Source organism: Antarctobacter albus (genome assembly GCF_900101505.1).
Taxonomy (GTDB): Bacteria; Pseudomonadota; Alphaproteobacteria; order Rhodobacterales; family Rhodobacteraceae; genus Antarctobacter; species Antarctobacter albus.
In genome coordinates, this window is record NZ_FMZI01000004.1 from 57,672 (window position 1) to 113,678 (window position 56,007).

52 protein-coding genes and 5 pseudogenes (2 of these 57 running past the window's edge) are annotated in these 56,007 nt (G+C 64.6%); 10 read left to right on the forward strand and 47 right to left on the reverse strand.

The features are described from left to right. A protein-coding gene (locus BLQ71_RS08000; protein WP_074621331.1) for an NAD(P)/FAD-dependent oxidoreductase crosses the window boundary here: on the forward strand, window positions 1-981 show its 3' portion. The gene continues 372 nt to the left of window position 1, outside the view; only the last 981 of its 1,353 coding nucleotides appear in the window; its start codon lies beyond the left edge, outside the window; it ends in the stop codon at window positions 979-981. Window positions 982-997: 16 nt separating this feature from the next. On the opposite strand, the gene BLQ71_RS08005 is transcribed toward BLQ71_RS08000, so the two are convergent. Genes BLQ71_RS08005 through BLQ71_RS08030 form a run of 6 tightly spaced genes read right to left on the reverse strand, consistent with a single transcriptional unit; the run spans window position 998 to window position 7,378 of the window. Continuing rightward, on the reverse strand, window positions 998-1,819 hold the full coding sequence (locus BLQ71_RS08005; RefSeq protein WP_074621332.1) for a sulfurtransferase: 822 nt from the start codon (window positions 1,817-1,819) through the stop codon (window positions 998-1,000). 17 nt (window positions 1,820-1,836) lie between these two features. Further along, the gene (locus tag BLQ71_RS08010; protein WP_074621333.1) at window positions 1,837-2,793 is read right to left on the reverse strand and encodes a hypothetical protein; all 957 of its coding nucleotides are present in this window, start codon (window positions 2,791-2,793) and stop codon (window positions 1,837-1,839) included. Next, on the reverse strand, window positions 2,790-4,130 hold the full coding sequence (locus BLQ71_RS08015) for a M20/M25/M40 family metallo-hydrolase (protein WP_074621334.1): 1,341 nt from the start codon (window positions 4,128-4,130) through the stop codon (window positions 2,790-2,792). The genes BLQ71_RS08010 and BLQ71_RS08015 overlap by 4 nt, the downstream gene beginning before the upstream one ends. Then, on the reverse strand, window positions 4,127-5,047 hold the full coding sequence (locus BLQ71_RS08020; RefSeq protein WP_074621335.1) for an ABC transporter permease: 921 nt from the start codon (window positions 5,045-5,047) through the stop codon (window positions 4,127-4,129). Before BLQ71_RS08020 ends, BLQ71_RS08015 begins: the two co-directional genes overlap by 4 nt. Beyond that, the gene (locus BLQ71_RS08025) at window positions 5,047-5,886 is read right to left on the reverse strand and encodes an ABC transporter permease (RefSeq protein ID WP_069208431.1); all 840 of its coding nucleotides are present in this window, start codon (window positions 5,884-5,886) and stop codon (window positions 5,047-5,049) included. The genes BLQ71_RS08020 and BLQ71_RS08025 overlap by 1 nt, the downstream gene beginning before the upstream one ends. Window positions 5,887-5,890: 4 nt before the next feature. Then, a complete protein-coding gene (locus BLQ71_RS08030) occupies window positions 5,891-7,378 on the reverse strand; it encodes an ABC transporter substrate-binding protein (protein ID WP_074621336.1) in 1,488 nt (495 codons plus the stop codon). A 177-nt stretch (window positions 7,379-7,555) separates the two neighbouring features. Here BLQ71_RS08030 and BLQ71_RS08035 point away from each other — a divergent pair, with 177 nt between their 5' ends. Continuing rightward, entirely contained in the window at window positions 7,556-8,242 is a 687-nt protein-coding gene (locus BLQ71_RS08035) for an FCD domain-containing protein (protein ID WP_043145482.1), read from the forward strand. A gap of 26 nt (window positions 8,243-8,268) precedes the next feature. Here BLQ71_RS08035 and BLQ71_RS08040 read toward each other — a convergent pair whose 3' ends face one another. The 13 genes from BLQ71_RS08040 to BLQ71_RS08100 form a co-directional block, all read right to left on the reverse strand. Further along, window positions 8,269-9,027 (reverse strand): helix-turn-helix domain-containing protein, encoded by a 759-nt coding sequence (locus tag BLQ71_RS08040; RefSeq protein ID WP_052244782.1) that lies wholly within the window; start codon window positions 9,025-9,027, stop codon window positions 8,269-8,271. Further along, window positions 9,024-10,628: a hydantoinase B/oxoprolinase family protein gene (locus BLQ71_RS08045; RefSeq protein ID WP_074621337.1), complete on the reverse strand. Its 1,605-nt coding sequence runs from the start codon at window positions 10,626-10,628 to the stop codon at window positions 9,024-9,026. Before BLQ71_RS08045 ends, BLQ71_RS08040 begins: the two co-directional genes overlap by 4 nt. Continuing rightward, window positions 10,625-12,679, reverse strand: a complete 2,055-nt coding sequence (locus tag BLQ71_RS08050) for a hydantoinase/oxoprolinase family protein (protein ID WP_074621338.1) — start codon at window positions 12,677-12,679, stop codon at window positions 10,625-10,627. Before BLQ71_RS08050 ends, BLQ71_RS08045 begins: the two co-directional genes overlap by 4 nt. A gap of 331 nt (window positions 12,680-13,010) precedes the next feature. Further along, on the reverse strand, window positions 13,011-13,538 hold the full coding sequence (locus BLQ71_RS08055) for a DUF2478 domain-containing protein (RefSeq protein WP_074621339.1): 528 nt from the start codon (window positions 13,536-13,538) through the stop codon (window positions 13,011-13,013). An 8-nt stretch (window positions 13,539-13,546) separates the two neighbouring features. Further along, window positions 13,547-14,818, reverse strand: coding sequence for a molybdopterin molybdotransferase MoeA (locus tag BLQ71_RS08060; RefSeq protein WP_074621340.1), 1,272 nt, complete (start codon window positions 14,816-14,818; stop codon window positions 13,547-13,549). After that, window positions 14,805-15,431, reverse strand: a complete 627-nt coding sequence (locus tag BLQ71_RS08065) for a carbonic anhydrase (protein ID WP_043145491.1) — start codon at window positions 15,429-15,431, stop codon at window positions 14,805-14,807. Before BLQ71_RS08065 ends, BLQ71_RS08060 begins: the two co-directional genes overlap by 14 nt. A gap of 53 nt (window positions 15,432-15,484) precedes the next feature. Then, window positions 15,485-16,282, reverse strand: coding sequence for a peptidylprolyl isomerase (locus BLQ71_RS08070; RefSeq protein ID WP_074621341.1), 798 nt, complete (start codon window positions 16,280-16,282; stop codon window positions 15,485-15,487). 5 nt (window positions 16,283-16,287) lie between these two features. Next, complete coding sequence (gene narI, locus BLQ71_RS08075; protein ID WP_074621342.1) at window positions 16,288-17,052, reverse strand: respiratory nitrate reductase subunit gamma; 765 nt, start codon at window positions 17,050-17,052, stop codon at window positions 16,288-16,290. Window positions 17,053-17,063: 11 nt separating this feature from the next. After that, window positions 17,064-17,771: a nitrate reductase molybdenum cofactor assembly chaperone gene (gene narJ / locus BLQ71_RS08080; RefSeq protein ID WP_074621343.1), complete on the reverse strand. Its 708-nt coding sequence runs from the start codon at window positions 17,769-17,771 to the stop codon at window positions 17,064-17,066. 1 nt (window position 17,772) lies between these two features. Next, a complete protein-coding gene (gene narH, locus BLQ71_RS08085; protein WP_043145501.1) occupies window positions 17,773-19,296 on the reverse strand; it encodes a nitrate reductase subunit beta in 1,524 nt (507 codons plus the stop codon). Further along, window positions 19,293-23,021: a nitrate reductase subunit alpha gene (locus BLQ71_RS08090; protein ID WP_074621344.1), complete on the reverse strand. Its 3,729-nt coding sequence runs from the start codon at window positions 23,019-23,021 to the stop codon at window positions 19,293-19,295. Before BLQ71_RS08090 ends, narH begins: the two co-directional genes overlap by 4 nt. A 66-nt stretch (window positions 23,022-23,087) precedes the next feature. After that, entirely contained in the window at window positions 23,088-24,485 is a 1,398-nt protein-coding gene (locus BLQ71_RS08095; protein ID WP_074621345.1) for a NarK family nitrate/nitrite MFS transporter, read from the reverse strand. A 154-nt stretch (window positions 24,486-24,639) separates the two neighbouring features. Continuing rightward, window positions 24,640-26,049, reverse strand: coding sequence for an MFS transporter (locus BLQ71_RS08100; protein WP_074621346.1), 1,410 nt, complete (start codon window positions 26,047-26,049; stop codon window positions 24,640-24,642). A 241-nt stretch (window positions 26,050-26,290) separates the two neighbouring features. Here BLQ71_RS08100 and BLQ71_RS08105 point away from each other — a divergent pair, with 241 nt between their 5' ends. Continuing rightward, a complete protein-coding gene (locus BLQ71_RS08105; protein ID WP_043145507.1) occupies window positions 26,291-27,001 on the forward strand; it encodes a helix-turn-helix domain-containing protein in 711 nt (236 codons plus the stop codon). A gap of 131 nt (window positions 27,002-27,132) precedes the next feature. Here the strand turns inward: BLQ71_RS08105 and BLQ71_RS08110 are convergent, their stop codons facing one another. From BLQ71_RS08110 to BLQ71_RS08125, 4 genes are all read right to left on the reverse strand, one after another. Further along, window positions 27,133-27,933: an SUMF1/EgtB/PvdO family nonheme iron enzyme gene (locus BLQ71_RS08110; RefSeq protein ID WP_074621347.1), complete on the reverse strand. Its 801-nt coding sequence runs from the start codon at window positions 27,931-27,933 to the stop codon at window positions 27,133-27,135. Between the two features lie 71 nt (window positions 27,934-28,004). After that, window positions 28,005-29,123, reverse strand: coding sequence for a copper-containing nitrite reductase (gene nirK, locus BLQ71_RS08115; protein ID WP_043145511.1), 1,119 nt, complete (start codon window positions 29,121-29,123; stop codon window positions 28,005-28,007). A gap of 111 nt (window positions 29,124-29,234) precedes the next feature. Then, a complete protein-coding gene (locus BLQ71_RS08120; RefSeq protein WP_074621348.1) occupies window positions 29,235-30,437 on the reverse strand; it encodes an NnrS family protein in 1,203 nt (400 codons plus the stop codon). Window positions 30,438-30,516: 79 nt separating this feature from the next. Further along, window positions 30,517-30,954, reverse strand: coding sequence for a pseudoazurin (locus BLQ71_RS08125; RefSeq protein ID WP_043145517.1), 438 nt, complete (start codon window positions 30,952-30,954; stop codon window positions 30,517-30,519). A gap of 99 nt (window positions 30,955-31,053) precedes the next feature. On the opposite strand from BLQ71_RS08125, the gene BLQ71_RS08130 reads away from it, so the two are divergent. Beyond that, the gene (locus BLQ71_RS08130) at window positions 31,054-31,764 is read left to right on the forward strand and encodes a Crp/Fnr family transcriptional regulator (protein WP_069208484.1); all 711 of its coding nucleotides are present in this window, start codon (window positions 31,054-31,056) and stop codon (window positions 31,762-31,764) included. A 43-nt stretch (window positions 31,765-31,807) separates the two neighbouring features. Here the strand turns inward: BLQ71_RS08130 and BLQ71_RS08135 are convergent, their stop codons facing one another. The 7 genes from BLQ71_RS08135 to BLQ71_RS08160 are packed head-to-tail and all read right to left on the reverse strand — an operon-like array spanning window position 31,808 to window position 37,364. Beyond that, window positions 31,808-32,491 (reverse strand): NnrU family protein, encoded by a 684-nt coding sequence (locus BLQ71_RS08135; protein WP_074621349.1) that lies wholly within the window; start codon window positions 32,489-32,491, stop codon window positions 31,808-31,810. Beyond that, window positions 32,488-32,703: an NnrT protein gene (locus BLQ71_RS08140; RefSeq protein WP_074621350.1), complete on the reverse strand. Its 216-nt coding sequence runs from the start codon at window positions 32,701-32,703 to the stop codon at window positions 32,488-32,490. The genes BLQ71_RS08135 and BLQ71_RS08140 overlap by 4 nt, the downstream gene beginning before the upstream one ends. Continuing rightward, a complete protein-coding gene (locus BLQ71_RS26355; RefSeq protein ID WP_162846287.1) occupies window positions 32,700-32,864 on the reverse strand; it encodes a hypothetical protein in 165 nt (54 codons plus the stop codon). The genes BLQ71_RS08140 and BLQ71_RS26355 overlap by 4 nt, the downstream gene beginning before the upstream one ends. A 1-nt stretch (window position 32,865) precedes the next feature. Continuing rightward, window positions 32,866-34,743 (reverse strand): nitric oxide reductase activation protein NorD, encoded by a 1,878-nt coding sequence (locus BLQ71_RS08145; protein WP_074621351.1) that lies wholly within the window; start codon window positions 34,741-34,743, stop codon window positions 32,866-32,868. A gap of 4 nt (window positions 34,744-34,747) precedes the next feature. Then, window positions 34,748-35,542 (reverse strand): CbbQ/NirQ/NorQ/GpvN family protein, encoded by a 795-nt coding sequence (locus BLQ71_RS08150; protein WP_074621352.1) that lies wholly within the window; start codon window positions 35,540-35,542, stop codon window positions 34,748-34,750. Between the two features lie 4 nt (window positions 35,543-35,546). Next, window positions 35,547-36,890 carry a cbb3-type cytochrome c oxidase subunit I gene (locus BLQ71_RS08155; protein ID WP_074621353.1) on the reverse strand — a complete coding sequence of 448 codons (1,344 nt, stop codon included), beginning with the start codon at window positions 36,888-36,890 and terminating at the stop codon, window positions 35,547-35,549. 21 nt (window positions 36,891-36,911) lie between these two features. Continuing rightward, window positions 36,912-37,364, reverse strand: a complete 453-nt coding sequence (locus BLQ71_RS08160) for a c-type cytochrome (protein ID WP_043145525.1) — start codon at window positions 37,362-37,364, stop codon at window positions 36,912-36,914. A gap of 129 nt (window positions 37,365-37,493) precedes the next feature. On the opposite strand from BLQ71_RS08160, the gene BLQ71_RS08165 reads away from it, so the two are divergent. Both BLQ71_RS08165 and BLQ71_RS25735 read left to right on the forward strand, forming a co-directional pair. Next, window positions 37,494-37,706 carry a hypothetical protein gene (locus tag BLQ71_RS08165; protein WP_074621354.1) on the forward strand — a complete coding sequence of 71 codons (213 nt, stop codon included), beginning with the start codon at window positions 37,494-37,496 and terminating at the stop codon, window positions 37,704-37,706. A gap of 62 nt (window positions 37,707-37,768) precedes the next feature. After that, window positions 37,769-38,062 (forward strand): annotated as a pseudogene (locus BLQ71_RS25735) (transposase); the annotation flags it as partial. Window positions 38,063-38,128: 66 nt separating this feature from the next. On the opposite strand, the gene BLQ71_RS08175 reads toward BLQ71_RS25735, so the two are convergent. The 6 genes from BLQ71_RS08175 to BLQ71_RS08200 form a co-directional block, all read right to left on the reverse strand. After that, window positions 38,129-38,551 carry an Arm DNA-binding domain-containing protein gene (locus BLQ71_RS08175; protein ID WP_074621355.1) on the reverse strand — a complete coding sequence of 141 codons (423 nt, stop codon included), beginning with the start codon at window positions 38,549-38,551 and terminating at the stop codon, window positions 38,129-38,131. Window positions 38,552-38,752: 201 nt separating this feature from the next. Then, window positions 38,753-39,679 carry an SMP-30/gluconolactonase/LRE family protein gene (locus tag BLQ71_RS08180; RefSeq protein ID WP_074621356.1) on the reverse strand — a complete coding sequence of 309 codons (927 nt, stop codon included), beginning with the start codon at window positions 39,677-39,679 and terminating at the stop codon, window positions 38,753-38,755. Further along, window positions 39,676-40,611: an ABC transporter permease gene (locus BLQ71_RS08185; protein ID WP_074621357.1), complete on the reverse strand. Its 936-nt coding sequence runs from the start codon at window positions 40,609-40,611 to the stop codon at window positions 39,676-39,678. The genes BLQ71_RS08180 and BLQ71_RS08185 overlap by 4 nt, the downstream gene beginning before the upstream one ends. After that, window positions 40,608-41,537, reverse strand: a complete 930-nt coding sequence (locus BLQ71_RS08190; RefSeq protein WP_043145529.1) for an ABC transporter permease — start codon at window positions 41,535-41,537, stop codon at window positions 40,608-40,610. The genes BLQ71_RS08185 and BLQ71_RS08190 overlap by 4 nt, the downstream gene beginning before the upstream one ends. Then, on the reverse strand, window positions 41,534-42,958 hold the full coding sequence (locus tag BLQ71_RS08195) for a sugar ABC transporter ATP-binding protein (protein ID WP_074621358.1): 1,425 nt from the start codon (window positions 42,956-42,958) through the stop codon (window positions 41,534-41,536). Before BLQ71_RS08195 ends, BLQ71_RS08190 begins: the two co-directional genes overlap by 4 nt. A 70-nt stretch (window positions 42,959-43,028) precedes the next feature. After that, window positions 43,029-44,054 carry an ABC transporter substrate-binding protein gene (locus BLQ71_RS08200; RefSeq protein WP_074621359.1) on the reverse strand — a complete coding sequence of 342 codons (1,026 nt, stop codon included), beginning with the start codon at window positions 44,052-44,054 and terminating at the stop codon, window positions 43,029-43,031. A 215-nt stretch (window positions 44,055-44,269) separates the two neighbouring features. Here BLQ71_RS08200 and BLQ71_RS08205 point away from each other — a divergent pair, with 215 nt between their 5' ends. After that, entirely contained in the window at window positions 44,270-45,448 is a 1,179-nt protein-coding gene (locus BLQ71_RS08205; protein WP_074621360.1) for a sensor histidine kinase, read from the forward strand. Next, window positions 45,445-46,161, forward strand: a complete 717-nt coding sequence (locus tag BLQ71_RS08210; protein ID WP_074621361.1) for a response regulator transcription factor — start codon at window positions 45,445-45,447, stop codon at window positions 46,159-46,161. The genes BLQ71_RS08205 and BLQ71_RS08210 overlap by 4 nt, the downstream gene beginning before the upstream one ends. A gap of 32 nt (window positions 46,162-46,193) precedes the next feature. Here BLQ71_RS08210 and BLQ71_RS08215 read toward each other — a convergent pair. The 7 genes and pseudogenes from BLQ71_RS08215 to BLQ71_RS26760 form a co-directional block, all read right to left on the reverse strand. Next, window positions 46,194-47,063 (reverse strand): annotated as a pseudogene (locus BLQ71_RS08215) (IS91 family transposase); the annotation flags it as partial. Between the two features lie 12 nt (window positions 47,064-47,075). After that, window positions 47,076-47,570 (reverse strand): annotated as a pseudogene (locus BLQ71_RS08220) (tyrosine-type recombinase/integrase); the annotation flags it as partial. Window positions 47,571-47,799: 229 nt separating this feature from the next. Further along, window positions 47,800-49,062, reverse strand: coding sequence for a serine hydrolase domain-containing protein (locus BLQ71_RS08225; RefSeq protein WP_229754936.1), 1,263 nt, complete (start codon window positions 49,060-49,062; stop codon window positions 47,800-47,802). 322 nt (window positions 49,063-49,384) lie between these two features. Then, on the reverse strand, window positions 49,385-50,089 hold the full coding sequence (locus BLQ71_RS08230) for an IS6 family transposase (protein ID WP_074621362.1): 705 nt from the start codon (window positions 50,087-50,089) through the stop codon (window positions 49,385-49,387). Window positions 50,090-50,148: 59 nt separating this feature from the next. After that, on the reverse strand, window positions 50,149-51,696 hold the full coding sequence (locus tag BLQ71_RS08235) for an autotransporter domain-containing protein (RefSeq protein WP_074621363.1): 1,548 nt from the start codon (window positions 51,694-51,696) through the stop codon (window positions 50,149-50,151). A gap of 261 nt (window positions 51,697-51,957) precedes the next feature. Next, a pseudogene (locus BLQ71_RS08240) lies at window positions 51,958-52,185 on the reverse strand (ATP-binding protein); the annotation flags it as partial. Window positions 52,186-52,577: 392 nt separating this feature from the next. Next, window positions 52,578-53,134: pseudogene (locus tag BLQ71_RS26760) on the reverse strand (DDE-type integrase/transposase/recombinase); the annotation flags it as partial. 204 nt (window positions 53,135-53,338) lie between these two features. On the opposite strand from BLQ71_RS26760, the gene BLQ71_RS08250 reads away from it, so the two are divergent. Both BLQ71_RS08250 and BLQ71_RS08255 read left to right on the forward strand, forming a co-directional pair. Then, window positions 53,339-53,803, forward strand: coding sequence for an aminoacyl-tRNA deacylase (locus tag BLQ71_RS08250; protein ID WP_043147222.1), 465 nt, complete (start codon window positions 53,339-53,341; stop codon window positions 53,801-53,803). A 51-nt stretch (window positions 53,804-53,854) separates the two neighbouring features. After that, complete coding sequence (locus BLQ71_RS08255; RefSeq protein ID WP_074621364.1) at window positions 53,855-54,178, forward strand: hypothetical protein; 324 nt, start codon at window positions 53,855-53,857, stop codon at window positions 54,176-54,178. A gap of 58 nt (window positions 54,179-54,236) precedes the next feature. Here BLQ71_RS08255 and BLQ71_RS08260 read toward each other — a convergent pair whose 3' ends face one another. From BLQ71_RS08260 to BLQ71_RS08275, 4 genes are all read right to left on the reverse strand, one after another. Next, window positions 54,237-54,926, reverse strand: coding sequence for a recombinase family protein (locus BLQ71_RS08260; RefSeq protein WP_074621365.1), 690 nt, complete (start codon window positions 54,924-54,926; stop codon window positions 54,237-54,239). Window positions 54,927-54,999: 73 nt separating this feature from the next. Next, on the reverse strand, window positions 55,000-55,488 hold the full coding sequence (locus tag BLQ71_RS08265) for a phage terminase small subunit P27 family (RefSeq protein ID WP_074621366.1): 489 nt from the start codon (window positions 55,486-55,488) through the stop codon (window positions 55,000-55,002). Then, window positions 55,488-55,922, reverse strand: a complete 435-nt coding sequence (locus BLQ71_RS26765; RefSeq protein ID WP_229754937.1) for a hypothetical protein — start codon at window positions 55,920-55,922, stop codon at window positions 55,488-55,490. The genes BLQ71_RS08265 and BLQ71_RS26765 overlap by 1 nt, the downstream gene beginning before the upstream one ends. Next, window positions 55,922-56,007, reverse strand: partial view of a DUF7220 family protein gene (locus BLQ71_RS08275; protein WP_074621367.1) — the 3' portion only. Its footprint extends 124 nt past the window's final position; 86 of the gene's 210 nt are visible here — the last part of the coding sequence; its start codon lies beyond the right edge, outside the window; it ends in the stop codon at window positions 55,922-55,924. The genes BLQ71_RS26765 and BLQ71_RS08275 overlap by 1 nt, the downstream gene beginning before the upstream one ends.

Consider the following 56,007-nt stretch of genomic DNA (forward strand, 5'->3'; position numbering starts at 1 on the left):
GAGGCCGCAGGACATGGCATCCCAGCCGAAATCCTCAGCCCCGAACGTCTCACGGCCATCGCTCCCGGGCTGGCCCGAACGGGGCTGTCCGCGCTCTACTTGCCCGGGGACGGACGGGCCGAACCGCAAAACGCCGCGCCGTTGCTGGCGCGCGAGGCCATTCGTGAAGGGGCCAGCATCCACCAGCACTGTGCCGCGCTGGAAATCGAGACCGACCGCGCGGGCATCAGCGGGATGCGCACCGAACGGGGGCGGATCGCCACGCGCTGCGTCATCGTTGCGGGCGGCATCTGGTCCGCGCCCCTGTTGCGACGGCTGGGCGTGGACCTGCCCCAGCTCAAGGTCCTGTCCTCGGCCTGCCGCACCGCGCCCCTGACCAAGGCACAGGGCGCCGCTTTCACCCCCTGTCTTTCGCTGGGAGGCGTCGCCCTGCGGCATCGCGCGGACGGCGGGGTCACGATGGCCAGTTCCGCCACCGCCGTGGCCGAGCTCGTGCCGGACAGTTTCCGCCACATGCGGGCCTTTCTGCCCGGTCTGCGCAGCATGTTGCCGGGCCTGAAGCTGCGGTTGGGCGCCGCCACCCTGCGCGAGACAGGCTGGCTGTTCTCTGGCGTTGCGCTGGAACGCAGCCTGACGCGTCACCGCATCATGGATCCCGCGCCGGACCGCCGTGCCCTGCGGCAGGTCAGGCGGCGCCTTGCAGAGAGCTTTCCCGCGCTCGCGAACATCGAAGAGGCGCAGGCCTGGGGCGGGCTGATCGACGTCACGCCGGACGTGATCCCGGTGATCTCGACGATCGAGCCGGTGCCCGGCCTCGTGATCGGCACCGGCTTTTCCGGGCATGGTTTCGGCATCGGCCCCGGTGCAGGGCGTGTGCTGGCCGAACTGGCGACGGATCAGCGGCCCAGTGTCGACCTACAGGATTTCCGGCTCGACCGTTTCGGCAAAGGCCGACGCGTGCAGATGCAATCCTGGCTCTGACGTTCCAGGCGCCGGGTCAAGCTGCGGGTCCGGTTTCCATCGGCAAGGCCGGGTCGGCGGCCCATTCGTGCCAGGAGCCGACAAAGATCCCCACCCTGTCGAACCCCGCCATGCGCAAACCGTACAGCGCCGTCGCCGCCCGGGCGCCCCTGTGGCAATAGGTGACGACGGGCCGCGCCGGGTCCAGCCCGGCGGCAATGGCCGCCGCGCGGATTTCTTCGGCCGGGCCATAGCGCCCGTCGCGGATCATGTCCTCGTAGAACATGAACAGTGCGCCCGGCACACGCCCGCCACGGGCGCAGCAGTCATGCGCGAAACTGCCGTCGAACTCGCTGGGGCGGCGCACGTCGAAGATCTGGAGCTCCGGCGCCGGTGTCAGAAGGGCGTCGCCGATCAGCGCCAGATCGGGCCGCCAGCCCTCCGGCGCGGGTCCGTCCACATGGGTGATCGCCTCGGCCACCCCCTGCCCTGGTGCCGTCGCGCCGCCGATCTCGCGCCAGGCACGCAACCCGCCATCCAGGATCACACCGCCGTCACGCCCCAGCAATTCCTGGAACCACAGACCGCGCGGCGAGCGCATGCCCGTTTCCTCCTCGAACCAGACCACGGTCCGGGCCCTGTCCAGCCCGGCCCGGCGAAAGGCCGCGGCCGCGCCCGCCGCCATGCCGGCATACCCCTCGTCGGTGCTGTCCGGCACGAAATAGTCGTAGACGTTCAGAAAGATCGCGCCCGGCAGGCTCTCCTGCTCCCAGGCTTCGCGGGTGCGGGTGTCGACCAGGACAAGCCCCGGTTCGTCCAGCCGGGCGGCAAGTTCGCTTGCGGAAATGGTCACAGGCATGTCGGTCCTTTCGGAAGTCAGTCGGTGAGGATCTGCCCCAACCCCAGGTCGGTGGCCCGGCGCATCAGGCGCGCGGCAAGGGCAATGTCGAAGATGTTGAGGCCGAAGCTGGAGAAATAGACGCAGGCCGCCGGGTCCGACCGCCAGCCGTCCAGCAGGATCGCGGCGGCATCGGCGGCGATGCGATCGGCAGGAAAACGCCCGGCGCGGTGCATCTGGAACAGGCTCTTGGCGCTTGTCCGCGCAAAGTCGCCCCAGAGATCGCAGGTCACGGCATCGGCGCGATCGATCGCATCAAAGCTGACCTCGTGATAGCCGATCTGCAGGATCAGCGCGCCTCTGGCCATCACTTCCGGCCCCAGGATCGGTTCCGGCGCAGAGGTACAGGCAAAGGTGACCTCGGCAGCCAGACTGGCCTCCGAGGCCGCCCGGTGGCGACGGATCGCAACCCCCTCGGGCGCCTCTATCGCGCGTCCCGAGCGTGTCCAGTGATGCACCTCGGCCAGGTCGGGGAACACGGCCCGCGCCATCCGCAGATGCATTTGCGCCTGTGCTCCGGCGCCAAGGATCGCGATACGCCGGACGCCGGGTTTCAGCGCCCGCACAACCGCCCCGGACAGCGCCGCCGTCCGCACCCGGGTCAGCATGGCGCTGTCCACGATGCCCATCGGCAGGCCCGTTTCAAGGTCGTCGAGGACGGTGCGCGAGGTGATCGCCTCGCCCCCTTGCGGGGCCTCTGGCCGATGAACGGTCCATTTCAAACCGGCGGCGGCAAAGCGCCCTCCGACACGGGCCGGCAGCCCATATCCCTTGGCGCGGGGATCGGTCCCCAGCGGCAGGACATTCTCGGCGGCCATCTCGGCCTTTCTGGCACGCAACAGAGCCAAGGCGTCATGCACATCCGCCAGGGCCGCGTCCCAGTCCAGCGCCCCCGCGGCGATCAGGTCGCGGCGGTTGAGGTAACGCCCGGTCATGCCGCCTGCCCCATGCCCGTCAGCCAGGCCTGGACAGAGGCGATGAACCGTCCGAACCCCTCAATCTGCAGGAATTCGTCAACCGCATGGGCATTCCCGCCTCGACCTGCGCCGCCGATCAGAAAGCTCTCGGCATGGCGGGCAAAGGCGTGCCCGGGGGCAGAGCCAAGGGCCCAGGGCCAGACCTGCGGCGCCTGCGACGTCTGTTCATAGGCCGCGATCAGGGCCCGCGCACCCCGGCTGTTGGCGCCGAAGCGCACGCCCGGCGCGCTCTCTCCCACCTCCAGCGTCACGCCGCCGCCGTCCAGCCGGGCGCGCTGCGCCGCCAGGAAACGCCCGGCCTCCAGTCCCGGCGGGGTGCGCAGGTCGAACAGGGCCTCGGCCCTGTGCGGGATCACGGCGGTGTCCCCCACCGGGTCACTGGTCAGCGAAGAGATATTCAGCGAGGCGGTGCGCAGGACATGGCGCAGCAGCGCCTCGGCATCGCCACCAAGGGCAAAGCGGCTGGCAGTGCGAAATTCCAGTTCAGCCTCCGGGTCGAACCCCTGCGCCAGCGTGGCGATCAGCACCGAGGCCTCCTCATCCAGAGCCACCTGCGCCAGTTCGCCCGTCACCGCGCCGCCGAAGTCCCCCAGCGCGTCGACAAGCACCCGTGCCGGGTTGGCGATCCAGGGGGCGTTGCTGGAATGGATCGCCGTGCGTGGGCCGCCCCAGTCCCCGCCCTCGACCAGAAGCCGGCCCTTGGTGATCCCCGAAAAGCCCAGGAACACACGTGGCGCCCCGCCGCCATATTCGCAAAGGCTGGGAAACAGCCCTCCGGTGCAGGACGGCAAGGGACACCCGGGCGCGGCAAGGTAGCGCCGCATCGCTGGTGATCCGTGTTCTTCCTCACCGTCCAGCAGGATCTCGACGTTGACGTGCAGACGGCCTGCGCGGTGCAGGTCGCGCAGGGCGACAAGCATTCCGGCCAGCGGCCCCTTGTTGTTCTCGGCGCCGCGGGCGACAAAGACCTCGCCCAGCCCCTCCATCCGGGTCCGCCCGCCCGTCCAGGGATCGACGCGCCAGCCCTCGGGCATCGCGGGCATGACATCGTACATGTTGTAGAGGATCACGCTCTCATCCGCGCCGACGTCCAGTCGCGCATGGATCACGGGGGCGCCCTCCGGCCCTCCGACCGGCGCCATGATGGTCGCCCCCAGTTCGCCGGTCAGCCAATCCAGCAGCGCGGTCACCTGGCGCGCCTGCGCCGCCGGATCGCCTGCGTGCGAGGGGATCGCGCACCAGAGCGCCGTCAGGTCCAGCGCCTCTTCCAGCAGGGGCGCGGGCGCCGTCCTCACAGGCGGATCCTCGGGTTGAGCCAGGTGTAGGCCACGTCGACCAGGAAATTTGCCACGACAAAGACCAGTGCCGCGAACAGGACCACCGCCTGCACGACCGGGAAATCGCGGTTCTGGATCGCCTCGACCGCCAGCCGCCCGATCCCCGGCCAGGCAAAGATGATTTCGGTCACCAGTGCACCGCCCATGAGCGAGGCCAGGTACATGCCCTGCAGGGTGACAACCGGGATCATCGCGTTGCGCAGGGCGTGGCGGACGACGATGCGCCATTCGGTCAGCCCCTTGGCGCGCGCGGTGCGGACATAGTTCTCGCCCAGCGTCTCGATCAGGCTGGACCGCACCAGCCGGGTGATTGCCGAGAGGTAATAGGCGCCCAGCGCCAGCGAAGGCATGACCAGGTGACCGAGGCTGCCATAACCGCTGGAAGGCAGCCAGCGCAGGTTCAGCGAAAAGAGGATGATCAGCATCAGCGCCAGCCAGAACACCGGCACAGCTTGCCCAAGCAGGGAAATGACGCGAATGGCAAAGTCGATCGGGCTGTTCTTGCGCACAGCCGCGATGGCGCCCAGCAGGAAGCCAAGCAACGACGACCAGAGCAGCGCCGAGAGCGCCAGGAGCGCGGTCGCGCCCAGCCGTTCCGCCAACAGGTCCATCGCCGGGCGGCTGTAGCGCAGGGACGACCCGAGGTCGCCCTGCAGCGCATCGACCAGGAAGCGCCCGTACTGGACGATGATCGGATCGTCGAAGCCCATCGCCTCGCGGAAGGCGTCGATCTCGGCGGCTGTGGAATCCGGTGCCATCATCAGCACGGCCGGGTCGCCGGTCAGGAACAGCGCAAAGAACACCAGCGCCGAGACGCCGAACATCACGATCAGGCCCTGAGCGGCACGGGACAGCAGGAAGCGCAGGCCTTTCATCAGGACACCTTGCTTTCGGCCCGGCGGACCAGCCAGTCGCCAAGCAGGTTGCAGCCGATGACCAGCGCGCCGATCATCAGGCCGGGATAAAGCACCAGCCAGTTCGCGATCAGGATCACCGACCGGCCCTCGCCGATCAGGTTGCCCAGCGTCGGCATCGGCGGCTGCACCCCCAGCCCGAGAAAGCCAACAGAGGCCTCGAGGATGATCAGGCGCGGCAGGTCCAGCGTCAGAAGCACAGTCTGCGGCCCGATGATGTTGGGCAGGACGTGGCGAAAGATGATCGTCGTGTCCGACAGTCCCATCGCGCGCGAGGCGTCGATGTATTCCAGTTCCCGAACCTCCAGCGTGCGGCCCCGGGCGACCCGGGCGAAGATCGCCCAGCCCGTCAGGCCCAGCACGATCACGAGGTTGGTCATCGAGGGGCCCAGCACCGAGACCAGCAAGAGGATCAGCAGGATGAAGGGCACCGCCAGCTGGATGTCCACGAGGCGCATGATCAGCGCATCGACCCAGCCGCCGTAATACCCCGCGATCATGCCCAGCGCGGTGCCAAGCACGACAGAGATCAGCGCCGCGATCAGCACGATCCCGAAGGACACCAGCGTCCCCAGTCCCAGCCGGGCGAGAAGATCCCGCCCGAGCTGATCGGTTCCCAGCGGATGGAGCGCATCCCCCACCACTGTCATCGGAGGTTTGAACGTCGCGGAAATGTCACCGCGCAGCGGGTCCAGCGGCCAGGCCAGCGGGACCAGGATACAAAAGGCCACGGATGCCGCGAGGAGGAAGATCGCCAGCGCGGCGTCCTCGTTTCCCTTGATGCGCAAACTTCCGGTCAAGGGGTCAGTCCACCGTGATGGTGAAGACGGGGATGCGGGCGTCGGCCCGGCCGTCGAAGGTCACATTCGGGGCTTTGCCCATCAGCTTGTCCTCCTGGTAGAGGGTGATCAGCGGCACCTGCTCGGCCGCGACCTCCTGGATCTCCTGCAGGATCGCCGCGCGCGCCTCGGGATCGACGGTCGACCGGCTCTGGTCCAGCAGTGCATCGAGGGCGTCGATCCGGGCCCCCGAATAGGGCTCACCCGACTTCATGATCGCATAGATCGCCGCATCCGCGTCAAGCGTCTGGGTGGAGCCCCAGCCCAGCATGTAGATCGGCCCCTCGAAGGGCACGGTCTGGGTGTAGACCGACCATTCCATCGTTTCCTGGTTCACGTCCAGACCGATGTCCTCGAACCCCTGCGCGATGGTCTGGGCCACTTCGGCGTTCTTCATGTAGCGGAACGACGACTGCATGGTGATCTCGAACCCGTCCGCGAAGCCCGCCTCAGCCAGCAGCTGCCTTGACAGCTCCGGATCGAATTCCGGCACCGGCACATCGAGATAGCCGAAATCGGCGGCACCGACCTGCGTGCCCTTCGGCGTGGCAAGCCCGCCCAGCAGGTTCTCGGTGATCGAAACCCGGTCGATGGCGTGGTTCAGCGCCTGGCGCACCTTGACGTTGTCCAGCGGCGCCTTGTCCATGCGCAGGCCCAGGTAGATGGTCAGGCCGCCGTTCTCGACCTGTACCAGGTCGGCGTCGGGCGATTGCTGCAAGAGCGGCACCAGGTCCACCGGCACATCCTCGATCAGGCCCACCTCGCCGGTGATCAGCGCGGTGATCCGCGCCGTCGCATCGGGGATCGGGCGCCAGATCACCGTCTTGATGTCCGGCTGACCGCGCCAGTAGTCGGGGTTGGCCTCCAGGGTCACGCGCTCGTCGGGCACGAAATCCACGAAGGCATAGGCACCGGTGCCGACGGGATTGTTGGCGAAATGCTCGCGCCCATGTTCGGCGATGTATTTCGGCGGCACGATATAGGCGGGATAGCGGCTCATCCGTGTCGGCAACAGCGGATCGGGTTCCGCGGTGGTGATGCGCACTGTCATCGGGTCCACCACCTCGACCGAGGCAATCGTGCGGATGTAGGAAATCGTCGGCGCCTTGTTGTCCGGGTTCAGCACGCGGTCGAGGCTGAATTTCACCGCCTCGGCGTCAAAGGGTTCGCCGTTGTGAAAGGTCACACCCTCGCGCAGCGTGAATTCCCATGTTGTGTCGTCGATCGAGGTCCAGCCAGTGGCCAGGCCCGGAACCAGCTTCATGTCCTCGTCGCGCATGACCATCGTGTCAAAGATATTGTCGACGATGGTGGCCGCCTCGCGCAGGAAACCGGGATCAAGCGCGTTGGTCGAGGCAGATCGCCCAATGACGAGCGTGTCGTCCTGTGCGAATGTCGCCGTGGCCGGAAGGGCCAGGGCAAGACCGAGGGCAAATGCAGGGAAACTCTTCATGTCGTGAGACCTCCTATTGGATGCAGTCGCAGGTTGGATGGGGAAGCGGGCCGCCTGTCTTGGCCTCTTGATTGGATCTTTCGCAGCGATCCAGAATATAATATATCATATATCATGGCTCCGCAAGCCAGGCGCGGCCCCGCGCGCAGTCAGACCACACGCAGGAGATTATTTTTTATGCAGACCGGATTCAGTGCCCCGCCCCGCAAGAGCCTGACCGCCCATGTCGAAAGCCAGCTGCGCGACGCGTTGATCGAGGGCCGCCTGGAACCGGGCACACGACTGGTCACGAAGGAGCTGGCGACCTCTCTGGGCATGAGCATCACGCCGGTCCGCGAGGCCCTGGTGCGCTTTGCGGCTTCGGGCGTCCTGACTGCGGAGCCGGCCAGTTCCTTTCGTGTGCCTGTCATGACGGTGGCCAGCTACGCCGAGCTTGGGGCGATCCGAAAACGCGTGGAATCCCTCGCCGCCGAGACCGCCGCACAAAAGATGACCGCCGCCCAGATCGACGCGCTGGAACAACAGGTACAGGCCTACATCGAGGCCAAGCACACCCGCGACCCGCACGAGGCGCTCAAGGAAAACAAGGAGTTGCGGTTCAGTCTTTATGCCGCCGCCGAGATGCCGATCCTCCTGCAGACGATCGAGACGCTCTGGCTGCGCGCCGGGCCGGGTTTCAACTACCTTTTTCCCGACCCCGGCGCGAGCCGCACCGAACACGCCAACTACGAGGCGCTGATCAAGGCCCTGCGCGCCGGCGACGCCGCGGCCGCCGGAGAGGCGATCTGCCGGGCCATCGACGACGGCTCGGAACGGGTGTCGCGGGCCCTTGCCGAACGCGAACGTCAGGCCGGGGCGGGCTGAGATTGCGAAGCGCGGGCAACCCATGATCACAGCTCCCGCGCCGACAGGTGACGGGACAGGCTCTCGCGGACGCGCCGTTTCAGCTCTGCCTCCATGTCGCGCCCCGGCGCCAGGACCGAGACCGCAAGTTCGACACCGCCCCGCCCGACGTTGTCCCGCACCGGCATCGCCAGACTGCAGACATCCACCTGCCCCGAACGCCGGGAAACCAGCAGCCAGCCCTGTTCGAGATAGCGCGCCAGTTCGCCCCGCACGCCGGTCTCGCTCAGGCCCCAGTCGGCATAGCGCGGCGCGTTGATGCGCAGCACCTGCTCGCGGCCCGGGGCGTCCATCTCGCCCAGCACGACCAGCCCGCCGACACCGACGCCCAGCGGAAGCCGCCCGCCGATGCCGTCGAACATCGCGGGCACCTGGGCAAACCCGCTTTGCCAATCCAGGCAGACGGAATCGAACCCCGCCCGCGCCATCAGAAAGGTCGGCAGCCCGGTTTCGGCGGCCACGTTGATAAGCAAGGGACGCAGCGAGGCGGTCATGTCGCCCACCGCCGCCTCCTTGAGCGCGATGGCGTGGATCGCGGGGCCGACATGGTAGTTCCCGCGCCGCCCGATCTGCATGACGAACCCGTGGTCCACCAGCGCCGCAACCGCACGATGCACCGGCGCGCGGGCATCGCCCAGCGCCTCGGCCAGGGCCGTCAGCGACAGGCCCTCTGCCCCGGCTTCGCCCAGGACGGCCAGGATACGCGCGGCACGGGCCGCGTTCGAAGAGGCGCGCGGCGTGCTCATGCGCGGGCCGCCTTGCGCCCCGAGCGCGCATCCGCATCCCGCAGCCCGGCAGAACGCCCCGCCGGATCGCCGTGGCCGCCACCGCCTGGGGTGATGACCTCGAAGATGTCGCCCGCCGCCAGGTCCGCGCTGCCTGACAGGTCGATAGCCCGTGGATCGCCGTTGATGCGGAAGGCGCCGCTGGCCCCCGGGCCGCCACCGTCCAGCCCCCAGGCCCGTGACGTCAGGCGCGCGCCCATGATCTGAACCCTGCAATCCGCATCGGCGCGATAGACCCGCCGCACCCCCATGCCGCCCAGCCAGGTGCCGTCGCCGCCGCTGTCCTCGGCGAATTCATAGGCCATCAGGGTGATCGGATATTCCGCCTCCAGCGCCTCCAGCGGCAGGTTTGACGTGTTGGTCATGTGCACCTGCACCGCGTCCAGCCCATCCTTGTCGGGCCGCGCGCCAGAGCCCCCGGCAATGGTTTCCAGGTAGACCCACAGGTCGCCATCGGGCCGCGTGCCGCTGAAGCTGGCCACATGAACCGATCCGCAGGCCGCCGCGCTGACACGGTCAGGGACCACCTGCGCCAACGCGCCGTGGATCAGGTCGACCACCCGCTGACAGGCCGAGATACGCCCGTCCACCGCCGCCGGATGCACGCAGTTCAACAGCGTCCCGGGTTGCGCCGTGATACTCAGAGGCCGCGCCAGCCCCGCATTGGGCAGGATCGTCGGATCGACCACCGATTTCACCGCGTAATAGACCGTCGCCTGCAGCGCAGTGTAGATCACGTTCAGTCCCGCGCGCACCTGTGGCGGGCTGTCGAAACTCAGCGCCATGTCCTCGCCCCGGATCGTCAGCGTGACCGAAAGCGTCATGTGCTCGGCCTGGCTCTCGGTCTCGAAGATGTCCGAGAAGGTCCATGAGCCATCCGGAAGGGCCGCGATCCCGGCGCGCATCTTGCGCTCGGCATAGGCCATCAGTTCCTCGCCCGCTGCCTGTACCGTCTCGACCCCGAAACGCGCGCAAAGCTCCTGCATCCGCAGCACGCCCAGCCGGTTCGCCGCCATCTGGGCGCGCAGGTCGGACAGGCGCTCGTCCGGCACCTGGCAATTCAGCAGGAACAGACGCATGACCTCGGCCTGGCGCACACCGTCCCTTTGCAGGCGGATCGGCGGAATGCGCAGTCCCTCCTGGTAGACATGGGCATGGCCCCGGTCCGCAAAATCCGAATGATGCGCCGTGTTGATGGCCCAGCCGAACAGCGCGCCCGCGACAAAGATCGGTTCGGCCATGACGATGTCCGGCAGATGCGTTCCGCCGCCCGCGTAGGGATCGTTGCCGATAAAGACATCGCCTGGACGCAGGTCCTCTGCCGGATACGCCTCCAGCAGGCGCGGCACGAATTGCAGGAAACTGCCCAGGTGCATCGGGATGTGTTCGGCCTGGCAGAGGATTTCTCCCCTTGCCGTACAAAGCGCGGTGGAACAGTCGCGCCGCTCCTTGATGTTGGTGGAATGGCTGGCGCGCACCAGCGCCTCGCCCATCTCGTCCACCGCAGAGGAAAAGGCGCTGCCGATCACCTCGACGGTCACGGGGTTCAGCGTCCGGGTCATGTGCTGCGCTCCAGGATCAGGGTCAGGTAGGGATCGACGCGCGCCGTCATCCCCGACGGAACGACAGTGGTCGTATCGAGCTGGTCGATGATCGCAGGCCCTTCGATCAGGTTGCCCGGTTTCAAAAGGGTGCGATCATAGATCGGCGTCTCGGCGAAGCCGCCCGCCTCGCGCATCCAGACCGGGCGTTGGCCGGTCTGCGCGGCAGAGGCATCTGGCCCTGCGTCCGAAAATGCCGGCATCTGCGCCTTGGGCACGACGCCGGTGGCCTGCAGCCGATAGGTCACCATCTGGATCGCGTCACCCTCGGCCACGAAACCGTAAAGCTGTTCGTGCCGGGCCAGAAACCCCTCGCGCAGCGCGTCTAGGCTGTGCTCGTCGATCGGCCCCTCCGGCAGATCCACGGCGATCTCGTAGTTCTGACCAGCATAGCGCATATCGACGCGCGAGTTCAGCCCCTGCGCCTCGGGCGCTATGCCTTCGCGGGCGAACCAGTCCCGCGCCTGACGCGCCAGCCCCTCAAAAACCTCGGCCAGATCGGCGGGCTCCGCCTCATCCAGCAGCCGGATCTGCGTCGCCGCATAGTCCGTCCGAAGGTCGGTCATCAAAAGGCCCAGCGCGCAAAGCACGCCCGGCGTGCGCGGGATCAGGATGCGGTCCATGCCCAGCTCCGCCGCCAGCCGCGCCGCGTGGACCGGCCCGGCACCACCGAACGCCACCAGCGCATAGTCGCGCGGATCATGCCCGCGCTGGACAGAGATCAGCCGGATCGCCTTGGCGGTATTCGCCGTCACGATATCGAGGATGCCGTCCGCGGTCTCCATCACGCCCAGGCCCAGACGGCCGGCCAACCGCTCCACCGCCGTTACCGACAGGTCACGGTCGATGGACATCTGCCCGTTCAGCAGCGCCTTGGGGTTCTGGGTCTGCAGGACGACATTTGCATCGGTCACAGTCGGTTCCTCGGTGCCCAGACCATAGCAGGCGGGTCCGGGATGGGCGCCAGCGCTGCGCGGCCCGACCTTCAGCAACCTGCCGCTGTCCACATGGGCGATCGACCCGCCCCCGGCGCCCACGGTGTGAATGTCCAGCATCGGCGCCTTGAGCGGGTAGCCATGCACCTCGGCCTCTGCCACCACGCGGCACCTGCCGCCCTCCAGCAGCGCCACGTCCGAACTGGTGCCGCCCATGTCGAATGTAATCAGGTTGCCGATGCCGGTCATGGCCCCCAGCGCCTGCGCCGCGACGACACCGGTCGAGGGGCCGGACAGGACCGTCCGCACCGGCAAACCCGCCGCCTGATCGAACCCCGCCACGCCGCCATTCGACTGGGTCAGATGCGGCGTGACCGGCAGGCCTGCCTCTGCCAGACGGGTTTTCAATGCGGTGACATAGGTCCGCATCACCGGCCCCAGGTAGGCATTGACCACGGTCGTGGACAGGCGTTCATACTCGCGGAACTCGGGCGCCACCTCGTGCGACAGCGCAAGGAAAGCCTCGGGGAATTCCTCGGCCACGATCTCGGCGGCGCGCCGTTCATGCGCCTCGGACAGGAAGGCATAGAGAAAGCTGACGGCGATGGACTCGACCCCCGCCGTGCGCAGCTGCCTGACCGCCTCGCGCAGCGCCGCCTCGTCCAGCGGCACTTCGGTGCTGCCATCCCCCCGCAGGCGTTCGGGCACACCGATGCGCAGATCCCGCGTGACAAGTTCCTGCGGCTTGTCCGCGTTCATGTCATAGAGGTGCGGGCGTTTCTGCCGACCGATGACCAGCAGGTCACGGAAGCCTTCGGTGGTGATCAGGCCCGTCCTGACGCCCCGATGCTGGATCAGTGCATTGGTTGCAACCGTGGTGCCGTGCCCGAAAAAGCCGACATCCCGCGCCGCGATCCCGGTCCGCGACAGCCCTTCGGCAAAGGCCTGCGCAATCCCGCGCGAGGGGTCGTCCGGGGTCGAGCTGACCTTCCAGATATGAACATCGCCCCTGTCTTCGTCGATCAGGCAGACATCCGTGAATGTGCCGCCAGAATCGATGCCGATGCGCCAGGCCATCGCCCCACCCCGTCTTCGTTACCGTCACCCGCCGGTCTAGCGCGAGACCTGACACAGACGAAGACAAGACCATTTATCGGATCATTTTTCCTCTATTGATCCTATAATCGGATTTTGAGCGGTGAAGATTTATTCCTTGAGCAGGTTTCCCGCCACCGCCCCCCCGGTTCGTGACCACCTGGATCGGCAATCGCCCCAAGGCATCCCCGGAACGCGTACCCGGGGTGCGCGCCGGATTACATCAACAAACGGCGGTAAACGCGCCTTCATCACCTGAGTGGGTGCCGCACACGGCCCACCCCCGACACCCCTCCCGGGACGGTTTCAAGCATCACGCAACCATGTCCTCGGATGCGTCCAGCGCCTTCAATGCCCAGCTGGTCAAGGCTTCGATAGAGGGGTCACAACGGTCTGCCAATCCACCGGCAAAGTCCTCGAAGGCTTGCTCGTTCATCGCGTTCAGGCCAACCACGACCGGGATGTCATCCGCAACGGCGCGGGCAAGCACGTCGCGGAAACCTCGGCCCGCCGCTTCCTGCTTTCCGAACTTGTTCAGGACGATGAGGTCTGCGCCTGCGGCCAGGGACGTTTCGACGGCCGCCACGGACAATTCGAGGTTTTCGGGATCGAGCCGGCAACCGCGCGAAGCACTGCCAAGGTTCTGGGATATCCGAAAAACCGGTCCGTCGGGCAGAGCCTGCACGTCCATGTCGCAGGGATGGTCGCCTTCACGTTCGGTGTTGATTTGCACGAGGCCACGCACCTTGTACCCACGCGCCAGCATCTGCTGAGCAAAGGCGTACAGCAATTCATCGGTATCGCCACGTCCGGGCATGATGAGGGTCGCGATCTGAGTCATGGGTCATCTCAACTTTCTTCGAAAGGCAGGAATTCGAGCAACATGCTCGTATCGATCTGGTCGGCCTCCGACGGCAACAGCAACAGGCCGTCGGCGTCGGCAAGGGGGCTGACCCGACCGGAATAGGTGGCCCCTTCGGCGGTGACCGTCGCGCGCCCGCGCAGGTCGAAACCGACGAGTCGCGCGGGACGCAATTCGCAGCGACCGGGCTTGTGGCGGAGGTTTACGGCGGACGACACGATCATCTTGCGCGGTTTGCCGGTGGCCCCTTGCAAGGCATCCACGATGGCACGGCCAAAGAGATGCCAGCCCACGAACGAGGCTTGCGGGTTGCCCGGCAACCCGAGCCAGAGCGCGGTGCCGATGCGGCCGAAGCTGACGGGTTTTCCGGGCTTCAGGGCGACGCCCGCGAAGTGGAGACGGTCCCCGATCCGCTCGACAGCGCGCCGCAGGTAGTCCTCTTCTCCGACGGATACGCCCCCCGTGGTGACGATCAGGTCAACCGCCCCCGAGAGACGCTCCAGTTCGGCACACAACCTGCCCAGGTCATCACCGATACGGGCCTTTTCCACGATGGAGACACCCGGCTGTGCGATCAGGGCCTCCAGCATCGGGCCGTTGACGTCATTGATTTTGCCCGGAGCAGCCTCCTGCCCCGGCGCGACCAATTCCGATCCGGTGATCAGAAGCGCAATGCGCAGCCTTCGGCGTACCCTGACTTCTGCCACTCCCGCGGCGGCCATCATGGCAATGTCGCGCGGTCCGATGCGCCTGCCCGCGGGCAGAATGACATCGCCAGCCGCCATGTCCTCTCCGGCCCTGCGCACATTGGCCCCGACCGTGGGCAGGCGATCAAAGCGGGCGATGCCGTTACGCAGGGTGACGTGTTCTTGTGCCACCACCGCGTTTGCCCCGGCGGGCAGCGGCGCGCCGGTAAAGATCCGCACCGTCGCAATACGATCAAGCTGTGCAGGGGCGTCCCCGGCGGCGGTCCGGTCCACGACCGGCAGGATGCACGGACCCGGTCCGATCAGGTCCCCGCACCGCACGGCGTAGCCGTCGACCGCGCTATTGGCGAAGGGCGGCACATTCACCCGGGACATCACCGGTTCCGACAGACAACGCCCCAGGGCCTCGCCAATCGGCAGCATATCCACCCCCGGCACCAGGGGGGTCTCTGCGGCACAGAGGGCAAGCGCCTCGTTCAACGACGTCAGACCGGGTGCCCCCTCGCTTTCATCGCAGCCGCAGGTGCGATCATTCAGGTCATGCAGCTTCATGGCAGGCTCCTTTCTTCAGGTTGGGCAGACCAACCGAACATTCCAGATTGCGCAGCAACCCATCCCGCAATCCATAGATCAGGCCGTGGAGGCGCACCGGTTGGCCATCGGCCCAGGCTCGGCGCATGATGGGTGTCTCGGCGACACGTGCGACGCCTTCGATCACGTTGAGTTCGGCCAGCCGGTCCCGGCGTTCCTCCATGTCCGTCAGCACGTCAAGTTCGGCCTGCGCCTGGCGCGCCAACCTCCGGATCGGTTCCAGCCAGTGATCCGCCAGCCCGTGAGGAATATCCTCTGTCGCGGCGCGAATGCCGCCGCATCCATAGTGACCGCAGACGATGATCTCGCGGACCTTCAGCGCCTCGACGGCAAATTCCAGCGCGCTGAGCATGTTCATGTCGGACGAGTGGATCACGTTGGCGACGTTGCGATGGACAAAGACCTCGCCCGGGTCCAGCCCCGCCACCACGTTGGCGGGCACCCGGCTGTCCGAACAGCCGATCCAGAAGAATTCCGGCGTCTGCTGTGCCGCAAGCCCGGCGAAAAACCCGGGATCGGCGGCGCGACGCTCGGCCGACCAGGTCCTGTTCCTGTCCAGGAGATCGTTCAGCATGGGCTTGCCACTCCCTGTGTTGTGAAGGTTGTCATCTCGTCCGCACCCGCGCCTCAGGGACAGTTGCCCAGATCGGCCCCGGTGATGTCGGCCTTTTGCGAAAGCGTGGTGACCAGGTCGCGGACCCCCTGCCCCCAGGCGCGCTTTTCCATCGCGGCGCGTAGCCGGGGCGCGACGGCCTCGAAGGGCAGCACGTCGCCTTCGGCACAGTCATCCATGCGAATGACATGCCAGCCGTGCCGAGTCCGCACCGGTTCGAATGTGATGTCGCCTGCGGACAAGGTACGCAGCGCAGCCTCGAATTCAGGCACCGTGTCGCCCGGACCGATCTGGCCAAGCATTCCGTCGCGATCCCTGGAGGGGCAATCGCTTTCCTGACGCGCGAGGCGCCCAAAGCTCTTGGGATGGCCCAGCACGCGGCCTGTCACGTCAATTGCACGGGCAAGGGCCCGCTTGCCCGCCTCCTCGTCCTGCGGGTCGCAGGCGAAGAGAATGTGCGAGACGCTCCACAATGGCGGAGCGCGGAACTTCGACGGATCGCGGGACCACTCGGCGCGCACCTCCTCTTCGGATGGCGGCGACACCTGCACCGCATCTTCGAGAAGGGCCCTTATGCGGACCTCGTTCCCGGTCTCGAACCGTCCCGGTTCGAGCTCTTGCGGATCTGCCGGGATCTCGCGCCGCTGGGCCTCTTGCAAGAGCAGCGCACGCACCGCCAGCGCATTGGCAGCCTTGCGCCAGGCAACACCGGGTTTGCCGCGCGGCGCTTCGTGGTTCTGGGCCTCGGCAGCGATGGCCGCCGAGGGGATGGTGGTGCCGTTCACGACGACATCGGGAAAGAGCGCATTCATCGTGGTCACTCCGCCGGTTGCGCCGCCGCATCCGACGAAGGCGCGGGCTTTGCCTGCGCGGTCGCCAAAGCCGCGCCACGTTCGGGCAGCGGAACCTGGCGGCGCGACCGCACGATCTGGTATCCGGGCCGGGTAAAATAGCGCACCGGAACAGACAGCATGTGCACGAGGCGCGTGAACGGGAAGACGAGGATGATCGTCAGGCCCAACACGATGTGCAGCTTGAAGATCAGCGCCACGTCCGCGATGTGGCTGGCCGCCGCGCCATCAAGGGTAAAGATGCCCTGCGCCCAGGCCATGAACTTGACCATCTCGTGCCCGTCGAGGTGCCCCAGCGAGGCGATGATGGTCAGCAGGCCCAGCACGAGTTGGGCCAGCAGCATGGCCAGGATGGCGATGTCGGCAAAGCTCGACGTCTTGCGGATGCGCGGATCGGTCCAGCGGCGGTGGAACAGCATGCCGCCGCCCACCAGCGCCATGATCCCGGCAATACCACCCGCGACTACGGCCAGCGTCTGCTTGGCCCCGTGGCTGATCCCCAGCGCATCGAACACCCAGATCGGGGTCAGCAGCCCGACGAAATGCCCGGCAAAGATCACCAGCACGCCGACATGGAACAGGATCGACCCCATGACCAGCTGCTTGCGGCGCAAGAGCTGCGAGGAAGACGTCTTCCACGTGAAGGGATCGCGTTCGTAGCGCGCGATAGAGCCGACGATGCCGATCGCCAGCGCGATATAGGGAAAGGTTCCGAAGAAAAACTGGTTCATCATGGCCTCCTTCATTCAGCCGGCGTCGCGGCGGGGGCGGAATTGACGAGAACGTCCATCTGGGCAAGCATGTCGCGCACCTGAGGACAGCCGGCGTTGGGATCGGGGCCGAAGACAACCTCGGATTCCTCCCAGACCTGATCCAGCGCCTCCAGGTCGTTCGGGTCGACATCCGGCTGGTCCAGAAGTTCCGCCACCGCCTCGCGGTCGGCCTCGGCGCCCGACAGTTGCAAAAGGGCGGCGAACACGGCGCCATAGGGGCTGTCACGCCGGGCCAGCCGGGCGTTCAGCGCCTCAAAGATATGGGCCGCGTCCGCCAAGGTTTCCTGCACCTCGACGAAGGGACGCGTGGACAGGAATTCCAACAGCACCGGCAGGTGATCGGGCAGTTCCGAGGTCATCGGGTCGAACCCGCCCGCGCGGTAGGTTTCGACCAGCGAGACCATCGCGCCGCCCCGGTCCCGGCTTTCGCCGTGCACATGTTCGAACAGGTTGAGCGACAAGGTGCGCGAGCGATCGAAGAGCATGACGAACTGCTCTTCGAGGTCATAGATGTCGCGCGTCGCCAGCTCATCGACCAGCGGGCGCAACGCGCGCCGCGCCGCCGCCGTCAACCGGGTGTCGGAGGCGAGAACACCCCCGATTTCCGGCATCGCCGCCTGCAACTCGCGCGTCGGATAGCTGAGCAGCAGCGACAGGGATTTGATCGTGCGGTCCATATCAGCGCACCTCCTCGGGCATTTTCAGGGGACGTTTGGAACCACCAAAGAGCGAGCCCTTGGAGATGCCCGAAGAACAGCCATTGCCGTCGGTGAAGCCGCAACCGCCCTTGAGATCATAGGCCTCTTCGACCTGCTCGCGGTGGGTGGTGGGGATGACGAAGCGATCCTCGTAATCGGCCAGGGCCATGATCTTGTACATGTCCTCGATCACCCGGCCCGACAGGCCGACGCGGGCGGCGATGGCCTCGTCGATGACGCCATCGACGGTCTTGGACCGCATGTAAGACCGCATCGCCAGCATCCGTTCCAGCGCGCTGACCACCGGGGCCTCGTCCCCCGCCGTCAGCATGTTGGCGAGGTAACGCACCGGGATACGCAGGTCATGGACGTTGGGCATTGCGCCATCGGTACCGATCTTGCCGGCCTCGGCGGCGTTCTGGATCGGCGAGAGCGGCGGGATGTACCAGACCATCGGCAGCGTGCGGTATTCCGGGTGCAACGGAAAGGCGACCTTCCACTCCATCGCCATCTTCCAGACCGGGCTTTCCTGCGCGGCCTTGATCCAGTCCTCGGGGATGCCGTCGGCGCGGGCGGTCTCGATCACCACCGGGTCGTGCGGGTCGAGGAAGACGTCAAGCTGCGCGTCGTACAAGTCCTTTTCATGCGGCGCGTTGGCGGCTGCTTCGATCTTGTCCGCGTCGTACAGCATCACGCCCAGGTAGCGGATGCGCCCGACACAGGTTTCCGAACAGACGGTCGGGTTGCCGCTTTCGATCCGGGGATAGCACAGGGTGCATTTCTCGGATTTGCCGGTGGACCAGTTGTAATAGACCTTCTTGTAGGGACAGCCCGAGACGCACATACGCCAGCCGCGGCATTTCTCCTGGTCGATCAGGACAATCCCGTCCTCCTCGCGCTTGTAGATCGCCCCCGAGGGGCAGGACGCCGCGCAAGCCGGGTTCAGGCAGTGTTCGCACAGCCGGGGGAGATACATCATGAAGGTGTTCTCGTATTCCCCGTAGATCTCCTTCTGGATGCCTTCGAAGTTGTAATCCTGCCCGCGCTTCGAGAATTCACCGCCCAGGATTTCCTCCCAGTTCGGACCCTTCTCGATCTTTTCGATCCGCTCGCCGGTGATCTTGGAATAGGGGCGCGCCGTGGGGAACGCCTCCATCTCCGGGGCGGATTTCAGGTGATCGTGGTCGAAATCGAACGGCTCGTAATAGTCGTCGATCTCGGGCAGGTCGGGGTTGGCAAAGAGGTTCGCCGCGATCCGCCATTTGGATCCCTGCCTGGGCTGCAGCTTGCCGGATTTCGTCCGGGTCCAGCCGCCGTTCCAGCGTTTCTGGTTTTCCCAGTCGGTCGGGTAACCGGTGCCGGGTTTGCTTTCGACGTTGTTGAACCACGCGTATTCGACGCCGTCGCGTGTGGTCCAGACGTTCTTGCAGGTCACGGAACAGGTGTGACACCCGATGCATTTGTCGAGGTTCAGCACCATGCCGATTTGTGCGCGCACTCTCATTCCGCGGCCTCCTTTTCGGTCGCTTCGCGGTCGAGCCAGTCGACCTTTTTCATCTTGCGGACGACGACGAATTCATCCCGGTTCGCCCCCACGGTGCCGTAGTAGTTGAAGCCGTAGGATTGCTGGGCATAGCCGCCGATCATGTGGGTGGGTTTCAGCGTGGCGCGGGTCACCGAGTTGTGGATGCCCCCGCGCAGGCCGGTCTTTTCCGATCCCGGCGTGTTCACGATCTTTTCCTGCGCGTGATACATGAAGACCGTGCCGTCCTTCATGCGCTGGCTGACCACCGCCCGCGCCGTCAGCGCGCCGTTCACGTTGTAGGCTTCGACCCAGTCGTTGTCCTCGATCCCCGCCTTCTTGGCGTCGGTCTCGGACAGCCAGACCACCGGCCCGCCACGGTTCAGCGTGAGCATCAGCAGGTTGTCGGAATAGGTCGAGTGGATGCCCCATTTCTGGTGCGGCGTGATGAAATTCAGCACCAGGCAGTCGCCTTCGTCGTGGACATCCTTGGTGATGGTCTTGAGGTCGACTGGCGGGCGATAGCCCACGAACCCCTCGCCAAAGGCCCGCATCCACAGGTGATCCTGATACAGCTGCTGACGGCCTGTCAGCGTGCGCCACGGGATCAGCTCGTGCACGTTGGTGTAACCGGCGTTGTAGCAGACCTTTTCCGACTCGATCCCCGACCATGTCGGGCTGGAGATGATCTTGCGCGGTTGGGCGGCGATGTCGCGGAAGCGGATCTTTTCGTCTTCCTTCGGCAGCGCCAGGTGGGTGTGATCGCGCCCCGTGAACTTCGACAGCGCGTCCCATGCCTTGACCGCCACCTCGCCATTGGTTTCCGGCGCAAGCATGAGGATCACCTCGGTCGCGTCGATATCAGTGACGATTTTCGCGCAACCCTTGGCCGCCCCGTCAAGGTGCACACCGTTCAGGTCGCGCAGCGCCTGCACCTCGTGCTCTGTCTTCCAGGCGATGCCCTTGCCGCCGTTGCCGACCTTGTCCATCAGCGGACCAAGCGCGGTGAACCGGTCGTGGATCGCGGTGTAATCCCGTTCCACGGGGATATAGTTCGGCGCGGTCTTGCCCGGGATCAGGTCGCATTCGCCCTTCTTCCAGTCCAGCACCTGGTCCTGGGCGATTTCCCCGGGCGTGTCGTGCAGGATCGGCAGCGCGACGATATCCGTTTCCTGCCCCAGGTAACCCGGCACGATCTCTTGCAGCTTCTTGGCAATGGCCTTGAAGATTTCCCAGTCGGATTTCGATTCATACGCCGGGTCCACAGCCGCCTGTAGCGGGTGGATGAACGGGTGCATGTCCGAGGTGTTCAGGTCGTTCTTTTCGTACCAGCTGGCCGTCGGCAGAACCACGTCGGCATAGACCGCGGTCGTACTCATCCGAAAGTCGATGGTCACCAGCAGGTCCAGCTTGCCCTGCGGGCCGTCGGCGTGCCATTTCGCCTCTTTCGGCAGTTGCGCGCCCTCCTGCCCCAGGTCCTTGCCCATGACGCCGTGATCGGTGCCCAGAAGGTGCTTGAGGAAGTATTCGTGCCCCTTGCCGCTGCTCCCCAGCAGGTTCGAGCGCCAGACAAACAGGTTGCGGGGCCAGTTTTCCGGCGCGTCCGGGTCCTGGCAGGACATTTCCAGATCGCCGGATTTCAGCTGCTCGGCCACATAGGCCGGGATCTCCTGCCCGGCGACCTTGGCGGCCTTGGCGACCTCCAGCGGGTTGGTCCTCAACTGCGGTGCAGAGGGCAGCCAGCCCATACGCTCGGCGCGGATGTTGTAGTCGATCAACGAGATATCCCAATCGCCCTCCGGCGCGGTGGGGCTGACGATTTCATTCGCGGTCAGCGTCTCATAGCGCCACTGATCAGTGTGCGCATACCATGCAGAGGTCGAGTTCATGTGCCGCGGCGGGCGACCCCAATCCAATGCGAAGGCCAGAGGTTGCCAGCCGGTCTGCGGACGCAGCTTTTCCTGTCCCACATAATGCGCCCAGCCACCGCCGGACTGACCCACGCAGCCGCACATCACCAGCATGTTGATGACGCCGCGATAGTTCATATCCATGTGGTACCAGTGGTTCATCGCGGCCCCGATGATGACCATGGACTTGCCGTTGGTCTTTTCGGCGGTCTGCGCGAATTCGCGGGCGACGTGGATGATCTTGTCGGCGGAGACGCCGGTGATCTTCTCGGCCCAGGCGGGGGTGCCGGGCATGTCGTTCGCGTAATCATCGGTGACCCAATCGCCGCCCAGGCCACGGTCAAGGCCGTAGTTGGCACAGAACAGGTCAAAGACGGTGGCCACCAGCGCCTCGCCCTCGGGCGTCCTGACGGTCTTGACCGGGATGTTGCGGGTCAGGACATCGGGGTGTTCGGCGTCAGTCGCGAACTGTTCGGTGGCCGCACCGCCGAAATAGGGGAAATCGACGCCGCGCACATCGTCATGATCCTCTTCCAGAACCAGCGACATCTTCAGGTGCGTGTCCGTGCCGGCTGCCTTTTCCTCCAGGTTCCACTCGCCATCCTCGCCCCAGCGATAGCCGATAGCCCCATTCGGAGAGACCAGCCCGCCCGACGTCCCGTCGATGGCGACGGTCTTCCATTCGGGATTGTTCTCTTCGCCCAGCTTGCCGTCCAGATCATCGGCGCGCAGGAAACGGCCCGGCACAAGGCGCCCGTCCTTCTCCTCCAGCTTCACCAGCATCGGGAAGTCGGAGTACTTGCGGCAATAGTCCTCGAAGTACTCGGCCTGACGGTCGAGGTGGAATTCGCGCAGGATGACGTGACCAAGGGCCATCGCCAGTGCCGCGTCGGTGCCCTGTTTGACGTTCAGCCAGACATCGCCGAATTTCGCCGCCTCGGAGTAGTCGGGGCTGATGACGGCGGACTTGGCGCCGCGATAGCGGGCTTCGGTGTAGAAATGTGCGTCGGGCGTCCGCGTCTGCGGCACGTTCGACCCCCAGAGCAGCAGGTAGCCCGCGTTGTACCAGTCGGCGCTTTCCGGCACGTCGGTCTGTTCACCCCAGGTCATGGGCGAGGCCGGCGGCAGATCGCAGTACCAGTCGTAGAAGGACATGCAGACGCCGCCGAGCAGGCTCAGGTAGCGCGAGCCGGCGGCATAGCTGACCATCGACATGGCCGGGATCGGCGAAAAACCGAAAACCCGGTCGGGACCATAGGTCTTGGCGGTATAGGCGTTGGCGGCGGCGACGATCTCGGTTGCCTCGTCCCAGGTGGCGCGGACGAAACCGCCCTTGCCGCGGGTTTCGGTGTAGCTGGCCCGCAGGACGGGATCGTTCTGGATCGCGGTCCAGGCTGCGATGGGGCCCATGGTCTCGCGCATGCGGCGCCAGATCTTCATCAGGCGGCCCCGGATCAGCGGGTTCTTCACCCGGTTCGCGGAATAGAGATACCAGGAATAGCTGGCCCCGCGCGCACAGCCGCGCGGTTCGTGGTTGGGCAGACCCGCGCGGGTACGGGGATAATCGGTCTGCTGGGTTTCCCAGGTCACGATCCCGGATTTCACGTAGATCTTCCAGCTGCATGACCCGGTGCAGTTCACGCCGTGGGTCGAGCGCACGACCTTGTCGTGCCGCCAGCGGTTTCTGTAGGTGTCTTCCCAGTCGCGGTTCTCGCGGGTCACTTGCCCGTGCCCGTTGGAGAATGTCTCCAACTCCTTGGACTGGAGGAAGTTCAGTCTGTCGAGCAGGTGGCTCATCTGATGTCTCCGATTGTCTTGAGTGTGGGGCGGCCACGCCGGGCCGCCGCCAGAGGTGTCAGGGGATCAGCAGGAAACGGGCGCGTTCTTGCGGCTGTAGAAGGCCCAGGTGACGACGACGCAGACCGCGTAGAAGGCCATGAACCCCCAGAGCGCGCCGTTCGGAGCCCCGGTCAGGCTGATCGAGGTGCCGTAGAACTTGGGGATGAAGAAGGCGCCGTAAGCCGCGATCGCCGAGGTGAAGGCGATGATGGCCGAGCTTTCCAGCTCCGACTGTTTCAGCTTCGCGGCGTCGTCCAGCTGCGGGTTCAGGCGCGGCACTTCCTGGCGCATGATCGAGGGGATCATTTGGAAGGTCGACGCATTGCCCACCCCGGTCAGGAAGAACAGCGCCATGAAGCAGGCGAAGAAGCCCCAGAAATTGCCCGCCGCGTTGGCCTCAGAGGGCAGGAACTGCAACACGCCCCAGACCGCGACGATCATGCCGACGAAGGTCCAGAAGGTTACGCGCCCGCCGCCGAACTTGTCGGAAATCCAGCCCGTGGCTGCGCGGCTCAACGCGCCGACAAGCGGGCCGAGGAAGGCATAGGACAGCACATTCACATCCGGAAACTGCGTTTTCATCAGCAAAGGGAAACCGGCGGCATAGCCGATGAAGCTGCCGAAGGTCCCGGTGTAGAGCACGCACATGATCCAGTTGTGGCGGCGGGTGAAGATGACCGACTGCTCTTTGAACGAAGCGCGGGCCGACGCGATGTCGTTCATCCCGAACCATGCCGCCAGAGCCGACAGCGCGATGAAGGGCACCCAGACGAAACCGGCGTTCTGCAGGAACAGCTGACCGCCGTCGGACAGGTGCTGCGGCTCACCGCCGATCGCGCCGAAGACGCCAGCGGTGATGACCATCGGCACGACGAACTGCATGACCGACACACCGGCATTGCCCAGCCCGGCGTTCAGCGCCAGCGCGTTGCCCTTGGTCTTTTTCGGGTAGAAATAGGCGATGTTGGCCATCGACGAGGCAAAGTTGCCGCCGCCGAACCCGCACATCAGCGCCAGGACCAGGAACCAGACATAGGAGGTGTCGGGGTTCTGCACGGCGAAACCGATGCCAAGCGCCGGCAACAGCAGCGAAGCGGTGGAAAGCGTCGTCCAGAGGCGCCCGCCGAAGATCGGGATCATGAAGCTGTAGAAAATCCGCAGCGTCGCGCCAGACAGTCCCGGCAGCGCCGCCAGCCAGAACAGCTGGTCGGTGGAATAGGCAAAGCCGATGGCGGGCAGCTTGGCCACGACGACCGACCAGACCATCCAGACCGAAAAGGCCAGCAACAGGTTGGGGATCGAGATCCAGAGGTTGCGGGTGGCGATGGCCCGGCCCTGGCTTGCCCAGAACTGCGGGTCTTCGGGGCGCCAATCTTCGAGCGTGTGCCCGCTGTTGGCGCTTGAGGCCTCGGTGATAGCCATTTCAGTGTCCTTCCTTGGCAATGTCGGCTGCCGCGTTGCAGCCGGAATGGGGTCATGAAGGTGCGGGGGGCCGGTCGGGTCGCGCCACGCGCCCGTTTCAGGGGTCCCCCGGTGGGGGCGGGCCACGCCATTGCGACCCGCCAGGGTTCAGGAGTTATTCGGCGGGCGTCGCGCCCGGCTTGCCGCCCAGGGCCTTGATGCCTTCTTCGAGCGCTTCGTTCGCCTCGATGGCCTTCTTGCGCAGCGTGTCGATGTTGGCGGCGGCAAAGGCGGCACGTTGCTCTGTTTCCTGTTCGGCGGAGAACCGCACGAAGAAGGCAAGGAACGAGGCGCAGCTGACCACGATGCCGAGGATCAGGAAGGCTTCGGACCAGTCGATCATGTTCTTGAACAGGAACCCGGCCAGAACCGCCCCGGCATTGCCGCCCGCGCCGACCACACCGGCCACCGCGCCCAGCGCCTTCTTGTTGACGAAGGGCACCACGGAATAGGTCGCACCTTCGGCCATCTGCGTGAACAGCGAGAAGACGATTAGCGAGGGTAGCGCCAGGAAGAGCACATGCATCTGGCTGAAGATCATCAGCGCAATGCCTTCGAACAACAGGCAGATGAACAGCCAGACGCTGCGACCCCGCAGGCCCCAGAGGGCGCCGAAGTTGTCACCGAAGATCCCGCCCAGCGTGCGGGCAAAGAGGTTCATCAGGCCAAAGGATGCCGCCACGAAACCGGCCGCCACCAGGCTGAGGTCGAAGTAGTCGAAAAAGTACAGCGCCGCGACGTTGTTGACCGTCAGTTCGATGCCAAAGCAGCAGCCGTAGATCACGAACAGGATCCAGACGCGGGGGTCACGCAGGGCCCTTTTAAAGTTTCCGGTGACTTCCCTTTTCTGCTCCATCTTGCCGGCGGCGCGCAACTCGTCGAAGTTCCCGTCGGGGGCATCCTGGGTCAGGAAATAGTAAGCAATGCCGATCAGGAGGATGATCGTGCCGACCACGACCATTGCCAGGCGCCAGCCCACCGCCTCGGAAAAGCCGAAGCCCACGACAAAGACCGAGAAAAGCAGCGGCATGACAAATTGCGTGACGCCGCCACCGAGGTTGCCCCACCCGGCCGAGGTCGCATTCGCCTGCCCCACCACGTTGGGCGCGAACATGACCGTGGTGTGGTACTGCGTGATGACGAAAGCCGCGCCGATCCCGCCGATCAGCACCCGGAACAGCAGAAAGGACTCGAAGTTCCACGACAGGCCGATGCCCATCACCGGGAAGGCGCCGAGGATCAGCAGCCAGGTATAGGCCTTGCGCGGCCCGATGCGGTCGCACAGCCAGCCGATGAAGAGGCGCGCGAAAATCGTGATCGATACCGACCCGATGATCGCCCAGCCGATCTGATCCTTGGTCAACTGCAGTTCGTCGCGCACGACCGTCATCAGCGGCGCGATGCCGAACCATGCGAAAAAGCACGAGAAAAAGGCGAACCACGTCATGTGGAACGTCCGCATCTGAACCATCTTCACGTTGAAGAAGTTTCGCCACAACGACGTGGCCTTGTTCTGTATTTCCATCTGTCCCTCCGGCTACGCGGGCCGCCGTTCCGGCCACGTGTCAGGGAGTGGTTGACCATGCCTCGTCGCACCTCATGGTTGATCCATGTCAAGCTTCGGGTGTAGCGAGGGCAAAACAAGTTGGCCGCTAACATCGCGCAAGTCGGCTCTTTTGGTCAATCAAGCCGATCGTCGAAATGGATCAAGCCTTGATTTGACAATTATCAAGTGAGATGGTCGGAGCCAGACACGCCGAGGACACATGCCACTCAGAACCAGCCAGAACGAATCGTCGGAACTGCGCAAGCTCGACCTGTTTTCGGACATGGAGGACGCGCATTTCGAAACGCTCATGCGTGGGGCCTACGTACAGAATTTCCCCCCGGCCATCGAACTGATCAGCGAGGGCGAACCCAGCGACTTTCTGCACGTGGTGATCGAAGGCTCGGTCGAGCTGTTCGCCGGATGGAGCACGCGCGAAACGACGATGGCGACGGTCCGGCCGGTCTCGACCTTCATCCTTGCCGCGACCATCAAGGATGCCCCCTACCTTATGTCCGCGCGCACGCTGGAGAAATCGCGCATCGTTCTGTTGCCCTCGTCCGACGTGCGCGCGGTATTCGACCAGGACCAGGAATTCGCCCGCGCCGTCGTGACGGAACTTGCGCAGTGTTACCGACACGTCGTCAAGCACTCCAAGAACCTCAAGCTGCGGACGTCCCTGGAACGGCTGGCCAACTACCTGATACGCTGCGCCGAAACGTCGAAAGATCCGACGCTGTTCGATCTGCCGATCGAGAAACGGCGCCTTGCCTCCTTCCTTGGGATGACCCCGGAAAACCTCAGCCGGGCGATCAAGGCGCTGAAGGAGTACGGCGTTGTCATCAACGGACAGAGCGTCGGGATCGCGGACGACACGGATCTGCGCCGCCTGGCCAAGCCGACACCGCTCATCGACGATCCCAGCCACTAGACGGAAACGGCCTGTCAGTAAATCTACGATGGGATCGAGGCAGAAACCCTCTGGCGGGGCGCGCTGTTGCGCATTGACCGGCAGGGTTTGCCACGTGCGGTTGCCGCCCCGACCCGGATCGGAGACCTGGACTAGGGGGCGCCCTGCCCCGCAATGCCCCGAACCAAACGCACCCCCAGGAAATCCGGCGGCAGCCCGGCTGCGCACCCTCCGACGCTGGCATCGCGGATGAAGTCGATGACAACGGCGCGGTGCTGTCCCCCGACGATGCGGGCGGCGCAGTAAGGCGCGGCTGTTATCACCCGGCCCTTCCCATCCAGTGTCCCGTATTGCATGCATCCGTCCGTCCACTCCCAGACAAGGTCGGAGATACCGGAGAGTCCAAGGCTGTTGGTTTCCGAAACGTCCCGGCCGGAGAGTTGGGCACGTCCGCGCAAAGACACCCCCGCCTCGTAGCTTTGCAGCATGCGTTGCCCCGGGTCGCGCCCGTCACTGCGGGCCAATGCTTCGCCAAACCCCTCGGCCGCGGCGCGCTGCCATTCAAGATCGGTCGGAAGCCGCCAGCGCTCTCCCGTGCGGATCGACAGCCATGCGGCATAGGCCTGCGCGTCATACCAGTTGAGATGTGTCTGCGGAGCGTCGCCCGCACCACCCCGTGGCGTTTCCTTGCAGGCACCGTCTGCAACACATTCGGAATAGTCGCCGCGCGACACCTGCCGCTGCATGATGTCGAAGGCGGGCACGGTGATCCTTTGGACAGCGGGCGTCTTTGCTGTCCCGGCGTTCTGAAAGCTGCCTTCGGGGCGGTAGTCGATCTCGCCGGTCGGCACCCGGACGGTTTCCGGGCCGGGCAATTGCGGCGGGATCGGGGTAAGCGTGACACCAAGAACACCGAAAGCCGCCAAAGCGGACACAAGAAGAACGCCTTTCATCTGCCAGTCCTCACGTCGTGAAAGGGACGGCCACGGCGGTGGCCATCCCGGTGTTCCGCGCGGTTATGCCTTCAGGTGACGATGGCGGTCGGGGCCACGACCTGCTCCATCAGGTCGTTGTCCCATGCGCCCTCGACTTTCACATGGGCGGTGGCGCCAAGGTTCACCGCCTCGATCAGGTTGTGGTTCACATAGGCGTAGACGCCGGGCTGAAGGAACCCGTAGAGCGCCGCCGCGGCAGAGCCGCCGCGAATGAACCATGTTTCCAGGTCGCGCAGCGGGGCGTTGTTGAACTTGCCCTCTTCCCAGACAAGGTCGCCATGCCCGCCAATCAGGTGCGGGCGCGAGTCCCGGTTGGCCTGGCTGTGGACGAACAACACCTTTTCACCGACGTTCGCGGTCATCGCGTTGTCGCCGGTCAGCGCCCCCACCCTGCCGTTGAACACGACATGGGTCGGGATCAGGCCATTCATCACCGCCTCGCTCTCGGGATAGCTTTCGGCCAGATCGGAGAAGCGCTTGTAATTGCCGTCCGCGTCCTTCGGGATATAGAGATCCTGCTCACCGATATAGTAGACGCGGTCGTATCGCACGGGGTCGCCGTTGTGATCGGTGAGCCCGTTGCGCGGCAGGACCATGATGGCGCCGTTCATGCCGGAGACGACATGCCAGGGGATCATGGGGCCACCGGGCGCGCAGTGGTAAACAAAGGTCCCCGGGCGCGTCGCCTTCCACCGCAGAACGGTCATCTCGCCCGGTGCCACATGGGTCAGCGCACCGCCGCCCAACGCACCGGTGGACGAGTGAAAGTCGATGTTGTGCGGCATCATGTTGGTGCCGGGATTGATGAGCGTCAGCTCGACATAGTCGCCTTCATGCACCACCATCAGCGGTCCCGGCATGGAGCCGTTGAACGTCATGGCCTGCACCCAGGCCCCGCTGTCGACTTGCATTTCCTTTTCCTCGATCGTCATGGTGAATTCGACGATCCGCGGTGCGCCGGGTGCGACCTGTTCGTGTTCGTGAACGAAGGGGGGCGCGACGAGGTCGCGCTTGATCCGCGTCAGGCGCGACAGGTCCGTCTTCGCCGCGGCGGGGGTGAGCGCCTGCCTGGCATCTGCCGTCTTCGCGAGGAACGGGGTCGCCGCAGCTCCGGACAGGCCCAGCAGGGTGGCTCTTCGGGTAAGCATCTTTCTCTCCTTTCGTGTAGACGATGCTGTCTGGTCCAAGAGTATGCCGACGGGCCGAGACAAACGTTGCGGTTTCGCAACCTTCTGAGCGTAAGAGAAAAATTCGGGCCCTCATGCACGTTGCTGCACGGTCGACGGTTTGCGTGTCGCGACACGCGGCCCCACCAGCCAGGGCAGCAGCCGGCGAACGATCAGCAGGAACCCAAACGTCCACAGCGCGGCGGACAAATGGATGCCATCCAGCCCGGGAACGACCTCGGACACGCCCGCGACGCGCACCAGGGCGGCCCCGGTGATGGCAAGGAACCCGAGGTTGAGCGCCCTCCCCGAGACCAGGTCGCGCCCGGTATGGCCCATCGTGGCGCGCATCATGACCGCAAGGGTCATGCCCCCGACGGCGCCGATGCCCAGCAGATGCGCGCCCGCAGCGGGGCCTGCCATGCCAAAGGCCGCAAGTGCCGCGCCGAACAGCCCCAGCGGGACAAAGGCATAGGCTGCGTGCAACATCGTCAACAACGGCGACCCAAGCGTCAGCATGCCCACCCAGCGCAGCATCCGAACCAGGTGCAGCGCGGCGCAAACCGCCAAGGCCACGCCGGCCGGCGCGGTCAAGGGCGCGGTCACCCACAGCCCCAGCGCCGGAACGGATACGGCAAGCGTCAGCATGTCAAAGCGCCCGAACGGCACCGGGCGGCTGGTCGAACCGCTCTGCGCCAGCCAGTTGCGGGTAAAGCTGGGCACGATGCGGCCGCCGATCAGCATGATCAGAAAGACCAGAACGGCGATGCCGAAACGCTGCGACGTGGGTGCGCTGCCTTGCGTCATCGCCTCCAGGTGAAAGCTCGCGTTCGCGACCGCAAGCATCGAAACCGGCACCAGCACCTTGAGATTGCGCCAGTTCTTTCCCGCCACGATCTCGCGCGCGATCATCGCGGCAACTGCCAGAAGGAACACGATGTCGATCCCCATGACCGCAACCGGCCCCAGCCCGCCCAACCCGGTCATGGCCAGCCGACCCGCCACCCAGACGGCCAGGAGGGCCATCAACGGCCAACCGCGTGTTGGCATGCGCCCGGTCCAGTTCGGCACGGCGGTGAACAGAAACCCCGCCACGACTGCCGCGCCATAGCCAAAGATCATCTCGTGCACATGCCAGTCCACCGGCGCGAACGGCCCCGACGGCATCAGAACGCCACGCCAGACCAACAGCCAGATCGGGACGACACCGAGGCCGAACAGGGTCGCGGCAAGAAAGAAGGGGCGAAACCCGTAGGAAAAGAGCGCGGGACCCGCGTAGTCGGATTGCCTGGGCATTGTTGAGCCTCCTGGGGATGACGAAGGGGCGGCGCCAGGCATGGCGCCGCCCCGCCTTGGCAGGATCAGTCGAAGGGACTTACTGCACCTGCTCGAACAGCGGGCCAAAGCGCTTGGCGGCCTGGCCGCGCTGCTTGACCGCCTGCGCCGCGTCGAGATTGACGGCGTCGCCGACCTGGATCAGCGCAACCATCCCCATCGCGTAGTGCGGCGTGCACTTGACTCCGTAGACGCCTTCGGCCTCGACACTCAGGTCGAAAGGCTTGTTGAACTTCGATTTGAAGCCCTTCACGCCCTCTGGCAGCATGCCGTCGATGGCCTCGACATTGTGCCCCTTGTCGGTGGGCACAAATCGAATGACATCGCCCGGATCCGCCTGGACGAAGGCAGGTTCGAACACCATCGCGCCGTCAGCGCCCTTGTTGAGCATCTGGATCTCGTGCACCGCGCCGTCAGAGGCATGGGCGAGGCCCGCGGTCAGGGCCAGGCTTGCGGCGAGGGTCAGGGTTTTCAGCATCGGATCGTCCTTTCTGTCTATCCGGTTGTGTCGGTTGCCCCCGATATGCGATACCGCGACCTCTCGAACGTTGCCCTTTCACAAACTCCCGGTGCTTTCTTGCCCAAGCTCGACGAAAGCCTGCTGACCGGCCTGCCCCCGTTCAGCCAGCTTGACCGCCCGCAGGTCCGGCGGATCCTCGATCATGCCACGTCCCTGCGCTTTGACGAGGGCGCGGCGATCTTCCGTGAAGGCTTCGATGCGGACCATTTCTACCTGCTGCTGGATGGGCATATCCGCGTGGTCCGGTCGACCGAAGGGGGCGAGCAGATCATCGTGCTGCACGTCGCCCCAGGCCAGTTGTTCGGGATCGCGAAGGCGCTGCAGCGCGAGACCTATCCGGCAACCGCCGTCGCGGCGGCGGAATGCATCGCGCTGCGCTGGCCGACGCGGCTATGGGACGGTTTCACCGAGACCTACCCGGGCTTTGCCTCGGAAAGCTACAAGACGCTCGGCCGTCGCCTTGGCGAAATCCAGGAAACCCTGACCGAGATGGCCACAAAGGCCGTCGAGCAGCGGGTCGCGGCTGCGCTGTTGCGCATGTTGAACCAGAGCGGGCGCAAGACCGAAGAGGGCATCGAGATCGCCTTTCCTGTGACGCGCCAGAACATCTCCGACATGACGGGCACGACGCTGCACACGGTCAGCCGGCTGCTGTCGGGATGGCAGAAGGACGGCATTGTCAAATCCACACGCAAACATGTCGTCGTGACCGATCCACACCGGTTGGTCATGCTCAGCGGCACCGGTGGATCGGCGCTCCGGTCATAGCCGCAGGGCAATCGTCAAACCACGCTGGGGTCTGTCGAAAGGTTCAGCCCGGAAACGGCGCGGCCCCGAACAACGTCGCATGCGCGTGCAGCAAGGCGATCCATAGCACAAGCGCGCCTGCCACCCGGACAAAAGCCCTTTTCCCCGCAGACCGCCACCAATCGGCCCGCAACAGCGGTCGCAGCGACAGGATGGCCGTAACGTCGAAGAACTCCTTGCCCTCATCCCTGCGCGCCCGCGCATCGAACAAGGGGATCGCCGCCAGGGACAGCGCGGCAAAGCCACCGAACAGCATGACATGCGCCAGATCGCCGTTCGGAAAGAGATGCGCCAGCGACCAAAGCGCCAGCGCCAACAGCAACGGGTGGCGCGTGACGGCTGCAAGGCCGGGTGCCTCTGCATTGAAATCCGCGCCGCGCCTGGCCCCGAGCGTATGCGGTTGCCGGATACCGACGCCCAGTGCGGTCAGGACCAGCGCCACGGGCATCGCGATATTCGGCACCCAACGGCCCCACCCCGTCTGCGGCCAGAGTTCGACATAGGGCGCGCGCCCTGCTGCCCCGATGACCCATGCAAGGATGGCAAGCGACAGCAGGCCGTAGAGGCTGAAGTAGATGCGCCGACCCAAACTGCCGATCAGCTTTTCGCGCAAGCCCCATAGGCGGGGCAGGAAATGGCTGCCGACGAAGGCCGTCATTGCCAGGGCGAACTCCGTCCAGCCGCTCATCCATCCGCCTCCGCTTTCAATCGCTCGATATGCACGGCAAAGGCCCATGCCACGGGCAGCCCCAGAGGCACACCCCAAAAGACCGCCTGCCAAGGTGTCAGGACCGGAAGGCCGACCCAGGACCCGATCAGCGAGGCAAAGAACAGGTTCACCGCAACCGCGCCCATGCCAAAGGGATAAAGCGCGGCGACCAGCATGCAACCCGGTTTCATCGCCGCGCAACCAACCAGTGAACCGCCGCCAGCGCCGCGATCAGCGCGACCGATGCGACGAGGAACCAGAATTCGGCGGTCTCCGTCTGCGGTTGGGGGATCGGGCGGTCAAAGGCAAAAGCCGGGACCGGGAACAGCAGGAAGGGCAGGAAATAGCGCATGTCACGCCTCCATCGTCAGGGATTGGTAGATTTCGGGCAAGGCGCGCGGCAGCCGCGCCGGATCAGGCAGAAGGGTATGACCTGCCCGGCCAAAAATCCTGGCAAACCAATCCTGTCCGTCCTGGTCGATGACAACGCCATGCACGGCATGGCCCAGGGCGCGCGCTTCGCGGACGGCCATGCGGCTGTCTTCGATACCGTGCTGGCCCTCGTAATGATCCAGGTCGTTGGGCTTGCCGTCGGTCAGCACAAGAAGCAGACGCCGGGTCGCCCCCTCCCCGGCCAGTTGCGCCGAGGCATGGCGGATCGCGGCGCCGAGACGGGTGTAGTGGCCGGGCCTCAGCCCGCCGATACGCGCGGTGACATCCGGGCCCATGCTTTCCTCGAAGTGTTTGCAACGGTGCAGGAAGACGCGGTCGCGGCGGAGCGAGGCAAAGCCCCAGATCGCCAACCGGTCCCCCGCCGTGTCGATACCTGCGGCCAGCGCCGCCACCGCGTCCTTGGCGGTATCGATCACGGCGCGGTCACCGACCACGGCCTCTGTCGAGCGGGAACAATCCATCAAGAGGGCCACGGACAGATCCCGCGCCATCGGCCGCGACGCCTGCCAGACCCGGTCAGAGGCATCATGCCCCGAACGCAGATCCGTTTCGCGCGCGACAAGCGCGTCCAGGTCCAGGTCGTCGCCGTCGATCTGGCGCGGCAGCACCACGCGGCGCGGGTGAAGCGGGGCGAATTGCCTGCGCACGCGCGACACCAGCCGCGCATCCGGCGTGAAATCGCAGGCCGGCGTCGCCTCTGCCTCCAGCACGCGCACATGGTCCGGCATGTAGTCTCCGGTGCGCCAGTTCCATTCCGGGTAACAATGCATGCCGGCCAGCCGCTCGTGGTCGGCATCCTGCGGTGACAGGTCCAGCGACAGGCGCAGCCGAGTCGCCGCACGCTTGCCGTTCTCTGACAGGACGATCTCGTCGTGGTCCTCTGCGGCCTTGGCCGCGTTGTCCTGGTCATCGTCATCGACCATGCGGTTGATGTTGAGGCTCTCGGCCCAGGACAGCAGTGCCTCGAACCGGTGGACGATGAAACTGTCGCGCCGGTCGGCCTGCGCGCGGTCTTCGCGTTTGCCGGTCTTGCGCGACGGCAGGGCCAGCAGAGCCTGCGGCGCCTCCGACGGGTCGGCGGCGGCGCCTTTGCCCGTGGAGCGGGCGGATAGCCGCAGCCAGATCGGCACGGGCGCATAGGGGCGGTAGCCGCGCGGGGCGGGGCAGTCGAGGCATTCCTCGGCCCGCGAATGCCCGGAAAGCTGGTCGAGCACCAGACGTTCGACCCCGGTTTCGCAGCGCGGCAGGCCGCTGCGGGCGCGCGCCCCGACGATATGGGCGCACATCAGGCCATAGGCCCCGCGCAGCCCCGGGCAGGCCGCCCAGGCCCGGTCGGCGGCGGCGGCATTGGCCGCGATCTCGGCCCGGTCGGCGGCCAGCGCGTCGGTCGTTGGTGCCGGAGGTTCGACGAAGGCCGCGACCGCCGCCAGCCAGAGATAGGCGCGCCGGTTCAACTCGGTCTCCGGAAAGACGTCCATCACCGGCGGCAGGCGCAGACGGTCGCCGTCGTAATCGGCGACATGCAGCATCTCGCGCGGCGTCCCGATGCGGCGCAGCCGGCCGGTGCGATGGCCCGAGGCGCGGGCGGGCGCGGCGGTGATCTCGACCCCCGCCGGACCGCCAAGCGCGCGGAACAGCGCCGCCGCCGAGGCCCGGACCGCCTCCAGCGGGACCCCGGCGGAGGCATCTGCCTCCGCCCGGCCCAGCCGTGTCGCCATGTCGTGCCAGAGGGTGCCGATGGCCTCCTCCGGTTCGAGAAAGTCGAGCGGGTGCATCATGGCATCACCCGTAAACGCTGGCCGCGAGGTCGCGCAGCGCCTGCTGCACCTCGGGCTCGTCGCTCAGCGGCTCGACAATCGCCGCCTCGATGGCGCGTTCGACCTGCATTCCGCCCTGGATCAGGGTGCCCGCATAGATCAGCAGGCGTGTCGACACCCCTTCCTCCAGGTCCATGCCCGACAGGTGCCGGACATGGCCCGCCAGCCGGACCAGCGCGCCCGCGCGCATCGTGTCCAGGCCGGTTTCGGCGGCGACCACCTGCGTCTCGATGCCCGGTTCGGGAAAGTCGAAGCCGATGGAGAGGAACCGCTGCCGGGTCGAGGGTTTCAGCTTTTTCAGGACGGTCTGGTAGCCGGGGTTGTAGCTGGCCACCAGCATGAAGCTGGGCGGCGCCTGCAACTCTTCGCCCGTCCGGTCGATGACCAGCCGGCGCCGGTCATCGGTCAGGGGGTGCAGCACCACGGTCACATCCTTGCGCGCCTCCACCACTTCGTCGAGATAGCAGATGCCGCCCTCGCGCACCGCGCGCGTCAGCGGCCCGTCGACCCAGACCGTTTCGCCGCCCTTGAGCAGGTAGCGCCCGATCAGGTCGGCAGCGCTGAGGTCGTCATGGCAGGCGACGGTGTGGAGCGGCAGTCCCAGCCGCGCCGCCATGTGTTCGACAAAGCGCGTCTTTCCGCAGCCGGTGGGCCCCTTCAGAAGAAGGGGCAGGCCTTTGGCATGGGCGGTCTTGAACACCGTGCATTCATCGGTGTGCGGCGTGTAGAAGGGCAGGCCGGAGTCTTGGAGATCTTTCATCGGATCATTCTCCCGGAACGGCCACGGGGCCGGGTTTCACCACCTCGCGGCGCACCACGAACTGGCTATAGATGAAGAGAAGCGCGCCGAGCACCACCGCGGCCCCCGCGCCGAAGCGCATCAGGTAGAAGAGGCCAAGCTGGTCCTGCACGACCATGTAGTATTCGCCGACGATCCGCTGCATGTGCGTCTGGATGGTTCCGGCAAAGGTCAGCACGAAGGTCATGAAGGCCATGCCCCCCGTCATCAGCCAGAACGAGGCCATGTTCAGCACCTGGTTGTAAGGCGCGCGTTCCCTCAAGACCGGCATGGCATAGCTGAACATGGCAAGGTTCAGGGCCACATAGGCGCCGTAGAAGGCCAGGTGCCCGTGCGCGGCGGTGATCTGCGTGCCGTGGGTATAGAAGTTCACCCCGTGCAGCGTGTGCAGGAAGCCCCAGACGCCCGCCCCGAAGAACGCCACGGTCGATGCCCCCAGCGACCACAGCAGCGCGGCCTTGTTCGGGTGGTTCTTGCGGCCTTTCCAGACCATGACGAAGGCAAAGGACATCATGGCAAAGAAGGGGATCACTTCGAACGTCGAGAAGATCGACCCGATCCACTGCCAGTAACCCGGCGTGCCGATCCAGTAGAAGTGGTGCCCGGTGCCGAGAATGCCCGAGAAAAGCGCCGTGGCGACAATGACATAGAGCCATTTCTCGACCACTTCGCGATCGACGCCCGTCAGCTTCAGCATCAGGTAGCCGAGGATCGCGGCCATGACCAGTTCCCAGGTCGCCTCGACCCACAGGTGCACGACCATCCACCAGTACATCTTGTCGAGGCTCAGGTTGTCGGGGTTGATGAAGGCAAAGACCCACAGCAGGCACAAGAGCCACAGCCCCATGAGCAGGATGTTGGTGATCGCCGTCTTCCTGCCCGCCAGAACCGTCAGCGAGATGTTCACCAGGAAGATCACCGCCGCGACGAGGATGCCGAACTTGACCCAAAGGGGCTGTTCCAGGAACTCGCGTCCGCCGTGGATGCCGACGAGATAGCTGCCCACCGCGCCCAGTGTGCCCACCAGCAGGATGATCAACTGAAGATAGGCCAGCTTGACCGAGAACACCTCGCGCTCGGCCTCTTCCGGGACAAGGTAATAGGCCGCGCCGAAGAAGCCGAGCAGCAACCAGACGATCAGCGAATTGGTATGGATCATGCGGATGACATTGAAAGGCAGGATCTCGGCCAGAAAGTTCGGCGAGACATAGACCCAGCCTGCGAGCAGCCCGCCCAGCACCTGGATGCCGAACAGGGTCATGGCGGCCAGAAAGTACCAGTAGGCCACCCTTTGCGATTGGTATTTCATGGTTTTCTCCTTGCGAAGGGGTCAGCCGGCGTCGTTCGGCGGCCAGTTCTGGGTGTCGGTCTGATCGGCCCAGCGGAGGAATTCGGACAGGGCCCGCATCTCCTCCTCTGTGATCTCGAAATGCGGCATCTGCCGGCGCCCCTCGATCCCCGAGGGCTGCGCGGCCATCCAGGCATCCAGCATCTCGTAAGCGCCTTCGGGATCGTCCATGACGCCCCAGCGGGTCATCACATTGCCGACCTCGGGGGCGAAATACGCGCCTTCGCCATGTAGCGTGTGGCAATTGATGCAGGAATTCCGTTCCCACACATGTTTGCCAAGGCGGACCTCGTCGGTCAGCGGCATGCCCGCCGTCGCGGTTCGGGTGATATGGAGGTGGCTTTGCGCCGTCAGGGCCACGAACACGGCAACGAAGAAGATCGATCCCCCGTAGAACACGTTCCTGGCCCGCGACTTGGTGAAGATCTCTGACATCTTTCGCGTTCCGGTTTTCGTTTCGAACACGATACGAATAGCCGGGGCCTTGCCGGGGCTTGTTGCGAAATCGCAAAGACCACGCGGAAAGAGGGTGGCAGGGTCGCAGCAGCAAAAGGAGATCCGTTCATGCGACGCCCCGACATCGACGACCCGGAGCTGACGCTGGAAAAATTGTTCGTCTTCTGGCCTTCTGCAGCTGCGCCCTTTCTTTCTCGACAGATGCTGTGCCCCGGCTGCCCCGTTGCACCGTTCCACACGGTGGCCGAAGCGGCAGAGGAATACGGCCTCGAAGAAGCCGAGCTTCGCTCCGAGATCCGGCAAGCGGTAGGGCGCCTCTGACGCGGTCCCCTGAAACGTCTGCGGTTTGAGGTTAGCCTGTTCTCCAAACGAGGAGACAGACGATGCGGAAAAGCCGTTCCAGCGAAGAGCAGGTCATTGGCATCTTGAAGGAGAACCAAGCCGGGATAGGCGCCAGGGAGCTCTGCCGGAAGCATGGCATCGGCGATGGCACGTTTTACAAGTGGCGCTCGAAGTCTGGAGGCATGCAAGTGTCGGAGGCCAAACGGCCTAAGGCCTTGGAGGCTGAGAACGCGCAGCTCAAGAAGATGCTCGCGGAGCAGATGCTGGATGTGGCCACGCTCAAGGTGATGCCGGGAAAAAAACGTCTGAAGCCCGGTGCAAGGCGACGAGCAGTGGACTGGGCCAGGACAGAGAAGAGCTACACCCGGGAATGCCTGGCCGCGGACGTGGACACCTCGCTGTCAGGACAGCGCGTTGGCCATGAGCTCGACAGCATCGCTCGGGTGCGCGGCTAGCACCACATTTGCCATGCGCCGATACTCCAGCGCCCACTTGCGCGCCTGATTGAGGGTCACCACATCGGCCCAGCCCAGCCCGAAATCCGTGCGCAGTGGCGCGCCCTTGCGGTTCTTCTGTCCCTTCACTGTGACCCGCGCGACCCAACGCCGCGCGCCTGACGGGTCGACCACCAGGTAAAGGCCCGCACCGTCGCCATGCCGCCCCGGCCCCAGGTTCTCCACCAGTCGCCTTGTCAGCTTGCCGCCCAGCGCCGCCGTCTTACCACCATTCCGACCACGCAAGGGAAGCACACAGGCGAAAACGAACAAGATCCCGAGAAACCCCGGACAAAGAAAGAACCCCGCGTTTGCAGGACCCTCGGTCACTGTACGCTGTTTCCTGCCATCAGAAAAAATGTGTGGGTGGCGGAGGGAACGGGACACCCGTCGAACCTTCTCTTCCCTGTAAGGAATTGAGAACGCTGGCCGGTCCGTTACATCAAAAGCTCGGATACTGGCTCATCCCCTTGCCGAAAAGGACCCACCCCCGCTGGAGTGCAACCTGTCCCCAAAAGGGATCGAGATCTGCTATTGCTTCCCGAGCGTCCAAGGCTCGGCACCGCGCACGTCCACGAAGACGCGATAGACGGACGTGGTGGCGGTAATGAACATCCTGTGCCCATCGCGTCCTCCGAAACACAGATTCGAAACGACCTGTGGAACCAGGATCTTGCCCAGCCGAGTGCCCTCGCTATCAAAACAATGCACACCGTCTGCTGCCGAGGACCACAGGTTGCCCATGGCATCGCAGCGCATCCCATCCGGCAGGCCGTCGTCGATCTCGGCAAAGATGCCGGTGTCGCGCAGGTCGCCACCTTCGACGGCAAAACGGCGAATGACGGAAGGCACCGAGTCGTCGTGGCTCGATCCGCTTTCGGCGATATAGAGCGTCTTTTCGTCCGGCGAGAAGCACAGGCCGTTCGGTTGGCTGAAATCGGTGACGACGGCGCTCAGCTCGCCGCCGGGCGACATGCGGAATACGTTGCGGCCGGATTGTTCGGGATCACTGCGATAGCCCTCGAAATTCGAAATGATGCCGTAGGTCGGATCGGTGAACCAGACAGCCCCGTCCGAACTGACGACAACATCATTGGGCGAATTGAGCCGTTTGCCGTCAAACCTGTCGGCGAGAACGGTCAGTGACCCGTCGATCTCGGTCCGGACCACGTCGCGCATGCCATGACGGCAGCCTACCAACCGCCCCTGGCGATCCCGCGTGTTGCCGTTGTTGAACCCGGACCCGGTGCGAAATACCGAAAGCCCCTCATGTTCGGACCAGCGCATGATCCGCTGGCTCGGGATATCCGAGAACAGCAGGCAGTCGTGATCCCCGAACCAGACCGGCCCTTCGGTCCAGGTGAAACCTTCGGCGATCACCTCCAGCTGCGACATGGGATGGACCAGCGCGGCGAACCGGTCATCATGGATTTCCAGGTGCGGCGGCAGTGTAATCATGTCCGGGCCCTCCTTGAGCTGGCGGCGATCACGATGGCGATAATGATGGTCCCGGTCAGCACGTTGCGCACGCCCGCCCCTGCCCCGTAGCTGTTCAGCATCGAGACCACGAGGAACATGAACAACGCGGCGCCCCAGACGCCCGGCACGTTGGAGTTACCCCCGGCGATGGAACTGCCACCGATCACGACGACGGCAATGGACATCAGCAGGTACTCCTGCCCCATGTTCAGCGCTGCCCCGCCCGAAAAGCTGGCCAGCAGGTAACCCGCCAGCGACGCGAACACGGCGACAGAGATATAGGTGGACGCGCGCACCAGTTCGACCGGCACGCCCGCCAGCCGCGCCACGCGCAGGTTTTGCCCCGTGGCCAGCAGCCACCGCCCCCAGACAGAGCGTTCCAGCACGATCCAGACAAGGATGGCCAGGGCCAAGCCGACCCAGGCCACGTTGGGCAGGCCCAGAAAACGTCCGGTGGCAAAATCCGCCAGCCCGGAGGGCGGCTTGATCCGCAGACCCCGGTTCGACCAGATCGCCAGCGATTGGTAGATCAGCGAGGCCGCCAGCGTCGCGATGATCGGCGGCAGACGCAACAGGAAGATCAGCGCGTAATTTGCCACCCCCGTGCCGAAACCGACCGCCAGTGCGATGACAAGGCCGAGAAAGGCTGTGCCGGGATCGCTGCCCATCGCCTTCAGCGCCAGGGTGGCAGCCAGGGTCATGGTGGCCGGGATCGACAGGTCGACGTTGCCGGGTCCCAGGGTGATCACCAGCATCTGCCCCAGCCCGACGATGGCTGCGAAGGCGCCGAAGGACAATGCGGCGTACCCCAGCTCTCCGGCGCCCCGCCCCGAGGTGAGGCCGAGGGTCAGCGAGAAGGCCGCCGCCGCAGCCAGCCAGGACCAGAGCCAGGGCCTGCTCAGAACGCTCATGCCTCACTCCCCTTCTGGCGAAAGATCAGCCGGGCGGTCAGCACGAGAATCAGGATCGCGCCTTGTGCGCCGATCTGCCAGTCCGGCGAGAGGCGCATGAAGGACAGAAAGCTCGCCGCCAGTGTCAGGGTGAAGGCCCCGATCACCGCGCCGGTCGGGCTGACCTTGCCGCCGGTGAACTCGCCACCGCCCAGGATCACGCCCGCGATGGACAAAAGCGTGTAGCGCAGCGCGATGTTGGCGTCAGCCGAGGTGGCAAGACCCACCAGCGCCATGCCCGCAAGCACGCCAAAGAGGCCCGCCAGCCCGTAGGCCAGTGCCTTGAGCCGGATCACCGACCAGCCCGCCCGCGCGACCGAGCGCGCGTTGCCGCCCACGCCTCGCAGCACCGTCCCGATGCCAGAGCGCATGATCAGCAGATGGGTGACGGCGGCGATGATCACCGCGGCGACGACGGCCATCGGCGCAAACGGCGGCTTGACCGTCATCAGCGTGCGCAGCCAGCCGGGCGCGGCGCCGCCGGGCGAAGGCAGGATGAACAGCGCGATCCCGCCCCAGACAAAGGACATGCCCAGCGTCACCACGATGGCGGGCAGCTCTAGCGCGTGGATGACGGCCCCCAGCACAGCGTAGGACAGGACCAGGGCCAGCAGGATCAGCAGCCCCAGCATCGGCGCATCGTTCAGGAAGGTCGCCGTGACACAGGCCGCAAGGCTGACGAAGGCGCCCAGAGACAGGTCGATGTCGTTGACCATGATGATCATCATCTGCGCGATGGTTGCCAGCGCGATCGGCACCGCGAGGTTGAACAGCAGGTTCAACCCGAAATAGCTCATCGCACGCGGTTGCATGTAGAACGTCGCGGCCAGCAATACGGCAAGCGAGACCACCGGAAGAATGATCCGGTGGCGGGCAAGGAAAGTCATGACGCCTCCTGCATCTCGAAAGAGGCTTCGAGGATCTTCTCTTCGGTGATTTCCGCGCCGGTCAGTTCGGCGCTGATCTCGTGGTTGCGGAAGACGAAGACCCGGTCGCACTGGCAGACCTCTTCGGTTTCGGTCGAGTACCACAGGAAGGTACGCCCGCGGGCGGCCTCGGCGCGGATCATGGCATAGACGTCCTGCTTGGTGCCCACGTCCACGCCGCGCATCGGGTCGTCCATGATAACGACCGGTGCCGATGAAGCCAATGCACGGGCAAAGAGAACTTTCTGCTGGTTGCCGCCCGACAGCGACAGGATCGGGTTTGCGACGTCGTCGGTGCGGATGCCGATGCGGGTTTTCCAGTCCTGCGCCACCCGGGCCTCACCCTCGCGGTCCACCAGCCCACGCCGGGCACCCTGCGGCAGGATCGAGACCGAGATGTTGCGCAGGATCGACCAGAGTGGCAAAACCCCGTCGCGTTGCCGGTCTCCGGCGACAAACACCACCTCGGGGGCTTTGCCCGCCCGCCACGCTGACGAGCGCGAGAGGTAAAGCCGCGCCAGCGCCGCCGCCTGCCCGTGACCGGCCAGGCCCGACAGGCCCACGATCTCGCCTTTGCGGGCGGTCAGGCCCTGGTCGGTGCGCACGACCTCCTTCCCGAAATCACGCGCGGTCCCGGTGGTTTCCGCCGTGTCGGCTGTGACGTGGCCCATGGCATCCACCAGACCCTGACGGGTGAAGTCTTCGGTCGGGCGCTCGGCCACGACCTTTCCGTCCTTCAAAACAACAATGCGGGTGGCGACCTGGAATACCTCGCCCATCATGTGCGAGATAAAGATCACCGCGCCACCCGAGGCGCAAAAGCGTTTTACATGGGCCAGCAACTGATCGGCGATGCCGGCGTCCAGCGACGAGGTCGGCTCGTCCAGGATGACCAGCCGCGCCTCGCTGCCGCGCGGGGCAAACCCGATGGCGATCTCGACCATCTGCCGCTCCGCGATGGACAGCGTGTCGACCTCTGCGTTCGGGTCGATGCCGTGGCCGGGAAAGATCGTGTCGAGGCTCTGGCCGATTTCCTCCCGGGCCGGCCGGCGCCAGTTCGGCCCCTTCAGCGCGCTGTGAGAGATGCGCAGGTTCTCGGCCACCGTCAGGTTGGGGCAAAGCGACAGTTCCTGGAAGACCGACCGCACGCCCGCCTCCAGCGCGCTGCCGCCCGTGGCGAACCCAACTGTACCGGACGACGGTGCCAGGCCGCCGTTTACCAGGTTTACCAATGTCGACTTGCCGGCGCCGTTGTGGCCGACCAGCCCGACGCAATCGCCCGGGGCGACGGACAGGGTCACCCCGTCGAGCGCGCGAACGGGCCCGAAATGCCGGGCCGCGTCCGTCAGCGACACGAGGGGCGCTCTCTCATGATCGTTCATGAGCGCTCCATTGATGGGATGAGGTTCGGCGGGCTGCCGTCTGGGCGCCCCGCCGGTGAGGATCAAAGGATCACTTGGCGTCGGAGATGACCTGCTGGGCGTCTTCCAGCGAGTAGGTCACGTTGGCGACAGACCCCTCGGAGGTGGTGGCCAGGGCATCGTCAAGATTGTCCTGCGTGATCTTCAGGAAGGGAACTGTCAGATCCTTTGGCACCTCTTCGCCGGCAAGGATCTGCTGTGCGACCCAGAGCGCCAGCGACGCCACGCCCGGCGCGATTGACAGCGACAACGTCTCGTATCCGGTGGCGTCTCGTTGATCGGCCCACCATTGCAACTCGTCCTGACGATTGCCCAGAACGATCAGCGGCGTGTCGCGGCCGGCAGCCTTGAAGGCCTGCGCCGCCCCGTAGCCATCGCCACCCTGCGTCACGACCCCGACCACATCGGGCAGAGACGGCAGGATTCCCGCAACAGCCTTTTGCGAGACATCCTGGGCCCAGTCGCCGTGAACCGAGCCGACGATCTTGAACTGATCGTGTACCTCGACACCCTCGTGGATGCCTTTGCTGATCTCGTCATCAACAAACACCCCGGCGAGGCCGCGAATTTCAAGCAGGTTGCCACCATCGGGCAGGCGCGAAGCGAGGTAGTCCACTTCTTCCCGACCCATCGCCGCGAAATCCACCGCGATCCGCCAGGCGCAGGGCTCGGTCACGATCCCGTCAAAGCTGACGACGATCACGCCGGCATCGCAGGCTTCCTTGACGGCCCCGTTCAGGGCGGTGGGCGACGCGGCATTCAGCACGATGGCGTCATAGCCCTGCAGAATCAGGTTCTGGATTTGCGCGGCCTGCTCGGTGGGCTGGTTCTCGGAGGTGGTATAGGCGTCCGCGGCGGCGACAATGCCATCTGCAACTGCCTGCGCGCCGATTTCCTGCCATGTCTGCAGCATCGCCTGCCGCCAGGAATTGCCGGCATAGTTGTTGGACAGCGCGATGCGCTTGTCGGCGGTTTCGGACATGTGGGACTCGGCCTGGGCCAGTCCCGCAGAAAGCGCAAGGCCCGCCGCACTCAGCAGCATCTTCGAAAGTGTCATGTTTTTCCTCCCTGTCGCACAGTGGTCCTGCGCTGTATGCCGGCCTGGAAAGGGCGCGGATGGCGTGATGATGCGGTCCGAAACGACACCTGTAAAGGTATCCTCCAGCAAAGCTGTTGCGGGTTCCCGCAAATATTTTGCGGCTCACGGTGTTCCTTTCTCCGGATTTCCCTGTAACGCTTGCGGGAACGTGCATTGCGCGACCGGAGGAGACGATGACCAACGCCTTGCAGGCGCCAGACAAGGGCGACGTCTTCCTGCGCATTTCGGCGCATCTGGCAGAACGGACCGATATTGCCTCGGCGCTCGAAGCGGTGGCCAACGAGATCGCGGAGGTCATTCCCTTTACGCACGCTGACCTGTGCCTGAATGATCGTCCGGGCTGGCTGTCGAGTTACGAGGTCGGCATCCAGACGCGGTGGTCGCGGGCACGCACGCGGGTCGATGTCTCGCCGATCCGGGACCTGATCAACGGGCATTGCGATTTCATGCTGTGCGAGGATGCCATGCAGGATCCTCGCCAGACCTTCGAGGGGTCATGCTCGGAACCTATCTTCAACCACGCGCTGCGCTCGCGCGTGCATGTCCTGATGAAGGTCATGGGCCAGCCCATTGGGACGCTGAACATTTCGCATTCCACGCCCGGCATCTACAACGGCGAGACGGTGCAGCGCGCCCAGCATGTGGCCGATGTCCTGTCGCCCTATTTCCACGCCTTGCACACCGCGGAACTGGCGCAACGGGCGGCGCAGGTCGGGCAGGAAGCCAAGGCGCGGGAAGAGGGTCTGCGCCGCGGTGCACTGGACCTGACGCAGACGCTTGAACGGGAACGCCAGCGCATCGGGATGGACCTGCACGACCAGACCCTTGCCGATCTGACCAGGCTGTTGCGGGAAGTCACCGGAGACGCGCCGCCCGGTCGGGATCACCTGGCGAGCCGGATCTCGGAAACGATCGGGGATCTGCGTCGGATCATCGACACGGCTGTCCCCAGCCTTCTGGAGCTTTTCGGGTTCCTGCATGCGGTGCAAGTGCATCTCGAACGCGCGGTCGGTTCCGCGCCCGTCGAGGTCGAGGTGATAGACGAGACGGATGGCGCGCCGGACCGGCTGAACCCGACCGTGCGGACCGCCCTCTTCCGCATCGCGCAAGAAGCCATCAACAACGCCGCGCGCCATTCCGGGGCCCGCCGCATCGAGGTCAGGATAGCCCCTATGGCGCGGTCCGGCCTTGCAATGACAGTGCGCGACGACGGTTGCGGCATTCCGGCAGAGGTGCGGCGGAACTCCGGCCTTGCCCACATGCGGACGCGGGCGCGGCTGATCTCGGCCGAACTTGATGTCCTGAACGACAACGGCTGCGCGCTTCGGGTCATGCTGGGTGATCGGTCATGAAGGTGCTCATCGTCGAGGACGACCAGTTTCACGCGACCTATCTTCAGGAGGCGCTGGCCGAGGCTCTGCCCGAGGTGACAGAGATCTTTCATGCCGCCGATGGAGCGGCCGGTGAAGAAGAGGCCCGGCAGGGGGAAATCGAGGCCATCGTGATGGACCTGCAGATGGAACACCGCAACGGCATCGAGGCGGCGCGCACGATCTGGGCCGAACGGCCGCAGAGCCGCATCCTGTTCTGGTCCAACTACGCCGACGACGCCTATCTGCGCGGGATCGCCCAGGTCGTGCCCGAGGAGAGCGCCTATGGCTATGTCCTCAAGACGGCGTCGCGTGACCGTCTCAAGCTGGCGCTGCGCGCCGTGCTGGTCGAAGCGCAGATTATCGTGGATCGCGAAATCCACCGTCTGCAGAAACGCGGCACCGCGCCGCGCACGCGGCTCGACGACAGCGAGTTCGACGTCTTGATCGATCTCGCGCTGGGGCTGCAGGACAAGTCGATCGCGGAACGGCGCGGCATGTCGCTCCGGACAGTCCAGAATCGCCTTTTATCGCTTTACGACAAGCTGGGAGTATCTTCGGACCTCGATGAGCACCTGACGCTGAACAAGCGCGTGCGTGCGCTGAACCGCGCTCTGGCAACGCGCACCATCAACATCGAGACACTCGAAGCCGCGCAAAGGGATCTTAAAACTTGGTTGGCCGGACGTCGTTGATAGGGCTTGGTAGAGACGCCGATCCATCAAGGGCGACAGCTCCAATCCTTCCAGCGGAAGGCCACGGTATTGGCATCGGCGCTAACCAGGCGGGCGTTCGCGATCGCCACCCGGTGGGTATAGCGGCTCAGGTAGGCCAGCACCGCCTCGGGGCCACCGAAGGGCGGTTTGGCGTAGACCACCCATTCGGATTTGCGGAACCGGGCGAGCCAAGCAGCGAAAGCACCGGCCTCAGCCAGCTCTTCAAGATCGCCGAAGAAGGCGAGTTTGCCCGCGCAGTGCAGGTCCATCAGCCCTTCCAGAAAAAGGCGCCGGAACAGCCGGGACAGGACCCGCGCATGTAGGAAGAAGCCGGGGTGGCAGGCGATCCAGCGGCTCCCGCCCGGCGACAGGCCGCCACCGGGAACGATCATGTGGACATGCGGGTGATGCGTCAGGGCCGATCCCCAGGTGAGTAACACGCTGGTCATGCCGACCCGCGCGCCCATGCGCCTGGGATCGGCGACGATGGTCATCACCGGTTGCGCCGAAGATTTGAACAACAACCCATAGACGGCCCGCTTGTTCCAATAGGCGATCCGGGCAATCTCTGCTGGCAGCGTGAAGACGACATGGAAATACTCGACGGGCAACATGTCCTCGGCGCGCGCCTCCATCCAGTCACGTGCCGTTGGCCCCTGACACTTCGGGCAGTGCCGGTTCTTGCAGGAATTATACGCAATGCGGTGGTGGCCGCATTTGGTGCAGCCCGTCACATGCCCGCCGAGCGCCTCGGTTCGACAGGTTTCAATTGCCGACATCACCTTCAGCTGCGCCAGGCTGACATGCCTCGCATTGATCCGCCGCCACGCGGGGCCGTGGGCGCGAAAGATGTCAGCAATCGCCAGCTTGGCTCGGGACACGGCCCCCGAGCGTTATTCCAACCCTCGGCGGAGGGTCTTGTCTTGCAACAGCTTGATCTGTTCAGACGGGCTGACCGTGCTGCGGATCGTCTTGGTGGCCACGTGGGCGTAGCGCGCCGTCGTGGTCAGCTTGGCATGCCCGAGCAAAACTTGGATGACCCGGACATCCGTGTTCGCCTCCAAAAGATGCGTCGCGAAGCTGTGGCGGAGCGTGTGCAGCGTTGCAGCTTTCTTGATGCCGGCCATCTGCTTGGCCGAGGTGAACGCCCGGTTCAACTGTCGCGGCGACAACGGCTTGATCTTGGGTTTGCCCGGGAACAGCCAGCCCTCGGGGCGGGACACGCGCCAATAGTCGCGCAACAACGCAAGCAGGTTGGGCGACAGCATCGCCTTGCGATCACGTCCGCCCTTGCCTTCATTGACATGGATCAGCACCCGATCGCTGTCGATGTCTGTTACCTTGAGGCGGCATACCTCCGAAGCGCGCAGCCCTGCGCCATCGGATACCTCACCCCGCGAGAAGCAGAGGAGGCATTCTACGAAAGCTTGAACGCTCCTGAAAAAGCTGCCTAATAATTGAACCAGAAAATCTCCGGTAAACCCGGGGCGGTTCACTGCAACGTTCGGCCTTGTGAAACCCGATACAAAACGATCGCCTCAAAGCAATCAGTGCGGACAGATCCTTGAAACCCTCAAGGGAAACACCGCAAAGCTCCGCAAATTACAGATCCTGAGCCTAGTCGTGACCAGCATACTCGTGACCCAGAGCATCCGACAAAGCACTGAACACGCGCAGCGCTGGCGAATTGCAGGTAAATTCAGTCGAATTGTCAGGCAGTACAGCCTGATCTTCGCAGTCCCCGGAAAAAATGTCACTGTTGGCTTGAACGACAACGGTCGTGTCACTGGTCGTGTCGTAAAAGAGTGTGGTCGTATAGCCCGGCTCAGACCCGTCGTGGCCGATCCACCCATCCACGCAACCCAGGGCAATTCCGTAGCCCAATGGCTTTGGGAAAGCATTCAGACGCGTCATCTGAGCATCGGTGCCCAGTAGTCCCTGCCCTGTCCCGAGCGCGCGTCCAAAAGTCAGCAGGTCATCGACCGTGGATACAAGATGCCCGGTCGCCCAGCTCCATGAGGGGTTCCAGTTCGTCGCGTTAGTTGCGACTTTCGGGTGATCCACAATACCCTGCAATGTGTAGCCTTGGGGATGTGGATCGGGCAGATCGGGGTTAGCTCCGGGAGAAAAGGTATTTTCGATTCCCAATGGGGCGAAGATTCCCGTCTGGTAGTTTTCGGCAAGAGACTTTCCGCTTACCTTCTCGATAACCAGTCCCAGCAAAACGAAGTTGCTATTGGAGTAATCAAAGCGCTCACCGGGTTCGAAGGCCGGCGACCTGGGGATTGCAAGGCCCAATAGCTCGTCTGTCGAAAAGACCCTGCCGGGCTGAGCAAAAAGTTGATCCTGGAAACTGTCGAGATTTGTGTAACTCTGCACGCCACTCGTCATATTTGCCAATTGCCGAAGCGTGATCCTGTCACCGTTCGGGATATCGTCGACATATTGCCCGATCGTATCGTCGAGCGAGACCGCGCCGCTCTCGACAAGCTGCATCAGAAGAGTTCCGGTGAATGTCTTCGTGACCGAACCGATGCGAGTGAACATACCGACTTCCATCGGCCTACCGGTTTCGGGATCTGCAAGCCCATATGCCGAAGTCCAGTAACCGGCAGGCGTGCGCACACCTGCGATGATACCCGGGGCCGCGACTTTTGGCAGGACGCTCTTCACGGCAGCATCAAGATCCGCAGCAAGATCGGCGGGGAGCGGTGTGGTCGCCATTGCCGCTGTTGGCGCCCGGGCAATGACCGCAACGGGATCGGCGACGCAACGCGCCCCTTCGGCGCTACCGGCGGACGCAGAAGACAACAACAGTACCACCGCACCGAAAGCCGCTGATAGGGACTTTCCTCCGAGAGGCTTGAGAAATTCAACCAACTTACTGGGTCCTTCCTGATTTGACCGGGCACTGGTTTTTCATCCAGCCGCGTGCAGTGTCCGGTGGGTATTGACCTGTGCCCAACGCCGGACCACCTGACACGGGAAAAACTTGGCGGTACACGGTGACAGGCTTGTGACGACTTCGGGTTTATCCATGGCGATCGGGACGTTGTTTCCGATCACGCTGCGGGGGGCGATCCTCATTGTATTCTTTGCGCCCACCTTCCAATTTTTCCTGCGCATCGGCAAGGCACATGCCTTGGTAGTGGGGTGTCAGACGAATTCGAACCGGTCTCAGTTGTGGCAGGATGGCTGTCCCTTATGCCGCGTATAGACCGCGCCACTCGGCGAGAGCGGCGGCGCGGTTGGCTTTGAAGATGTCCCGGCTCGAGAGGCCGCGGTCCTGGTTGAAATGGTTGTAGACGGAGGCATGGACGGCGGCGAACATCCGCAGACTTCGCATGCACCGGAACCGGAGCATCGTCCGCTCGCGTCGTCGACACGGCAGATGGGAATTCTCCACGCGATTGCTCGGCCATCCGCCGGTATCTTGCCGATCCGCGGCACCGATTTCCTTCTGAGCGGCGCCGTCGGAGCGGAGCTTGTCCGTCACCAGGGCATCTGACCGGCCATGCTTCTTCACCGCTTTCTTGAGGAATTTCAAAGCGGCCTTCTTGTCCCGCTTCTTTGTCGCGAAGCGTTCCAGCACCTCGCCCTCGTGATCGACGGCCCGCCAAAGACAATGCCTCTCACCGTTGATCTTCTCGAAGATCTCGTCGAGATGCCTTCGCCAACGGCTTGAACGCATAGCCTCGATCCGCCGTTTTCTAATTTCAGACGCGAACATCGGCCCGAATCTGCGCCACCAAAACCGGACGATTTCGTGGCCGATCTCGATGCTTCGCTCGTGCAGCAGATCCTCGACATTCCGTAGCGAAAGCGGAAACCGAATGTAGAGCATCACGGCCAGCCGGATGATCTCCGGGCTTGGTTTGAAGCACTTGAACAGGTCGCGTTTTGCCATCCCGAAACGCTAGCCAGCCCCTGCCCTGCAGCAAGCCAAGTTCTTCTGACACTGCCCCATCAGAAGTTCTGAAACAGCCGGACCGAGACCCCCTGAACATCGTAGCCGCTGCGCCCGATACCATCCCAGTAGCCCGAGACCGACAGTGCCGGACCCGCGTCCGGGCGGTGTTCCCAGCCAAGCTCGATCCGGCCGCGGCCCGAGGTGTCGTCCCGGTTCAGCGCCGCGATCCCTGCGTCGGTCCGCTCGTGGCTGCCGATCCAGCTCAGCCCTCCGGTAAGGTGATCCACCGAGGTCAGTGCATGCACCACCCCGAGGCCGAAGGTCAATTCGCCAAGCGCCACGCTCTGCACCGGAACCTCGTAACCGACCAGGTCGACGAAACCGTCGTGCCGGTCCTCGGTGTAGGCCAGCTCGACCAGCGGGGTCCAGGTCGTCGCCCCGCGCCGGACCTCGCCCGACAGTTTCAGCGCCGCCAGCCAGCGCTCGGTCTCAAAGCTCTGCCGGCCGATATTCTCCATGTGGATGTCGTTGCTGCTGCGGCCGTAAAGCAGGCGGGCCTCAAGGAAGACCGGGGCCGCGGCGGCACGGTGGACCATGTAGGGCCCCACCAGCCAGCCCTGCCCCTCGATATCGGCATAGGGATCGTCCATCCGGGCATGATCCAGCTGCAGCATCGCGCCAAGGATCGTCCGCTCGCCAAGCGCCACATGCCCCCCCAGCGCCCCGAAGGCATAGGACAGTTCCGCCCCCTCGCGCGTGGACCAGGCCAGGTTCAGATCGGCCCAGACCGGGCCCTCTTCGCCAAGGCGCAGATCGAACGAACCGACACCATCGGAATAGTCCAGCCGGTGCCGGGCCCGCCGGTCCCCGCGCAGCAGCGGCGCCAGGTCCGGCTGGCTCGACAGCAGGGTATCGGCTCGCTGCCGCATGAACCGCGTGGTCAGCGCGGGCATCGGGTCCGCCTGCGACTCCGTTGCCCCCCTGACCCGGACAATCTGGCCCGACGTCGAATAATTCAGCACATATCGTTGAACCCACGTTGCCGTGATCTGCCCCGAGAGGTAATAGTAGTCCGTTTTCCCGTCTGGTCCCTCGATCTCAAAGTTCAATTGAAATTCGCAACCGACATTCAAAGAGTATTTATCAGGATAGTAATAGCCCCGGGCCTGCATACTCATATCGGGGCATACGCTTTCGACTGAGTTTCCGGTATTCGGATCCTCGTAGGGCAGTACCTCACCGTCACCGATGGTGATATTGGCCACCCGGTAGCCCACAAGATAACCGCTGGGGGTAAATTCGGCGACAAGATCGAACCCTGCTCCGTCTGGCGCGCAGTTGTCACGGATCGCCAGAACGTTCCGAACCGTCTCGCCGGGACCAGGGGCCGAACCAAAGTAGTCACAGTAAAAGCCCCAGCCGTCGAAATCGGGGTCATCGCCAACCGTGCCGCCAGGGTCCTGGGCCAGGACCGCCCCGGGAAGGAGGAGGCAGACGACACAGACCAGCGACAGCGGGCCCGCGGCGCCAAGCCGTATCGACCGGATGAAGCAGGAAAGGATCCCGGAAAAAATGATGAACGTCTGACAAATAAAACTCAGCACGATACCTCCGGGACATATGCCTTTGCAATTCAGGGCCGACACAACCTGAGGCATGCCTAGCATATTCACGCAAAACAGGAATTCTCACAAGAACAGGAACATCCGGGGGTGTGGTTTTCGTGCCGACACCCTGAAAACCGACCACGGGGCGGAGCAAAAGTCGGCCAGTCAGGGAGGGACCGGCGCCTTGGCAAACGTGCTCTCCATATAGCTAACGGTTGCCAAGGCGGCTTGGTCCGCAAGGAGCAATCCGAATGCGGTTCAGGTTTTCCGCCGGGCCTTGCTCTGTGCGAGGCGATAGCTGTCGCCATTCATCTCCAGAATGCTGACATGGTGGGTCAGCTGGTCAAGCAAGGCGCCTGTCAGGCGCTCTGTTCCGAAGGTCTCCGTCCATTCGTCGAAGGGCAGGTTCGAAGTTATCAGGATGGAGCCGCGCTCGTATCGTTGGGAGATCAGCTCGAACAAGAGCTCGGCGCCGGTCTTGCTGAGATGTGGTGTCATTCGTGGACAGCTCCAGTTTTGCAAGGGATTTCTTGAGTGGAGTGGATCGAAGCAGGTTGCGGTCATTTGTCCGGCCTTTGCGCGCGGCGGATCTGACCGCTGGCCTTGATGAAGTCCGCTTGCCGGGTCCCAATCAGACAACCGAGCTAAAACGCCCAGACAGCACATTGGACCTGTCGGCAGGGCCGCCTCTAAAATGGTTGGCGCCGTCAGGACAGGCATCACATCAGCGATCAGGAAACCCTTGGCTCGCCGCAACACTGATACTTGAGACTCTCAGTGTGATAACCCCGCCAACCTTGGGGCATCGCTTGGGGCACTAGTCCATGGGGTGTCAGACGAATTCGAACTCGTCTCAGCAAGGACAGGATAGCTGTCCCTTATACCGCAGAAAGACCGCTCCACTCGGCGAGAGCGGCGGCGCGGTTGGCCTTGAAAATCTCCCGACTCGAGAGGCCGCGGTCCTGGTTGAAATGGTTGTAGACGGAGGCATGGACGGCGGCGAACATCCGCAAACTTCGCATGCACCGGAACCGGAGCATCGTCCGCTCGCGTCGTCGACACGGCAGATGGAAATTCTCCACGCGATTGCTCAGCCAACGGCCGGCTTCTTGTCGGTCCTCGGCCCCGATTTCCTTAAGGGCGGCGCCATAGGAACGGAGCTTGTCCGTCACCAGGGCGTCTTACCGGTCATGCTTCTTCATCGCTTTCCAAAGGAGCTTCAAAGCGGCCTTCTTGTCCCGCTTCTTCTTCTTCGCAAAGCTTTCCAGCACCTCGCCCTCGTGATCGACGGCCCGCCAAAGACAATGCCTCTCACCGTTGATCTTCTCGAAGATCTCGTCGAGATGCCATCGCCAACGGCCTGGCCGCCCCCTTCGACCCGTCGCTTCCAGCTCTGGGACACGAACATCAGCCCGAAGCAGTTCCGCCAGAACCGAGCGAGTATCGGCCGGCACGGGCCCTCAACCCAACCCCGAAACCCATTCCATTTGGGTCACGACCGTCACACCATTCTTGCGATGGAAGGGGTTTCGGTGACATACTTCCAAGGACCTGTTCAACACCATCGGCGCCTCGGTTGCGCCTCTCGTCGTTGTAGACAACCGCGCGGCACTGGCGCCCCTTTCCACAGGAGGCCGACATGCCTATTGCCCATCGTCTTAAAATGCACCTCGAAGCTCAGGCTCTACCTTTCGACATTGTCACGCATGAGCCAACCGTGACCGCCAGTGAGACCGCGCACATAGCGCATGTTCCCGGCGACCATTTGGCCAAATCCGTCTTGATCCATTCGGAAGAGACACCATTCATCGCCGTGGTTCCAAGCTACCGGATGGTCGATTTACACCGGCTTCAGGCAATGATGGATCGCCGTATCGGCCTCGCCCCCGAAGATGAACTGGCGGAGGTATTCGATGATTGCGAAGTCGGAGCAGCGCCGCCGGTAGGCGTGGCCTACGGCGTTCCGACGGTGATGGACACCGAAATGCATGGACTGGACGATATTTGGTTCGAGGCCGGAGATCACTGTTCTCTGGTTCACATGAAGGGTCGTCATTTTGATCGTATGATGAGTGGCGCGAAGTTGGGCTCATTCTGTTGCTGAAGAAGATGTCTGGCGCAGACGCCCGGCGGGGCCGCAATAGGAGGAGAGGTAATGAAACCAGTCGTATTGCTTGTAGGACGCCTTCCGGCGGTGGTGGAGACTGTGGCGCGCGAACTCGAAGACTTGCCCGTCCAATGGCTCGGCGCTCACAATCGGGACGAAGTGGTCAGCCAGCTTGAAAGCGAACCGGACATTGCGACGGTCGTGATGGGCGCCGGACTTGATGACCGCGTTCGCGGCGACCTGATCGGCGTGATCGCGGGGCTGCGGCCGAACCTTTGCATCCATGTGAAAGATCGCGCTTCCGGGCCTGCCGGAATGGCGCCGTTTGTGCGGGGCGTCGTCCTCTCGGAACTGCTCGGCGAATATGCATAGAAATCTACAGGCCTTTCGCCGCTCCGCGTTGCTGCTACGGGATCACCCTTTTGGACGGTCATGGTAAGGACTCCAGCCGCCTCAGCAGGTTCCTGACGGTCGAGACATGCCAGCGCCCGCCGCGCCGGGTCCGGATGCCGCGAGCGTTCAACTGATCTGCCATGGCACGCAGCGTGGTGTAACCCTCGGACTGTATCGCTTCCACCACCTCCCGCAGGTCTTCGGCGAAGGTATTTGCATTCTTCGTCACAGTCGCCCTGAGCGCCACGCCACCCCTGCCGGCTCGTCGTAGCGCCGCCGCGCCGTTGGGGTTGCCCAGCTTCACGCCACGGGCCTTTGCCGCCGCCAACGCCTCCTTCGTGCGTTTCGAGATGGCCTCGCGCTCCTGTTGTGCGACGAGGGCCATGATGCCGACGGTCAGGTCGTTCGCCTCGGGCATGTCGCAGGCGACGAAGCCGACGCCGCTGGATTGCAGGGTGAGCAGGAAGGCCGCGTTGCGGGAGAGGCGGTCGAGCTTGGCGATGACCAGGGTGGCGCCGGTCAGGCGGGCGAGGTTGAGGGCCTTGTCCAGTTCGGGGCGGGTGTTGCGTTTACCGCTTTCCACCTCGGTGAAGCGGGCGAGGACCCCCGCCGAGCGTGACGCGGCAAAGGCCTCGATGGCCGAGCGCTGCGCCTCCAACCCAAGCCCGGAGCGACCTTGCCGGGCCGTGGAGACGCGCTCGTAGGCGATGATCTTCCCGATCCCCATGTACAGACCTGCGCACCCTTCGTTTGGCAGTTTTGTACATCGGAACAGCTGGTTAGTGTAGCGAACGGGAGGCTCAACCATCCCGGTTCGGGAGTTCCAGCGTTTTCTCGTGCTCGATTGTCCCGGTTTCGTCGCCGGGGTCCAGGATCGTGCGCCAGACGAAGGTGACCGGCTCGGATTTCTGGGCTTCGGAGTCTTGCCGCAGTTTTGTCCGCGCCGAGGGCGTCAGCCCGAGTTCCGACATGTAGCGCGCCATCAGCTCCATCTGCTTGTTGGCCACCGTCAGCCAGGGCGACTGCTGGACATGACCGTTCGGTGTTCTGAGCAACGCCGGGGTCTCCTTCAGCCGCTCCTCCGCCTCGACCCAGCGGGCATAGGCCTGGCAATAGGCTGCCAGCGCGGCCCGGTCCGCCAGCGTCAGGATGCCCGCCTCGTACATCGGGGTCGCCAGTCGGCGCCATTCCTTGCGGGCGACCTCGTTCAGATGCGCCGGGCAGCGCGGCGGCGCCGAGAGCGAGGTTCGTGCAAGGGTATGTGGCTTGGGCTTGTGTTTGCGTCCCATCAGGATCGCGCCTCCGGCGTGTCGGGCGCATCAAGAACGAAAGGACCCGCCGAGCCCACGGCCTCTCGAAACTGCACTTCAACTGCCTGGAAGCGCGCGATCAGGTCCTCGTCGGACAGTCCGGCATAGTCATTGCCCATGTCCTCCGGCGGGGCTTGTTCGCGCCAGCCGGCCTGCGTCTTTAGGTAGAAGATCGACGAGGTGGTGTCGCTGGCCCGGGCTTTCTGCAGGAGACCGTTGGCGACATGGGCGATGGCCCTGGCCTTGCCCCTTTTATAGCGGACGGCAACCTCCGCGTCCCGTTCCCGGATCGCCTTGAACGTGGTCCGGGAGATCCCGAAGTAATCGGCGATCTGGTCCTGGTTCAGCAGCGCGGCGAGGGTCTCGACCTCGTGGACCTGGTCATCGGTCAGGGTGATGGTGGGACGTGCCATCAGACCAGTCTCGCGAAGAGGCGGCGCAGGAGGTACATGCGGGCGAAGGACAAGGCCGTGAAGGCGCAACTCACGGCTGCATGCT

Coding starts and splice junctions, on each gene's coding strand:
- BLQ71_RS08045 (WP_074621337.1), bottom strand. CDS start 10,628: ATGACCCGGACGCTGAACCCCGTGACCGTCGAGGTGATCGGCAGCGCC.
- BLQ71_RS08140 (WP_074621350.1), bottom strand. CDS start 32,703: ATGAAACCGGGTTGCATGCTGGTCGCCGCGCTTTATCCCTTTGGCATG.
- BLQ71_RS08050 (WP_074621338.1), bottom strand. CDS start 12,679: ATGGCCTGGCGCATCGGCATCGATTCTGGCGGCACATTCACGGATGTC.
- BLQ71_RS08150 (WP_074621352.1), bottom strand. CDS start 35,542: ATGAAAGATCTCCAAGACTCCGGCCTGCCCTTCTACACGCCGCACACC.
- BLQ71_RS08250 (WP_043147222.1), top strand. CDS start 53,339: ATGCCTATTGCCCATCGTCTTAAAATGCACCTCGAAGCTCAGGCTCTA.
- narI (WP_074621342.1), bottom strand. CDS start 17,052: ATGAACCAGTTTTTCTTCGGAACCTTTCCCTATATCGCGCTGGCGATC.
- BLQ71_RS08070 (WP_074621341.1), bottom strand. CDS start 16,282: ATGAATGCGCTCTTTCCCGATGTCGTCGTGAACGGCACCACCATCCCC.
- BLQ71_RS08040 (WP_052244782.1), bottom strand. CDS start 9,027: ATGAGCACGCCGCGCGCCTCTTCGAACGCGGCCCGTGCCGCGCGTATC.
- BLQ71_RS08185 (WP_074621357.1), bottom strand. CDS start 40,611: ATGAGCGTTCTGAGCAGGCCCTGGCTCTGGTCCTGGCTGGCTGCGGCG.
- BLQ71_RS08210 (WP_074621361.1), top strand. CDS start 45,445: ATGAAGGTGCTCATCGTCGAGGACGACCAGTTTCACGCGACCTATCTT.
- BLQ71_RS08110 (WP_074621347.1), bottom strand. CDS start 27,933: ATGAAAGGCGTTCTTCTTGTGTCCGCTTTGGCGGCTTTCGGTGTTCTT.
- BLQ71_RS08165 (WP_074621354.1), top strand. CDS start 37,494: ATGCGACGCCCCGACATCGACGACCCGGAGCTGACGCTGGAAAAATTG.
- BLQ71_RS08105 (WP_043145507.1), top strand. CDS start 26,291: ATGCCACTCAGAACCAGCCAGAACGAATCGTCGGAACTGCGCAAGCTC.
- BLQ71_RS26765 (WP_229754937.1), bottom strand. CDS start 55,922: ATGGCACGTCCCACCATCACCCTGACCGATGACCAGGTCCACGAGGTC.
- narJ (WP_074621343.1), bottom strand. CDS start 17,771: ATGGACCGCACGATCAAATCCCTGTCGCTGCTGCTCAGCTATCCGACG.
- BLQ71_RS08195 (WP_074621358.1), bottom strand. CDS start 42,958: ATGAACGATCATGAGAGAGCGCCCCTCGTGTCGCTGACGGACGCGGCC.
- BLQ71_RS08265 (WP_074621366.1), bottom strand. CDS start 55,488: ATGGGACGCAAACACAAGCCCAAGCCACATACCCTTGCACGAACCTCG.
- BLQ71_RS08205 (WP_074621360.1), top strand. CDS start 44,270: ATGACCAACGCCTTGCAGGCGCCAGACAAGGGCGACGTCTTCCTGCGC.
- BLQ71_RS08005 (WP_074621332.1), bottom strand. CDS start 1,819: ATGCCTGTGACCATTTCCGCAAGCGAACTTGCCGCCCGGCTGGACGAA.
- BLQ71_RS08255 (WP_074621364.1), top strand. CDS start 53,855: ATGAAACCAGTCGTATTGCTTGTAGGACGCCTTCCGGCGGTGGTGGAG.
- nirK (WP_043145511.1), bottom strand. CDS start 29,123: ATGCTTACCCGAAGAGCCACCCTGCTGGGCCTGTCCGGAGCTGCGGCG.
- BLQ71_RS08090 (WP_074621344.1), bottom strand. CDS start 23,021: ATGAGCCACCTGCTCGACAGACTGAACTTCCTCCAGTCCAAGGAGTTG.
- BLQ71_RS08145 (WP_074621351.1), bottom strand. CDS start 34,743: ATGATGCACCCGCTCGACTTTCTCGAACCGGAGGAGGCCATCGGCACC.
- BLQ71_RS08200 (WP_074621359.1), bottom strand. CDS start 44,054: ATGACACTTTCGAAGATGCTGCTGAGTGCGGCGGGCCTTGCGCTTTCT.
- BLQ71_RS08125 (WP_043145517.1), bottom strand. CDS start 30,954: ATGCTGAAAACCCTGACCCTCGCCGCAAGCCTGGCCCTGACCGCGGGC.
- BLQ71_RS08060 (WP_074621340.1), bottom strand. CDS start 14,818: ATGAAGCTGCATGACCTGAATGATCGCACCTGCGGCTGCGATGAAAGC.
- BLQ71_RS08135 (WP_074621349.1), bottom strand. CDS start 32,491: ATGAGCGGCTGGACGGAGTTCGCCCTGGCAATGACGGCCTTCGTCGGC.
- BLQ71_RS08155 (WP_074621353.1), bottom strand. CDS start 36,890: ATGAAATACCAATCGCAAAGGGTGGCCTACTGGTACTTTCTGGCCGCC.
- BLQ71_RS08160 (WP_043145525.1), bottom strand. CDS start 37,364: ATGTCAGAGATCTTCACCAAGTCGCGGGCCAGGAACGTGTTCTACGGG.
- BLQ71_RS26355 (WP_162846287.1), bottom strand. CDS start 32,864: ATGCGCTATTTCCTGCCCTTCCTGCTGTTCCCGGTCCCGGCTTTTGCC.
- BLQ71_RS08020 (WP_074621335.1), bottom strand. CDS start 5,047: ATGAAAGGCCTGCGCTTCCTGCTGTCCCGTGCCGCTCAGGGCCTGATC.
- BLQ71_RS08260 (WP_074621365.1), bottom strand. CDS start 54,926: ATGGGGATCGGGAAGATCATCGCCTACGAGCGCGTCTCCACGGCCCGG.
- BLQ71_RS08035 (WP_043145482.1), top strand. CDS start 7,556: ATGCAGACCGGATTCAGTGCCCCGCCCCGCAAGAGCCTGACCGCCCAT.
- BLQ71_RS08190 (WP_043145529.1), bottom strand. CDS start 41,537: ATGACTTTCCTTGCCCGCCACCGGATCATTCTTCCGGTGGTCTCGCTT.
- BLQ71_RS08180 (WP_074621356.1), bottom strand. CDS start 39,679: ATGATTACACTGCCGCCGCACCTGGAAATCCATGATGACCGGTTCGCC.
- BLQ71_RS08230 (WP_074621362.1), bottom strand. CDS start 50,089: ATGGCAAAACGCGACCTGTTCAAGTGCTTCAAACCAAGCCCGGAGATC.
- BLQ71_RS08120 (WP_074621348.1), bottom strand. CDS start 30,437: ATGCCCAGGCAATCCGACTACGCGGGTCCCGCGCTCTTTTCCTACGGG.
- BLQ71_RS08065 (WP_043145491.1), bottom strand. CDS start 15,431: ATGCTGAACGATCTCCTGGACAGGAACAGGACCTGGTCGGCCGAGCGT.
- BLQ71_RS08055 (WP_074621339.1), bottom strand. CDS start 13,538: ATGACTCAGATCGCGACCCTCATCATGCCCGGACGTGGCGATACCGAT.
- BLQ71_RS08010 (WP_074621333.1), bottom strand. CDS start 2,793: ATGACCGGGCGTTACCTCAACCGCCGCGACCTGATCGCCGCGGGGGCG.
- BLQ71_RS08030 (WP_074621336.1), bottom strand. CDS start 7,378: ATGAAGAGTTTCCCTGCATTTGCCCTCGGTCTTGCCCTGGCCCTTCCG.
- BLQ71_RS08100 (WP_074621346.1), bottom strand. CDS start 26,049: ATGGAAATACAGAACAAGGCCACGTCGTTGTGGCGAAACTTCTTCAAC.
- narH (WP_043145501.1), bottom strand. CDS start 19,296: ATGAGAGTGCGCGCACAAATCGGCATGGTGCTGAACCTCGACAAATGC.
- BLQ71_RS08095 (WP_074621345.1), bottom strand. CDS start 24,485: ATGGCTATCACCGAGGCCTCAAGCGCCAACAGCGGGCACACGCTCGAA.